This is a genomic window from Endobacterium panacihumi (genome assembly GCF_050847465.1).
GTDB classification, from domain to species: Bacteria; Pseudomonadota; Alphaproteobacteria; order Rhizobiales; family Rhizobiaceae; genus Neorhizobium; species Neorhizobium panacihumi.
Genome location: NZ_JBOZRA010000004.1, coordinates 286,655 through 344,116 on the forward strand (window position 1 = coordinate 286,655; position 57,462 = coordinate 344,116).

Consider the following 57,462-nt stretch of genomic DNA (forward strand, 5'->3'; position numbering starts at 1 on the left):
CGGCCTGCACCGCACGTGGCCTGCCGGTGACAGACACGCCCGCAGCCAATGCCAATGCCGTGGCGGAACTGGCCGTCGGATTGATGTTTTCGCTCGCCCGCAGCATTCCCCAGGGTCACATGAGCGTGGTGTCCGGCGGCTGGGACAGACGGCCCGGCGTGGAAATTTCCGGAAAGACGCTCGGCATCGTCGGTCTTGGCAATATCGGCAAGCTGCTGGCGAAAAAGGCGATTGGCCTCGGCATGAGAGTGGTCGCCTCCGACCTTTATCCGGACCGGGCTTTCATGGCCGAGCACGGGATCGAACTTCTGGAACTGGATGCCCTGCTGGCGCGCGCCGATTATGTTTCGCTGCATGTCTTTGGCGGCGCCGGCAATTCGGCCCTCATCAACGCCGAAAAGCTGGCGCTGATGAAGCCGACTGCCTGCCTGCTCAATCTCGCGCGCGGCGAAGTGGTAGACAATGATGCGCTTGCCATAGCCATCGAGGCCGGCAAGCTGAAGGGCGCCGGTATCGACGCCTTCGTCACGGAACCACCGGACGTCTCGCATCCGCTGTTCAAGCTGCCGAGTGTGGTCTTTACCCCGCATAGCGGCGCGGACAGTCTCGAAGCTTTTGAAAATGTCGGATTGATGGTGATCAGCGACATCCAGGATTTCATTGCCGGCAACCGCCCTGCCCGCGTGCTCAACAAGGAGGTTTATGAGCGATGACCGAACCCCGTTACGCCGCCGGCGATCTTTTGGCATTTGCCCGTTCTCTGTTTGCCAAGGCAGGGCTTGAGGCCGACAAGGCCGAGGCTGTTGCCACCTATCTCATCGAAGCCGATCTGATGGGGCATTCTACCCACGGATTGGCTCTGGCAGGATGGTATCTGCAGGGCATCGCCGATGGTGTCGTGACCAAGACCGGCACCTATGATGTCGTCAGCGACAAGGGACCGGCCGTGTGCTGGCAGGGCAACCGCCTGCCTGGTGCCTGGCTCACATCGGAAGCTGTAAAACTTGCGACCGAACGCGCCGAAAAATTCGGCACCACCACCATCGTCATCGCCAATAGTCACCACATCGGTGCGCTGGCCGCCTATCTGCAACTGGCAACGTCGAAGGGCATGCTGGTATCCGTCGCATCCTCCTCTCCTTCGGGCGGACAGGTTGCGCCATTCGGCGGATTGAAGGGCGTCTACACGCCAAACCCGGTCGCCTATGGCATTCCGACGCCGGAAGGTCCCATGCTGATCGATATTTCCGCCTCGATCACCACCAACAACATGTCGCAGCGACTGATCCGCGAGGGGCGCCAGTACGATCATGACTGGCTGATGGATGCAGAGGGCAATCCCTCGCGTGACCCGAAAGTGCTGGATGCGGGCGGCTCTCTGTTGCCGACGGGCGGGTTCGACCACGGGCAGAAGGGTTATGGCATGGCGCTGCAGGTCGAGGCGATCACGCAAGGCCTGGCCGGTTACGGCCGCGCCGATGCCCCGAAGGGCACCAATGCCGCCGTGACGGTTCAGGTCTGGGACCCGGAGGCGTTTGGCGGGCGCGATGCATTTTTGCGGCAGACCGGCTGGCTGGCGGATGCCTGCCATGCCACACCGCCGCGTCCCGGCGTCAGCCATGTGCGTCTTCCCGGCGAGGCCGCTCTGGGCCGCAAGAAAACAGCGCTGGCGGATGGCGTGGTGCTCTATCCGACCATTATCGGCTCGATCGAACCGCATGCGGAACGGCTGGGCGTGACCATGCCGACCGCCATCTGAGGCCGCCCGGCCTCACGTCGTTGGACGCGAGGCCTGCGCCTTTATGAAATCGATGAATGCCCGAAGCGGGGCCGGCACCAGACGTCGGCCCGAATAATAGAGGAAGGGGCCGGGAAAGCGCTGGCTCCACGGTTCCAGAACTTCTTCCAGCGCACCGCTTTCGAGGTGCGGCTTCAACCAGCCGTCGAACAGATAGAGGATGCCGGTGCCGGCCAATGCCGCCTCGATGGCCAGTTCGATGGCACCACCCGGCTGGACGACCAGCGGGCCGGTCGGGTCGACACGGATGATGTCCTCGCCCTTTTCGAACTCCCAGGGGCCCATCATCGCGCCGCTGGCAAAGCGACCGCGCAAACAGGCGTGCTCAAGAAGATCACGCGGATGCTGCGGCCGGCCACGACGTTCGAGATAGGAGGGTGAAGCGGCGGCGACAAAACGCTGCACACGCGGACCGATCGGCACGGCGATCATGTCCTGCTCCAGCCGCTCGTCATAACGGATGCCGGCATCGCAGCCGGCGGCGATGATATCGACAAAACTGTCGTCGCTGATGATTTCCAACCGGATATCCGGATAGGCGGCAAGAAACCCAGGCACGATGGCCGGCAACACAAGCCGCGCGGCGCTGACCGGCACATTGATGCGCAAGACGCCGGTCGGGGTGTCACGATAGCCATTGACGACATCGAGTGCGGCTTCCACTTCCGACAGAGCAGGGCCAAGACGCTCCAGAAGCCCCCTGCCCGCTTCGGTCGGCACCACGCTGCGGGTGGTGCGGTTCAGGAGCCGCACACCAAGTTGAGTTTCCAGCCGCCGCACCGCTTCGCTTAGACCCGAGGCGCTATAACCACTGCTGCGGGCAGCATCACGAAATCCGCCAGCACGGGCGACCGCGACAAATGCGTTGAGATCCCCCAGATCTGTTTTCACGGCCGCCCCATTGTTCGAAATATTGCACAACTCGTGCCGATTGTATCCGGTTATCCCGCAAACCAACAAGGGCTATCTTCCACCTCATCAGAAGCGAAGGAGACTGATCATGGCCAATATTGATAAGGCAGGCACATTCAAACTCGGTGACCGCACGGTCAAACGCCTCGGCTACGGCGCGATGCAGCTTGCCGGCAAAGGCGTTTTCGGCCCACCGAAGGATCACGACGCGGCCATTGCCGTGCTGCGTGAGGTTATCGAAAGCGGTGTCAATCACATCGACACCAGCGACTTTTATGGCCCGCACGTGACCAACAAGCTGATCAAGGAGGCCCTGCACCCCTATACCGACGACCTCGTCGTCGTCACCAAGATCGGCGCACGTCGTGGCGACGACGCATCCTGGTTGCCGGCCTTTTCCGCGGAAGAACTGGAACAGGCCGTGTATGACAATCTGAAAAATCTCGGCCTCGACGTGATCGATGTCGTCAACCTGCGCCTGATGTTCGGTGTGCATGGCCCGGCGGAAGGTTCGCTCGAGGCGCCACTGACGGCGCTGGCCGAATTGCAGCGCAAGGGGCTGGTGCGCCATATCGGCCTCAGCAACATAACCCCGACACAGCTTGCCGAGGGACGCCGGATCGCCGACATCGTCTGCGTTCAGAATGCGTATAATCTGGCCCATCGCGAGGACGACACGCTGATCGATGATCTTGCCCGCGACGGCATTGCCTATGTGCCGTTCTTCCCGCTCGGTGGTTTCAGCCCGCTGCAGTCATCGACCTTGTCGAATGTCGCGACGCGTCTTGGCGCAACGCCGATGCAGGTGGCACTCGCCTGGTTGCTGAAACGCGCTCCGAACATTCTGCTGATCCCCGGCACATCCTCGGTGGCGCATCTGCGCGAAAATCTGGCGGCAACCGACGTCACCCTGTCCGACGAGGTGATGTCCGAACTGGACGGCATCGCCGTGGCGGCGTGAATTGCCTCGAAGACTGGCCGTGTCGCTGCGGTTGATCGGTGACGGGGCATCCCCGTCACCGGCATGTTGTCGAGAATTGCCATTTGGAGCGACGCCGCATCACCACGGCGCCCGCCTCAATGCGGTGTCGACGCCATGCGTGCGCCACGCAGGGCAGCAAACACTGCGACAGCAAGCATCGCGATCATGCCTGCGGTGATCAGCAGGACAGATCCGTGCGCCTGGGTGAATGCTTCGCGGGCCGCCTGCTTCAGAACCTCCCCCTCTTCACCGCCCAGACGCAAAGCTGTTGTCATTGCTTCGCCGATCGACCCGCCGGCGTCGGCGGCCGGAGACCCTGCCGCGGAGACGGCGGCAAAATACAGGGAATTGACCAGAACGCCGAAGAAGGTGATGCCGATTCCGCCACCCAGTTCGTAGCCGGCGCTTTCGAGCGCACCCGCAGCACCGGCCTTTTCAGGCGGCGCGCTTCCCATGATGGCGATCGACGATGCCAGCAGGCCGATCCCAAGGCAAAGGCCGAGAATTGCCAGCAGCGTGGAGGTCATGAACTTTGAGGCCATCAGGTCGATCGATGCGAGCGCAAACAGCGATGCCGCCGCACCAGCCATCGAAAACGAGGCAATGCTGCGCAAGCCAAACCGATGAGCGAGGCTGCCTCCAAGGGGGCCGCCAACCGCCGCAGCGATCACGAGAGGCAGCATGAACAGGCCAGCTTCCAGAGGCGACATGCCGATCACATATTGAAGCTCCTGCGCCAGAACGAGCTCGAACCCCGCAAGAGCGCCCGAGGCGACGAAAGCCATCAGGATGCCGACCGTGATGGCCGGTTTCAGGAAGAGCGAGACATCGAGCATCGGCACGGCAGAGACCACCTGCAACCGGACAAACCAGCCGATGGCCGACACACCGCCAAGGACCGTCGCAATCACGAGGGCATCCATCCCGCCCTTCATGGCCGTCTTGATGGCAAAAACGGTCATCACCAGGCCGACGACAAGCAGCACGGCCTGGCCGATCTTCCATTGTTTTTCGCTGTTGCCGACGCTTTTCGGCAAAAGCATCCAGACCATGGGCATGACCACGGCAAGCACCGGAACATTGACCAGAAAAACCGAACCCCACCAGAAATGCTCCAGCAATATCCCTCCGATCAGCGGGCCAACGGCAGCACCCGCCATGCCGATCACGCTCCACATGCCGAGCGCTCTTGCCCGTTCGGCATCGTCCTCGAATGTGGTGCGGATGACAGCGAGCACGCACGGCATGATCATGGACGCACCGACACCAAGCACAGCCCGGAAGGCGATAAGCATGGCGGCGGACGTCGAGAAAGCTGCACCGATCGATGCCAGCCCGAACACGGCAAGCCCTGCCAGCAGGATGCGGCGATAACCCAACCGGTCCGCCAATGTGCCCATGGGCACGAGAAGGCCCGCCATCACGAGCGCATAGATATCGATGATCCACAGGACTTCCGTGCCGGAAGCCCCAAGGGAGACGGTGAGCGACGGTATCGCGATGTGCAGGATCGTCATGTCAACGACGACCGGAAGGAACGCTGCCATAACGGCAACAAGGATGAGCCAGCGATTTGCGGAGGACATACAGAACACCTGACGATAGACAGATTTTATTCGAACGATCGTTTTTCTATTGCATTCATATACGATCGTTCGTAAATGCATCAAGTGACAAAGTGGAGAGCGACGTGGGCCGGATTCGCAAGATCATGAAGGACGACATCCTGGATGCGGCGGAGCGTGTGGTCGTGAAACTCGGTGCCGCCGGTTTATCGATCGACGCCGTTGCGCAGGAGGCAGGGGTCAGCAAGTCGACCGTTGTCTACGACCACAAGTCCAAAAGCGCGCTGCTTGAAGCGCTGATCGACCGACGCATGAAAATCGAGGTCGAGCGCCAGGCGCAGGAAGTGGCAAATGCGAAGGATACACCACACCCGGAGCTGTTCGGCCGCATCAAGGCGGCGGAACAGGGCATAACCGATGCAGATCGCGCCGTTTCGCTGGCGATCAGCGCATCGGTTTCGCAGGAAGAGAAGGTCCAGAAGCTGATGCGCGACTGGACGCAGGAGGATCTCGCGGCCATGGCGGCCGGCCCAAGGGCGGAGGCCGCCCTGATGGCCTATCTGACGCTGACCGGCGTCTATGTCACGGAACTGTTTGCCTTCCACCAGTGGAGTGACGAGGAACGGTCCAAAATCCTTGAAGGGGTACGCACGATCTACTCGACCTTCCCCGAACAATAACAAACTGGCTCTCTGAGCCACACCCGAACATCCAAGGAAAACATCATGCACCGCTGCAGCCAACTGCCGCGCCTGAAGGCGTGCCTTATTGCCACTTCCATCCTCGCCCTGACGGCAACCGCGACACTCTCACAGGACGCAGGCGAAATGCCTCCGGCAGCGGTCGGGGTGATCGATCTGAAGGCCCATCCTATTCCAGTCGTCAGCGAGCTTCCCGGACGCGTTGCCGCGACCAGAATTTCCGAAGTGCGTGCCCGCGTCTCCGGCATTCTTCAGGAGCGCGTGTTCGAACAGGGCGCGATGGTCAACGAAGGGGACGTGCTCTACCGGATCGATCCGAGGTTGTTCAAGGTGCGCGTGGCGAGCGCCGAGGCAAACCTGCGGCGTGCCGAAGCCACGCGCGACAATGCGAAGGTCCAGCTCGATCGCCAGAAATCGCTTCGCGAACGCAACATCGCCAGTGGCATCGAATACGATACCGCTGCGGTCAATCTGGCGCAGGCCGAAGCCGACGTCGCGCTGCAACAGGCCGCCCTGGAAGAGGCGAAGATCAATCTCGAATATACCGAGGTCCGTGCGCCGATCTCCGGCATTATCGGCGGCGCGCTGGTGACAGAGGGGGCGCTGGTGACGGCGGACGGTACCTCCAGCCTCGCACTCATCCAGCAGATCGATCCGGTTTATGCCGACTTCACCCAGTCCGCGCAGGATCTGCTGGCGCTGCGGCGCGCCGTGACGGATGGCAGGCTTGCAAGTCCCGCTCCCGGACAGGCGCGCGTCGAACTCGTTTTCGATGGCGGCGATGTTTACGAGCAGAAGGGCAAGCTGCTGTTCTCCAGCGCCAATGTCGATTCCACCACCGGACAGGTCACGCTCCGCGCCGAGTTCCCCAACGCGAATGGCGACCTGCTTCCGGGCATGTATGTGCGTGTCAAGGTCGAACAGGCCGTGCGCCAGAATGCGATCACCATCCCGCAACGAGCTGTCATCAGGACGCCTGATGGCAAGGCGCAGGTCTATGTGGTCGAGGCGGACGACGTGGCGAAGCTTCGCGATATCGAACTCGGCCAGTCCCTCGGTCAGGAATGGGTTGTCGAAACAGGCCTCAAGGACGGCGAGAAAGTTGTCGTTGATGGCGTCCAGAAAGTTCAGCCGGATGCCAAGATCGCCCCTGAACCGTGGACGCCCGACAGCCAGACGCAATCAGCCGCAGACGAAACCGCTCCGGCGAATTCCGGCGAGGCAAGGTAACATCACATGGCACAGTTTTTCATTGGAAGGCCGATCCTGGCCTGGGTGTTTGCGCTCTTCATTTCCATCGCCGGCATCATCGCCCTGCCCTTCCTGCCAATCGCGCAATATCCGAAAGTTGCACCACCGCAGCTGACCATTTCCACCGCCTATCCCGGTGCCTCGCCCCAGGAGATCTATCAGGGCGTAACGCGCCTCATCGAGGAGGAGCTGAACGGCGTCTCCGGCATGATGTATTTCGAATCGACCTCGGACACATCGGGTTCGGTCAGCATCAATGCGACATTCGAGGCCGGAACGGATATCGACCAGGCATCCGTCGACGTGCAGAATGCCATCAAGCGCGTCGAGGCGCGCCTTCCCTCCGCCGTCACCTCGCAAGGTGTGACCGTGGAAGAGGCAGCCTCGGGCTTTCTGATGATGGTGACGCTCACCTCGACGGACGGACGCATGGACGAGGTGGCGCTTGGCGATTACCTGAACCGCAACATTCTGGGAGAACTCCGTCGTCTCGACGGTGTCGGTCGCGCGCAGTTGTTTGCCGCGCAACGCGCCATGCGTGTCTGGATCGACCCCGACAAGCTGGTCGGCCTGAACCTGACGGCCGCCGATGTGAATGCTGCAATCACCGCACAGAATGCGCAGGTCGCTGCCGGCCAGATCGGCGCGTCTCCGAACCCGGTTACCCAGGATCTGACGGCGACCGTGCTCGTTCAGGGACAGCTTTCCAACCCCGAGGTGTTCGGCGACATCATCCTGCGCGCCAACCCGGACGGCAGTTCGGTTCTCTTGAAGGATGTCGCCCGGATTGAACTCGGTGCGGAGAGCTATAACTTTTCCAGCCGCCTCAATGGTCAGCCGAGCGCCGCCGTCGGCATTCAGCTGTCCTCGACAGGCAATGCAGTGGCGACATCGACCGCGGTGACGGCGAAGATGGATGAACTGTCAAAATTCTTCCCGAAGGGGGTGAAATATGACGCACCTTATGACACCAGCCCATTCGTTTCCGCATCGATCGAAAAGGTCCTGCACACGCTGATCGAAGCCGTCGTGCTTGTGTTCATCGTGATGTTCGTGTTTCTGCAGAATTTCCGCTACACGGTCATTCCGACGCTGGTTGTGCCCGTCGCTTTGCTGGGCACCTGTGCGATCATGCTGGCAACCGGCTTTTCCATCAACGTGCTGACGATGTTCGCAATGGTGCTGGCCATCGGCATTCTTGTCGATGACGCGATTGTGGTTGTCGAGAATGTCGAACGCATCATGGCGGAAGAAGGTCTTTCGCCACGCGCCGCCACCCGCAAAGCCATGCGCCAGATCACCGGGGCCATCCTCGGCATCACGCTGGTACTGGCCTGCGTCTTTATCCCGATGGCGTTTTTCCCGGGCTCGACCGGCATCATTTACCGTCAGTTTTCACTGACCATGGTCGTGTCCATCCTGTTCTCGGCTTTTCTGGCGCTGTCGCTGACTCCTGCGCTTTGCGCGACCTTCCTCAAGCCCATCCCGAAAGGTCATCACGAGAAAAAAGGTATCGCGGGCTGGTTCAATCGGAAGTTCGACGGCCTGACCAATCGCTATGTGAAGGCGACGCTCGGCATGACCCGCCGCGCCGGCCGGATGATGGTGATCTATCTCGCGCTCGTCATCGGGCTCGGTTACCTCTTCGTCAACCTGCCGTCTTCTTTCGTTCCTGCGGAAGACCAGGGCAACCTGATCGTCGACATTCAGGGACCGCCCGAAGCCAGCGCCAACCGCACCAAGGCCTCCGTCGCGCAGATCGAACAGATCTTCAAATCAGAGCCCGGCGTGAAGGACGTCATCGCCATTCAGGGCTTCAGCTTTTCCGGCAGCGGCGCCAATGCGGCCCTGATGTTCGTGACGCTGAAAGACTGGAGCGAGCGCGGCGAAGGCAATTCTGCACAGGAGATCGCCGACCGCGTGAACATGCAACTCTTCGGGCTTAAGGATGCGACGAGCTTTGCGCTTTCCCCGCCCGCGATCGAAGGGTTCGGCACCACAGGTGGCTTCGCCTTCCGCCTTCAGGATCGCAACGGCACAGGCCAGGCAGCGCTTTCCGCGGCAGGCGCGCAATTGATGGCAAAAGCCAGCCAGAGCCCACTGCTCACCGGCATGCGCGTCGAGGGACTGCCGGACGCGGCACAGGTTCTGCTGGTGATCGACCGCGAGAAGGCAAACACGTTCGGCGTGACCTTTTCCGACATCAACAACACGATCACCGCCAATCTCGGTTCGTCCTATATCAACGATTTCCCGAATGCCGGCCGCATGCAGCGCGTCATCGTTCAGGCACGCGACCAGAGCCGCCTGCAGGTCGAGGATCTCCTGAAGCTCAATGTGCGCAATGCCAGCGGCGGCATGGTGCCGCTGTCTTCCTTCGCCATCGCGCAATGGCAGAAGGGCTCGCCGCAGATCGTCGGTTACAATGGTTATCCGACCGTGCGTATCGCGGGTGAACCTGCCCCCGGCAATTCTTCCGGTGTCGCAATCGCCGAGATGGAACGTCTGGCCGGCGAAATGCCCGAGGGAATAGGCTTTGAATGGACGGGCCAGACGCTGGAGGAGATCAAGTCCGGATCGCAGGCTCCGTTCCTGTTCGGCATCAGCCTTCTGTTCGTCTTCCTGCTGCTTGCAGGCCTTTATGAAAGCTGGTCCATTCCGCTTTCGGTCATGCTTGTGGTGCCGCTCGGCGTGATCGGCAGCGTTCTCGCCGTCATGGCAGCCGGCATGCCGAACGACATCTACTTCAAGGTCGGCCTGATCGCGATCATCGGCCTGTCCGCAAAGAACGCGATTCTGATCATCGAGTTCGCCAAGGACAATTTTTCCGAAGGCAAACCGCTACTGGAATCGGCCATCGAGGCGGCAAGGCTGCGGTTTCGTCCGATCATCATGACGTCGCTGGCTTTCACGCTCGGCGTGGTTCCGCTGGCGATCGCAACAGGCGCGAGCGCCGCCAGCCAGAACGCCATCGGCACCGCGGTTCTCGGCGGCATGATCTCGGCAACCGTGCTGGCGATCTTCTTCGTGCCGGCCTTCTTCGTTTTCGTGCTGAAACTGTTCAGGGCAAAACGACCGGTGCCCGAGACCGACGAGCAGCCTTCTTCCGACCTTACCCATGATGGCAGCGTATCGTGATGCCGCTGTCCGGGATCACCACCCGGACGGCTGCCCCGCCGTCCGGGGACCGCCACGGGACTTGCCATTTTCCGCGAGCACAAACTTAACGGGGCAGCCCGCGCGGCGCCGGGATATCCGTGACGGCCGTCTTTCGCGACCGCAAACTTGATGGCGTGTGCCCGAACTCGCGTTTGAAGGCGCGAGAAAAATGAGCGGAGTTGCGATAGCCGACATCGAGCGCGATTTCGATCAGGGGTGCGCTGGATTGGGCGAGAAGCAGTTTGGCGCGCTCCATGCGGATTCGGCCAAAAGCCCTTGCGGGCGATGTGCCGATGGTCTTTTGAAACAATCTCTCGAGCTGGCGCTGTGAAAGACCGACGGCACTGCCGAGATCGCCCATATCCAACTCCTGATCGAGATGCTGCTCCATCTTGATGATCACGGCCCGGATCCTCGGATCCTCGTATTTCTCTTCCAAAGCGCGGCGCGGCTGCACATCGGCGGCCGATCGGGCCTTGACGATCTGCAACACTTCGAGGGCCTTCTTTTCGGCATGAGGGCTGATGTGGCGGCGCACGAGAGCTGCCGCGATATCAGCGGAACTACTGCCGCCCGCACAGGAGCCGCGACGGCGATCGAGATTGAAGATGCGATCCGAGCGAAGCTGAAGATCGGGAAAACGTTCCTGAAAGGCGCGTGCATGCAGCCAGCTGACGCAGGTGACGTGCCCCTTCATCAGCCCCGCTTCGGCAAGAATGAATGTTCCCGTGCAAAGTCCGATCAACGGCACTTTCTGATGCGCGGCCCGCTTGATGAAGGCGATGGTTTCAGCATCCACCTGGTCCTTGACCGACAGCAATCCACCGACCACGACGATATAGTCGTAACGGCTGGGATCGACGAAATCCGATGTCGGCGCCACCTGAATGCCACAGCTTGAGGTGATGAGATGCCGGGTGCTTCCCAACACCTGCCAGTCCGCGTGGACACGGCCTGAGCGGTCATCCTCGTCGCTGGCGAGACGCAACGTGTCGACAAACATCGCGAACGCGGACAAGGTGAAGGATCGCGACAGAACAAAACCGACCTTCAGCCGATTGACAGGGGCCGAAGCGTCCGCAGTTTTGGTGTGGTCAGTTCGCATTGCATCGTCTCCTCCGTCCGGCTGCCTACCCTAGAGCGGTTCATTGTTAAATGGAAACAGTTCCGCCGGAGCAGGTTTTCGTTGGGGCAGTGGCGATTGGCGAAGGGCATACCCGAAGGTACGGACGAGCCGATCGCCGCTGACCCCGGCGGAAAGATGCCCGGCCCTTCGGGTTGGCTGAAACGGGCCGTCTGATCGCATGGCCGGCTTGGCCGTATGCTTTGGCTACGACGCGCGCCGGCCATGCGACCATCCAACTCCGTTTGAGCCAACAGAACTGGTTCCATTTAACAATGAACCGCTCTAGCAGAATGGCGAGGTGATCCGGAAGACATCAGCGCAAGGGAGCACGATCTTTGTCCATGATCGTGTCTGTCCGTTCAGGCTCTGATTTCGAGGCACTGCCTTGCGCCATCATGCCTTGGCCCATCTCACCAGATCGCCTGCCACGGCTTCCGATGCAGCTGGACATTGGAACGCGCATCAAACCGTTATCGGTTGCCGTTTCTGACCCGATTGCGTGATGGCCATGATCGTCGCCAAAGTTTTCATGCCATCGCGGGCGGAAATAAGCGGTTGAGCGCGCCCGGCGATGACCTCGATGAAATGTGCGAGTTGATTGTCGTAAGCGCGGCTACCGTCGAGGCTGACATGTTTTCTGACCAGCGGGTCCTGCCAATGGCCAGCAGCGCCGCTCTCATGCTGCCACAAATCCATGCCCGGCACGGCGAGAGCCGCTTTCGTACCTGAAAATACATAGGCATTTTCCGGCTGATGGGGAAAATAGAGCGCCTGCCCGGCAGCTGTGTCCCAATTATAGGGCGACACAGCCGTATCACTCATCAGCAACGTACCAAGCGCGCCTGAGGCGAAGCGTAAACTGATACTGGCCGTGTCTTCCACCTCGTAACCACGCACCGCATTCGACGTGAAGGCCATGACCTCTTCGATATCGCCGCAAATGAAACGCAGGCAGTCGACATCGTGGATGAGGTTGATCAAGAGCGGGCCTCCACCCGGCTGTCGCCGCCATGCCGCATCGAAATACGCTTCCGGCTTGTCCGCAATCCACATGGCATTGACGGCAACAAGGCGGCCAAGCTCGCCTTCCTGCACCATTTTCCGGGCCTTGGCGATATCCGGACTGTGGCGTCTTTGGTGTCCGATCAGGACCGGAACGCCCGAGCGTTCGGCTGCCTCGGCGACACGTTTTGCTGCTGCCAGTGTATCGGCGATCGGCTTTTCTATCAGGCACGGAATGCCACGTTCGATACAGGCGATCGCGGCCTCGGCATGCAGGGCATTCGGCAGGGCGATGATGGCGCCATCAGGACGTTCCTCATCCAGCATCCTTCGGAAATCGACATGGTGCCTGACGCCGAAATCGGCCGCCATGGCGATAGCCGCTTGCGCCGGATCGGCGATTGCCACCAGTTCCGTTGCCGGGTTTGCGCAGACAAGAATGGCATGTTCGCGGCCAATCAGCCCGGCGCCCATCAGCACGATTCTTTGGGGCGACGACATGATGTTCATCTCCCCTGAAGTTTTGCGACGGCGCGAAGTTCTTCGGCGCTTGTCGTGGGAAGGTCGAAAAACTCGAGATAAGCCGGGATCTGTTCGAACAGCATGTCCGTGCCGACCTGATATTGGCAGCCACGGCCGCGTGCCGCCGCAAGGAACGGCGTGATCTCCCTGGAAAGGACCACCTCTCCGACAAAGGCTTGCGAGGCGATGCGCGAAACATCGAAGGGCAAAGGATCACCGTCGTTCATGCCGAGCGGTGTGGCATTGATGACGATGTCGTAACCGTCAGGATCAGACAGCCCGGTTTTGACCGTCAGGGCCGGGTAATGCCGCCGCAGGCGGTCAGCCAACCCCTCCATCATTTCTGCCGCGGAATCGCTGAGAGCCAGTTCTGCCAGACCGGCCCTGGCGAGCGATGCGGCGATCGCCGACCCGACGCCCCCTGCCCCGGCCATGATCGCCCGCGCCCCTTCGATCCGGCGTCCACGCCGCAAGACCCCGCGCACGAACCCCTCGCCATCGAACATATCACCGACAAGGCGGCCTTCCTTATCCAGTTTCACCGCATTGCAGGCGCCAGCCACCTGCGCATTTTTGGACACTTCGTCGAGCAGCCCCATGGTTGCGATCTTATAGGGCATGGTGATCAGCGCGCCGTGGATATTCGACAGACGAAAAACATGTTTCAGAAAGGAGGAAAAATCCTCCGGCCGGCATCCCATCGGCACAACCACGGCATCAATGTCGTTTTTCTCGAAATACGGATTGTAGATCAATGGCGCCTTGAACGTATGCGTCGGAAAACCGAGATGAGCGATGAGTTTCGTATTGCCGTTGATCATCGGCCGTTCCCCCCAAATCCCTCAATGCCGGCCGAGAATCTCGCCCAGGAATTTTCGAGTGCGCTCGTGCTGCGGATTGGAGAAAAATTCGGCGGGCGGCGCCTCTTCGACAATCGCGCCGCTGGCCATGAAGATGACGCGGTCGGCAACCTGGCGGGCAAACCCCATTTCGTGCGTGACGCAGATCATCGTCATGCCCTCTTCGGCCAGCGCGATCATCGTATCCAGCACTTCCTTGACCATTTCCGGATCCAGCGCCGATGTCGGTTCATCGAACAGCATGACCTGCGGGCGCATGCAGAGCGCCCTTGCAATGGCGACGCGCTGCTGCTGGCCACCCGAAAGCTGGGCCGGATACTTGTCCGCCTGCTCGGATATCTTCACACGTTCCAAAAGCTGCCGCGCCCGCGCCTCGGCTTCGGCCTTGCTCATGCCCAGCGCCTTGACCGGCGCCAGCATGCAGTTCTGCAGCACCGTCAAATGCGGGAAGAGGTTGAACTGCTGGAACACCATACCAACCTCCCGGCGCACGGCATCAATGGTTTTCGATTCATGCCCGAGCAGCATGCCGCCAACGCGGATCTCACCTTCCTGATAGGCTTCAAGATGATTGATGCAGCGGATGAGCGTGGATTTGCCGCTACCGGATGGACCACAGAGCACGATCCTTTCGCCCCTGCTGACGGTGATGTCGACATTGTGCAGCGCCTGGAAAGCGCCATACCACTTGCCGACGCCTGTCATGGTGATCATCGGCTCGGGACCATCCGTTCGGATCACAGCCTGGGTCATGGGTAAAACTCCAAAATCGCCGTTGCAGGAGCGGCAGAGAAAAACGAGGCTCGCCGCTAGCGGGCCGACGTCGCGAATTTGCGTTCCAGGTGAGCGCCGTAGATCGTCAGCGGGCAACACATCAGGAAGTAGAGAATGCCGACGACCCCGAAGACGGTGATCGGCTGAAAGATCTGGTTGGAGATGATGTTGCCGGCGCGCGTGAGTTCGGTGAAGCCGACGATCGAGGCAAGAGACGTCCCCTTGATCAGCTGCACGAGGAAACCGATCGTTGCCGGCAGCGAAATACGGATCGCCTGCGGCAGCACGACATCCTTCATGCGTGACACATAGCGCAGGGCAAGCGCTTTTGCCGCCTCGGTCTGGCCGCGCGGCACGGCTTCGATCGAACCGCGCCAGATTTCACCAAGATAGGCGCTGGCATGCAACGTCAAACCGACGGAGACGGCGGCCCAGGCATCCATCTTGATGCCGATCAACGCCAGGCCGTAATAGACGACAAAAAGCTGCATCAGGAGCGGCGTGCCTTGAAACACGGCAATGTATCCGGCGGTGATGCGTTCAATAATTGCAATGCCGGATGTGCGCGCCAACGCGACAGCCAATCCGGCGATACAGCCGCACACGAAGGCGACGACCGACAGGGCAACCGTCCATTTCAGACCGATCAGAAGGAAGAGAAATTCATCGCGACCCATTGTGCGCTCTCCTCACTTGACCGGATAGCTGAAATAACGGGCGGAGAAGAGCGCGAAGATGCGCATCATCACCCAGGATATGACGAGATAGAAGGCGGTCACCGTGAAATAGACCTCAAAACTGCGAAAGCTGTCGGACTCGATCCGCTGCGATACGGAGGTCAACTCGTAGGCCGAAATGGCCGAGGCGATGCTTGTCGACAGCGTCAGCAGCACGAACTGGCTGGTGAGCGAGGGGTAGATCGCCCGCAACGCCGGTTTCAGGATGATCAGCCGGAACACCTGCGCCTTGTGCAGACCCAGCGCCAAGCCGGCTTCCATCTGGCCTTTCGAGATGGATTGCACCCCGCCACGAATGATCTCGATCGCATAAGCGCCGCCATTGATGCCGAGCGCGATGATGGCGGTCGGCGTCGGATCGAGCCGGATACCGGCCAGCGGCAGCGCGAAATAGATGAAGAATATCTGCACCAGGAACGGTGTGTTTCGGATGATCTCGACAAAAGCGATCACGATCCAGCGCACCGGCCTGAGCGGCGACTGGCGCAACACCACGCCACCGATACCGATGACAATGGCCAGAAGCATGCCGCAGATCGCCAGCGTGAATGTACCCAGACACGCCGCCAGCAGATCCGGCAGGCCGTCGATAACCGGTGTGAAATCCAGAGTGTAGTTCATGGTTTTTCCTGCAGATACGCCTCAGGACGGCACGACCATGCCGGCCATCGCCTCTATGGCAAGCTCGTAACCTCGCGCACCGAACCCAATCATGATGCCGGTCGCGGTGCGCGAAATCAGCGAGTTATGGTAGATGCTTTCGCGTGCATGCACGTTGGAGATATGCAATTCGATCTTGGGGCGATCGAACATCTTCAGGGAATCCAGAAGTGCGATGGACGTGAACGTGTAGGCCGCCGGATTGATGATGATGCCGCAGGCTTCGCGGCGTGCCTGATGAACGGATTCCACCAGTTCGCCTTCAAAATTGGTCTGTCGGAAGTCGATCGCAAAGCCGAGTGCCTCCGCCTTCGCCTGACAGGCTTCGCGGATATCGGACAATGTCGTCGTGCCATAGATTTCAGGCTCCCGCTCACCCAGCAAGTTGAGGTTGGGACCGTTGAGAATGAAGATGGTCTTGCTCATGAAATTGGCTCCAGCGGCGCCGGCGCCATGGCATGAAAGCCCGGCACCGGCACTGGCGTGGCATTTTTCAGCACGCCGCCTCGTAAGCGCTCAAAAAGGATGAACCCGTCAGTTCGCCGTGAACGAAATGCCTTCAAGGCTTTTGGGGAATTCCGGCACCGGCACCTTCATCCACTTGTCGTAGATTTTCTTCAGCTCACCATTGGCCTTGATCTTGTCGATGAACGCATTCACCGCGACATTGATTTCCTTCTCGCCCAGACGCGTGCAGGCGCCGTTATAGAGCTTTTGGAATTCAAGCTTGTTTTCAAACTTGCCGGGCACGGCCTTTTCGACACGGTCCATGTAGAAGATGTTGCCGCCAAGGGCGTCCGTCTGGCCCGAGGCAAGCGCCTGGACGCTAGCCGCATCACCGTCATAGCGGCGGATGGTTGCGGTGGACGGTGCATTTTTGGTGACCTGCGTATCCTGCGCCGCACCTTTGGCGACGCTGATGGTCAGGCCGGCCATATCCTCGTTGCTCTTGATGGACTTGTCCTTTGGTCCGATCAACACGATGGCATTGGCATTGTAAGGCTGGCTGAACTGCACGGCCTTCGCGCGATCCGGCAACATCGCCATGGTGGCAAACAGGATATCGACACGCCCGGATGTCAGCGCCGGAATGCGGTTATTGACTTCGAGCGGCACGAATTCGACTTCGACGCCGAGTTCCTTGGCGAAAAGCGCGCCCATTTCTGAATCGAACCCATCCTGCTTGCCGGCGCTGGTGACAAAGCCCCAAGGCGGATTGTCGCCCTGAATGCCGACAATGAGCTTGCCTCTGGCCTTGATTTCGTCCGGCGTGATTGCCGCAGCCGGCTGAGCCAGCGACGTTGCAGCGGCGAGCGCGAGCGCGCCCAGCAGCGCCTGACGGCGCTTCAACGTAAGTTTGAACATGGTGCTCCTCCTCTTGACGGCCCTGCGGCCTGCCAGCTCCTCCTGCTGACATTTATCAAATTGGCACGAGAGACTTTCAATTTCAACATAGTTTATCAAAAATATATGATATTTTGCATTTGCGCATAAAATGGCAAATCCATTATATGAAACCTTATGGCTCGGGAGGAGCTTTGCGAGGAGGACGGTATGAAGACATCGATTGCCACCGTATCGATCAGCGGAGAGTTTCCCGAAAAGCTGGCAGCCATTGCTGCGGCAGGTTTCGACGGCGTGGAGATTTTCGAAAACGACTTTCTGGCGTTTGACGGCAGCCCTGCCGATGTCGGCCGGATGGTGCGCAATCATGGGCTTGAAATCACTTTATTCCAGCCATTCCGCGATTTCGAAGGCATGCCGGAACCGCTGCGCAGCCGCACTTTTGATCGTGCGGAACGCAAGTTCGACATCATGCAGGAATTGGGAACCGATCTCGTGCTCGTCTGCTCGAACGTTTCACCCGTCTCCCTCGGCGGTATAGATCGCGCCGCGGCGGATTTTCACGCGCTTGGCGAGCGCGCCGCCAAGCGCGGCCTGCGCGTGGGTTACGAGGCGCTCGCCTGGGGAAAACACATCAACGATCATCGCGATGCATGGGAAATCGTCCGCCGCGCCGACCATACCAATATCGGCATCATTCTCGACAGTTTTCACACGCTGTCGCGGAAAATAGACATCAACTCGATCCGCTCCATTCCCAAAGACAAGATTTTCATCGTGCAACTGGCCGATGCGCCGTTGATCGAGATGGATCTGCTCTACTGGTCACGGCATTTCCGCAACATGCCGGGAGAAGGCGACCTCCCCGTTTCGGACTTTACCGCCGCGATCGCGGCAACCGGGTATAACGGCTATCTGTCGCTGGAGATTTTCAACGACCAGTTCCGCGGCGGCTCACCGAAGGCGATCGCCGCCGATGGACATCGTTCGCTGATCTATCTCGGCGATCAAGTGCGCCGTAAAACGGAAGCCGCATCCTTGTCCGTCCCCGCCATGCCGGACAAAGCTGTGGTAAAGGGCATCGGTTTCGTCGAGTTTTCGGCAGATAAACAGGATGCACACAACCTCACATCTATCCTGCGCACGCTGGGTTTTCGCAGGACGGCGAAACATCGCAGCAAGGAAGTCTCGCTGTTCGAGCAGGGAGACATTCGCCTACTGCTCAACACCGATGAACAGGGTTTTGCCAACGCCTCCTTTGCCGTCCATGGCACCTCTGCCTATGCGGTCGCGCTCATCGTAGACGATGCCCGCCAAGCCTTTTCCCGCGCCATTGCCCTCGATGGCGAACCTTTCGTGCAGGAAGTCGCGGAAGGGGAAATGGAGATTCCCGCCATTCGTGGCGTCGGTGGCGGGCTGATCTATCTGATTGATGACCACAGTGATCTCGGACGGTTTGCCGAGATCGATTTTGTACCCGCCATGGACGAAACGGCCGTCGATCCAACCCATCTTCGGCATATCGACCATGTCGCACAGACGGTCGCCTACGACGAAATGCTGACCTGGCTGCTGTTTTACACGTCTATCTTTGACGCTCACAAAACACCAATGGTGGATATTATCGACCCCGCCGGCGTCGTGCGCAGTCAGGTGGTGGAAAACACATCCGGCAGCCTGCGTCTCACCCTCAATGGAGCGGAAAACCGCCGCACGCTGGCAGGCCATTTTATCGCGGAAAAATTCGGCTCGGGCATCCAGCACATCGCCTTTCACACCGACGACATCTTCGCCACTGCGGCAGCGCTAAGAACGAATGGCTTCAAGCCGCTGCCGATTTCGCCAAATTATTACGGAGATGTCGAGGCGCGTTTCGGTCTTGATCCCGGTCTGACCGAACGCTTGAAGGCAGACAATATTCTTTATGATCGCGACGATAACGGCGAATATTTCCAGCTCTACAGCACAACATTCGGAGAGGGTTTCTTTTTCGAGATCGTGCAGCGCAGCGGCTATCGCGGTTATGGCGCCGCCAATGCCATCTTCCGTATCGCGGCCCTCAAGAAGTCGCTTCGCCCTGAAGGGCTTCCAAAATCGTAAGCCCACCCGAAAGCAGCGCGGAAATGACGATATCGTTTGAGCAGATGGCGTTTGGCCGACTATATGAGGATCAGAATAATGCCCGAGATTCGAACATGCCAGCCGATACCACGCATGAAACCGTCGCCGAAAGCACCTACAGGCGTATTCGTGCAGACATCATTTTCGGGCGCCTGCTTCCAGGCCGGAAACTGAAACTCGACAAACTCAAGGACGATTACGCCACCAGCGTCAGCACGCTTCGCGAAATCCTGAACCGCCTGTCTTCGGAGGGGCTTGTGACGGCAGAGGGTCAACGCGGTTTCGAGGTTGCAGGCATTTCGGAAGCGGATCTGCGTGAGACGGCCGAACTGCGGCTTCTTCTGGAAAGCCATGCGCTTGAGCAATCGTTCAAGAATGGCGGCGTCGATTGGGAATCGAAACTGGTCTCGGCCCATTACAAGCTTGCCCGTATGGAGCAGGTGATGGCCTCCGGCGATACCAGCCAAGCCGAGGACTGGAAACGCTATGACTGGGAATTCCATCAGGCGCTGATTTCTGCCTGCGGTTCGAAACTGCTGATGGACACACATGCGGTCGTGTTCGACAAATATCTGCGTTACCAGATGGTCGCCCTATCCTACCGCGGGGAGGTGGCAGCCGACGAACACCAGAAGCTTCTCGATGCGGCCATGAACCGCGACCAGGTGACGGCGCAAAAACTTCTCGCCCAGCATATTCAAGGCGGTGTGGAACACGCGCTCGCAAGAAAGCCATTGGCACATGGATAGGAAGGTGACCAGACGGGAGATGGCCCCGCCCTTGCGTGAGACCGATATGAGCCAGACGGTCAGCGATTCCGTCTTCAACCGGATACGCGAGGACATCATTCTCGGCGTGCTGCCGCCGGGCAGCAAGGTCAAGCTCGAACAGGCAAGGCAACGATATGCGGTCAGTGTTTCGTCCTTGCGTGAAATCCTTTACCGGCTGACGGCCGAAAATCTGGTAATTGCCGAAGGGCAGCGCGGGTTTGAAGTCAGCCCGGTTTCGCGGCAGGAACTGATGGAACTTGCCGATCTGCGCATCCTGCTGGAGTGTCACGCAATCGAATTGTCATTCGCCGCCGGAGATCTGGAATGGGAAGGCCGCATCGTGGCGGCCCATCACCGGCTGGCCGCAGCGGAAAGAACACTTCTGTCCGGCGATACGTCACAGACCATCGATTGGGTAAGGTGTGACTGGGAGTTCCATCAGGCGATCATCTCGGCCTGCAATTCGGCGACGCTGATGCAAAGCCTGTCCTCCGTGTTCGACCGGTTTTTGCGATATCACATGCTGGCCCAAAACTTCCGCGGGCAAGCCGTGGTCGATGACCACCGGCTGCTGTTCGCGATCGCTCTGAAAAGAGACGCCAAGGCCGCCAAACAAAGTCTGCAGCGGCATATTCACAGCGGCGTGGAGCACATTCTGGCCAACCGCCATTTTCCGTAATGCGGATGAAACCCGGTCATACGGGGCATCAGTTGAGGCCCACGTCGCTCAGAATGTCAGCTTTTCTGGAGAAGAACCGCGCCAATCGCACCCTTGTCCAATTCATCCTTGGGTACGCAGTGGACAGTCTTTCAGAGACAGGCATCCGCAGCCGATGCAACCTTCCAACTCGTCGCGTAACTGTGTCAGGGCAGTGAGCCGCTCCTCGAGCTGGTTCTTCCAGTTCGAGGAAAGCGTGTGCCATTCCGCGGCGTTGGGAGGACGTCCCTCCGGCAGAGGCGCAAGCGTGGTCTTGATTTCGGAAAGCGAAATGCCGGCACGTTGGGCGATACGAATGATGGCGACGAGGCGCAGGAGGGTGCGCGTGCGCCACGGCTGATGTCCAGTGGCGGCGGCGTGTTTCTGATGAGATGAACCGGTGGCTTCGGCGAGCCGTAAGCAGCAAACGCGCGACCATCAACCGCGCAACGCGGGATATGCCGTCATTTTCGCTCAGCGATCATATTCGTCGCATCCGAATGGGGGATGCTGTTCTGACTGCCGGACCGAGAACAGGCGAGGCCGGCTGCGATCGACGCTCGCTCCATCGCCGATTTGAGCGGCAGACCGCGGTCAAGAGCCGAAGCCAGAACGCCGACAAAGCAATCTCCGGCGGCCGTTGTATCCTTCACGTCGACCGGCATGGCCGCGATACGGATGACCTCACCGAAAGCACAGGCTTCCGCACCATCCCCGCCCAGCGTGCGAAGAACGCCGGTATCGAGATGCGCGGACAACGCCTCAGCCGATGCGCCGCAACCCAGCCAACCGGCGAGCGCTTCCGCCTCATCCTCGTTGACCACGATCAGATCGCACAGCGACAGAACCTGCTGCGGCAGAGGAAATGCGGGCGCAAGATTGAGGATCGACGTCGCCTTGACTGCAAGCGTTCGGCGGATCAGCTTTTCAACCTCCGCCACATCGTTTTCCATCTGCAGGAGAACGACATTGGCCCGCTGCAACAGGTCCTCTTCCACCGCATCAGAAGACGCGGAAAGATTGGCACCTGCGGCAACCACGATCATGTTGCGTCCGGCAGCATCGATATGGATCGACGCATTGCCGGTCGGCGCATCCACACGCGCAACACGGCTGATGTCGGTCGTCGCCGTGAGGTTTTGAAGGCCGATTTCGGCCAGACTGTCGTTGCCGACAGCGCCAACCATCACCACCTCGGCGCCATCCCGTGCCGCCGCCAGCGCCTGATTGGCACCTTTGCCACCGGATTCCGTGCGGAACCTTTTGGCAAGAAGTGTCTGGCCCGGTTGCGGCATCTCTTCGACCTCGTAGACGAAGTCGACGTTGATGGAGCCGAAGGTGATGATCATGTCATTTTTCCTTTAGGCGACCTGAACGAAGTGGCCTTCGCCGGCTTCTTCATACGTGCGCTTCGGAGGAACGTAGTCGGCGGCGCGGAACGGGCTCTTGATCTCGTCGTTCGAGATACGGCGCGTCTGCCGGCGCGACGGATCGGCGATCGGCACCGCCGCCATCAGGCGCTTGGTGTAATCGTGCTGCGGGTTCTCGAACACGGCCTGACGCGGGCCGATCTCGACGATTTCGCCGAGATACATGACCGCGACACGGTGGCTGATGCGCTCGACAACGGCCATGTCATGGCTGATGAAGAGGTAACCGAGGCCGTATTTCTCCTGCAGGTCGAGCATCAGATTGATGACCTGCGCCTTGACCGACACATCGAGCGCCGAGACGGACTCGTCGGCGATCAGCAGTTTCGGTTCAAGCGCAAGCGCACGGGCGATGCAGACGCGCTGACGCTGGCCACCGGAAAACTCGTGCGCAAAACGATCCGCCATCGAAGCCGCGAGGCCGACACGCTCCAGCAGTTCGCCAACCCGGTCACGCGCGTTCGATGCGCTGACCAGACCATGGGTGATCATCGGCTCGGCGATCGCCTGACCGACACGAATGCGCGGATTGAGGCTTTCGAACGGATCCTGAAAGATCATCTGCGCTTCGCGGCGGATATCCGTCAGTTCAGACTTACCAGCCTTCAGCACGTTCTTGCCGTCGATCTGCACTTCACCGGAAACCGGGTCTGTGAGACGAATGATCGAACGGCCGGTCGTGGATTTGCCGCAACCGCTCTCGCCGACCAGCGACAGGGTTTCGCCCTGACGCAGTTCCAGCGAAACGCCTTCGACCGCGTGGATACGGCCGATCGTCTTGCGCAGAAAACCCTGTTTTACCGGGAAGCGGGTGATCAGGTTGTCGACCTTGAGGATCGGCGGCTGATCGCGCTTGACGGTGTCTTCGGTTGGCTTGACCGGATGGATCTCACCCGTTGCCATATCGACATGCGGGAAACGCAGTGGACGATCTTTTCCTGTCATCGAACCAAGCTGTGGTACCGCCGACAGAAGTGCGCGCGTATACGGATGTTTGGCGCCGGCGAAGAGATCGTGCGTCGTGCCGGTCTCGACTTGCTCGCCGCGATACATGACGACGGTGCGGTCGGAAATTTCCGCGACCACGCCCATGTCGTGGGTGATGAAGAGGACCGACATGCCCTCTTCTTCCTGCAGCGTCTTGATCAGTTCCAGAATCTGCGCCTGAATGGTGACGTCGAGCGCGGTTGTCGGCTCGTCAGCGATCAGCAGCTTTGGATCACAAGCAAGCGCGATGGCGATGACGACGCGCTGGCGCATGCCGCCCGAAAAATTCATCGGATATTCGTTGAGGCGGGATTTCGCCGACGGAATACGAACCTTTTCGAGAAGCCGCACGGCTTCCGCCTGCGCCTGAGCCTCCGACATACCGCGATGCTGGCGCAGCACTTCGGTGATCTGATCGCCGATCTTCAGAACGGGGTTGAGCGAGGTCATCGGCTCCTGAAAAATCATGCCGATGCGATTGCCACGGATCTTTTGCATGTCGTCGAGCGGGATGGAAAGCAGGTCCTTGCCTTCGAACTCGATCTTGCCCGTTACCCGCGAGTTGCCGGGCGACAGAAGCCGCATGATCGACATGGCCGTGACGCTTTTGCCGGAACCGCTCTCGCCGACGACGGCAACCGTCTCCTTCGGGGCGATGTCGAAGCTAACATCGTTCACGACATTGCGCCATTCGTTGCCGACCCGGAAAGCCGTGTTGAGGTTGGAGATCTTGAGAATGGGATTTGTCATGATCTTAGCCCTCACGACGCGGATTGAGGATGTCGCGCAATGCATCGCCGATCAGGTTGATCGCGACGATGAGCAACAGGAGGGCGATGCCCGGAAAGAAGCTGATCCAGTAGTCACCGGACAGCAGGTATTCGAAACCGTTCGAAATCAGCAGGCCGAGCGACGGTTCGGTGACCGGCAGACCGATACCGAGGAAGGAGAGCGTTGCTTCCAGCATGATGGCATAGGCGACGCGCATGGTGGCGACGACGATCAGCGGCGGCAGGCAGTTCGGCAGGATATGGCGGAACAGGATGCTGCGATCCGGCAGCGCCATCGAACGGGCGGCATCGACATAGGCGCGCTTGCGCTCGATCAACGCCGAACCACGGATGGTGCGGGCGTAATAGGCCCACTGCGTGACGACCAGCGCCAGAATGATCTTGTCGACGCCCTGGCCGAGAATGGCGAGAAAAATCAGCGCGATCAGGATGGCCGGGAAGCTGAGCTGGATATCGACGATACGCATCAGGATCGAATCCGTGCGGCCGCCGACATAGGCGCTGGTGAGACCGATCGAAGCGCCGATCACGAGCGCGATTGCGGCACTGGAAAGACCGACGAGGATACTGGTGCGCAGGCCGTAGAGAATGGCGCTGAACAGGTCGCGCCCTTGAGTATCCGTGCCGAGCATGTAGGTCATGCCCGACATGCTTTCCGAGCCCGGAGCCAGACGACCGTCGAGAATATCGAGCTGCGCCAGATCATACGGGTTCTGCGGCGCGATCAGCGGTGCGAACACGGCGGCGAGGATGAAGATCGTCACCACCACGATGCCGAGCAGCGCCAGCTTGTCGTGCAGCAGGGCATAGACGACTTCGCGTGTCGGAGAGCGCGAGGTGGATTTCGCGCCGCTATTGGCGGCCGCATGCACCGAGGTGGTCGAGGTCGAATTGTTTTCGGTCATCACGAGTTCCCCTCAAGACGGACGCGGGGATCGACGATCGAATAAAGGATGTCGACCAGCAGATTGATGACGCTGAACATCACAACGGTGATCATCAGGTAGGCGAGGATGACGGGGCGATCGAGAACGCCGATGGCGTCGATGATCAGCTTGCCCATGCCCGGCCATGCAAAGATGGTTTCGGTGACGACGGCAAAAGCGATCAGCGACCCGAGTTCGAGGCCGATCACGGTGATCAGCGGGATCAGCGTGTTTTTCAGCACGTGCACGGTGACGATGCGGCGCTCCGTCAGGCCCTTGGCGCGGGCGAAACGCACAAAATCGAGCTGCATGGTTTCCATCACGCCGGCGCGGGTGAGGCGGATGACGAGCGAGATCTTGAACAGCGCCAGATTGAAGGCCGGCAGGAACAGATGCGACAGGCCATCGAGCGTGAACATGGAGAGCGGCACACCGAGCACATTGACGGTATCGCCACGCCCCGAGGACGGCAGCCAGCCGAGATAGACGCTGAAATACATGATCATCACGAGGCCGATCCAGAAGGTCGGCAGGCTGAAGCCGAGGATCGAGAAGGTCATGATCGATTTGGAAACAAAGCCTTTCGGCTTCAGGCCGGCGTAAACGCCGAGCGGAATGCCGATGACCAGCGCCATGAACAAGGCGACGAAGGCCAGTTCCAGCGTCGCCGGCATGCGGTTCATGATCAGCGTCAGGGCCGGCTGATTGAACACGAAGGAATTGCCGAGATCACCCGACAGCGCATTGGTCAAAAAGATCCAGTACTGTTCCCAGACGGATTTATCGAGACCAAAGGCCTGGATGACCTGCATGCGCTCGGCCGGTGTCGCAGTGGGGCTCAGCAGCACGTCGACCGGGTTGCCAACGAGAAAGAGGCCGGCAAAGACCAGAACCGACATGACGAAAAGTGTGAGCACGGTCTGCAGAGACCGGCTTAAGAGATATCCGCTCATGCGTGTGAGCCTCCCATCGTTCTTGCACCGGGCGCTTCGCCGCCATGGCGGGCAATGCGCTCGATCAGCAATTCGATGAACCCGGTCTCGTCGACATCGGTGACGACGGTGGCGTTGGCCGGCCGGTCCATCTTCTTGTAGAAATCGGCATAGGTATAACCCATCGTCAGGCCTGTGACCTGCACGCCGACAAAAGCCTCGCGGCTGGTGAACAGTTCGGGGCGGATGAGCCAGGCGATCGTCGTCGCATCATGGATCGGCCCGCCCGGACGACCAAAACGTTTTTCGTCGCTGCGGTCGAAGGTGGTGAAGAGATTGTAGAGTGCCGCTCCGGCCTCGCCGCCCGCGCGAAAGCGCTCGAAATGGTCGGCGGTAAAGAGAGCCTGAAAGGTCATGTCGAGCGGCATCAGCACGATCGGCACACCGGACTGGAAAACGATCTCGGCCGCATGCGGATCGGCATAGATGTTGAATTCCGCCCAAGGGGTGCGGTGACCAAGTGCCGTAAAAGCGCCGCCCATGGAGACGATCTGGCGGATACCGCGCGCCACATCCGGATGCTGGATCAGCGCCAGCGCCACATTGGTCAGCGGGCCGATGGCACAGATGGTGATCTGTTCACCCGCCGTTGCGGCCGCGCGGGCCGTCCGGGTGATGAACTGGATCGCGCTCTCTTCGGCAGGCACAATATCACCGGCCTTGACCAGCTTGTCGTCAAACGAGCCGATACGGGCATATTTGCCATAAACCTGCTCGCGCACTAAAGGACCGCTGGCACCGGCAAAAACCGGCACGTCACGACGACCGCTGACGCCCACCAGCTTGCAGGCATTGGTGACGGTATGTTCGAGCGAAACATTGCCGGCCACGATCGACAGGCCGAGGACCTCGATTTCCGGCGAGGCAAGCGCCATCAGGATCGCGGCGGCATCGTCCACGCCCGGATCCGCATCGATGATGACCTTGTGGGGTTTCATGCGAGAACCTTCTCTTCGGCGTAACGCGACAGGCGCTCGAGGAAGAAGGCGATCACGCCTTCCGCATCGACCTTGGTGACGATGTCGGCATTCGGCTCCAATCCGCTCTTGCCGTACCAGTCGGCAATCGTCTGGCCCATGCAGAGCTCGCTTTCGTATTCGACGAAAACGCGCGCTTTCTGCGTTTCAAACAGATGCGGTGCGAGGAGATAGGCCATGACCAGCGGATCATGCAGCGGTCCACCGCGCGAGCCGTAACGGCGGACATCGTTGCGGTCCCAGAAGGCCATGAGTTCGGCGAGCGTTTCGGAAATACGGCCGCTGACGCGCGAAAATTCGGCGACATGTTCCGGCTTCAGCATGACCTGATGGGTGGCATCGAGCGCCAGCGCCACGATCGGGATGCCGCTGGAAAACACCACATGCGCCGCATGCGGATCGGCGAGCACGTTGAATTCCGAGGTCATCGTGCGGTTGCCCGGCTCGCGATAGGCGCCGCCCATCATGACGATGCGCTCGATACCGTCCGCCAGCTGCGGTTTCATCCGCAGGGCAACAGCCACATTGGTCATCGGACCAAGGCAGCAGAGCGTGATGCGCTCACCGGTTTCGGCAGCCTTGCCGAGCGTTTCGATCAGAAAATCGACGGCGGACATCTCTTCCGCCTTTTTGACTGGATCCGGCAGCGTGGTATTGCCAAGCCCGGTCTTGCCATGGAACTGGCCATGGATCGGCTCGCGCATGATCGGCCGGAAACAGCCGGCATAGACGGGAATATCGGTTCGGTTGCCGAGTTCGCAAACCTGCAGCGCATTGCGCACCGTGCGCTCCAGCGGCTGGTTGCCGCTGACCGGCGTGATGCCAAGGATCTTCAGTTCCGGCGAGACGAATGCGGTCAAAAGCGCAATCGTGTCATCGATACCGGGATCGCAATCGACGATGATTGAAATCGGCTTCATTACATAATGCCTTCGATGTATAAAATTGGGAACGCTCAGAGCGCGCCGACGTCTCTCAACACGTCGGCGATCTCTGCCCTGGCCGCTTCACCGAGCGGCATCTGTGGATGCATGGGACTGCCGACGGCAAAACCCTGCAGGTCGAGCGCCGTCTTGATGCAGGCAGCGATCGAGTACTTTGCGAAGATCTCGTTGACCTTCCACATCGGCCTTTGCAGATCCATCGCACGCGCCCAGTCGCCGGCCTTGGCCGCCTCGTAAAGCGCAATGCTCTGCTTCGGCACGATGCAGGCTGGCCCCGCCATCCAGCCGACGCCACCAATCATCATCACGCAGACCGGAATATGCGCGGAGGCGGCAAACACCTCCATGCGGCCACGGGTACGCTCGATAATGGAGAGGAGGCGTCCGGTATTGGTGGAGGCGTCCTTGATGTAACGGATGTTGTCGATGCGGCTCAGACGCTCGATCACCGGCAGAGACAGGTCCGAGCGTTGGAACTGCGGATTGGTGTAGAGCACCACCGGCCGGCCCCTGGCCGCCTTGGCGATCGCCGTAAAATAGGCTTCCACACCCTCGTCGCTCACCGGAAAATAGGCTTCGAGAATGGCCAGAATGCCATCCGCTCCCGCTTCAACCATGTATTCCGTCTGGGCGACGGCATCTGCGGTCGAGGTCGACGCCACGCCGGCGACGACGGGGACCCGGCCGCGATTGGCCGAAATCACCGTGTCGACGACGCGACGTCTCTGGTCCTGGGAGAGATAGGCAAATTCACCGGTGCTGCCGAGCGGAGCGAGACCATGCACGCCCGCATCGATCAGGTGGTCCACCAGATCCGTCAGCACACCCTGCATGACCTCGCCGGACGGACCGATCGGAGAAACGAGATAGGGAAAAACACCGCTGAAAGACATGGTGGACCGCTCCTGTTTTTCGATCAGTTCTGCTTCACATAGTAGGGAAGCGTGTAACCATCCGAGCGACCGGCATAGTTGATATCGCTCTTCACCGCCCATGTGTTGGCAAGATAGAAGACCGGGATGACACCGAGGTCACCCATGGCGATTTCCGTCGCCTTCTTCAGCAGTTCCTCGCGCTTGGCATCGTCGAGCGTCGAACGGGCTTCGTTGAGCGCCTTGTCGAATTCCGGGTTGGAATAACGGCCGCGATTGCCCTGACCGGCCTTTTCGCCGTAGGTCTCGAGGATCGGCCCGAGAACACCGGAGGCTTCGCCGGTTTCGACCGCCGCACCGCCCATGATGAACGAGAATTCAAGGTTGGAAGCGCGGGTGAAATAGACGCTGCCCGGCAGAGTAGCGACTTCGGTCTTGACGCCAACGCGGCTGAAGAACTGGCCGATCGCCTGCGCAACCTTGCTGTCGTTCGGGTAACGGTCGTTGGAGGCATGGAAGGTCAGCGCAAAGCCATCCGGGTAACCCGCCTTGGCCAGCAGTTCCTTCGCCTTGTTCGGATCGTAAGCATCGACCTTGATGGCCGGGTCATACCCGAAATAACCTTCCGGCACGACCTGACCAGCGGGAACACCCTGGCCGTCCATGATGCGATCGACCAGCGCTTCGCGGTTGATCGACAGCGACAGGGCGCGGCGAACATCAGCATTCAGCAGCGGGTTCTTGCCATCGGCACCCTTGGCGAACGGCGACTGCTCGCGGTTCTGGTCCATGTGCAGATACATGATGCGGTTGCCGGCAATATTGACGACCTTCATCTGATCGGAGGCTTCCAGGCGGCGCGTATCGGCGGTCGGGATATTCTCGATCATGTCGACATCGCCCGAAAGCATGGCCGCAACACGGGCACTCGGGTTCTTGAAGACGCGGAACGTCACCTTGTCCCACTGGGCCTTTTCGCCCCAATAGGCATCGTTCTTGGCAACGACGACATTATCGTCCGGCGACCAGGAGACGAACTTGAACGGGCCGGTGCCGATGACACCCTTGCCGGTGTTCATTTCTCCTGTCGTGACCTTTTCCATCTCGGCCGGCAGGATGGCGATGCGGCTCAAATTGTTGAGGAGAAGCGGCGTCGGACCCGAGGTCTTGATGCGCACCGTCAGCGGATCGACGGCCGTCACGTCGGTGATCGCCTTCACATAAGCGGCAAACGAGCTCGGGCTGTTGGTCGAGGCGAGCGGAATGCGCTTGATACTGGCAACCACGTCTTCAGCGGTAAAATCGCTGCCGTCGTGGAATTTCACGCCTTGGCGCAGCTTGAATTCCCAGGTCGTGTCATCGACGATAGCCCAAGACACCGCCAGAGCCGGCTGGATCTGCTGCTTTTCGTCCTGATTGACGAGGCCATCGAAAATGTTGCGCGCCATCGCGCTGTTCGGGCCAACGACATAGAATTGCGGATCCATGGACGTCGTCGAAGCGGACAGACCAACGGTCAGATCCCGAGCCTGGCTTGCGAGCGGCATGGCGAAAACAGACGCTGCCAATGCGGCTGCGAACACAGAAAACTTCATGATTGGGACTCCTCCGGGTTGTCCATCGCCGCACTCTCCCTGCGGGTAAACGTCAATTAACGTTTTACGTGTCAAAAGAAAAATTGCATTTTGTACTCAAGTCATGCCGAAATGTTATGGGAGGACGACGGGTGAGATTGAAGCCGAGACAGGTGGAGGCATTTCGCGCCGTGATGATGGCAGGCGGCATCACTGCCGCCGCCGAAGCCATGAACGTGACACAGCCGGCCGTCAGCCGTTTGATCCGCGATCTCGAGGAGATCGTGCAGATGACGCTGTTCGAGCGCGTCGGCGCCCGGCTGGTGCCGACTGCGGAGGCGACGCAGTTCTATCGCGAGGTGGAACGGCTTTACCTTGGGCTGGATCAGATCGCGCGGGCCGCAGACGATATTCGCCTGCACAAGAACACGGTTCTGCGGATCGGCAGTGTGGCATCGCTTGTGCGGCCCTATCTTCACAAGGCGATTATCGACGTGATCGGCGACCGGGTGGATATTCCCTTGGTCATCGATGTCGAAAACAGCCGTTACATCTGGGATATGGTCGACCAGAACCGCTACGATCTCGGTCTGGTGTTCGGTTCACCCCGGATGGCGGACAAGAACGCCGTTCTCCTGCATAGCGCTCATGCCGTTGCCGCAATGGCACCGCACCACAGATTGGCCTCGCTGGACGTCATCACGCAATCTGATTTGCTTGACGAAAGAGTTTTGATCCCTGGCCGCAATTCGCCATTGCGCCTCGCGCTCGATCGCGCATTCGCCATCGAAGACCATCAGCCGATCAGCACAATGGAAACTTCCATGCTGAATTGCTGCCATTTCGCAGCAGCCGGCATGGGCGTCGGTATCGTTGACCAAACCAGCCTGCGCTCGGCAGGCGCCGAAGTCGTCGCGGTTCCTTTCGAGCCCGCGATCGAGGTATCCTATTATGCCATCCGGCCAACAGGCACGCGACGGATAGCCGTCCTCGACGACGTGATCGGTCGAATGCAGAATTTGATGAAGCTGCACGACACCTGACGAAAGAATTGACACTGACACCCACCTGCTGATCACGCTGGATACGTAAACGGACAATCATCTTTGCCTCACCGGAAACAATTTCGATGAAAGATCTGGACGACCTCGTGACATTCGCAAAGGTCGTGGCCACACGCAGCATGTCTCTTGCGGCGCGTTCCCTCGGCGTAACGCCGGCAGTCGTTTCGAAGCGGATCAAGCGCCTTGAAGAAAGTCTCGGCGCACGGCTGCTGCAACGAACGACCCGGCAGATCGCCGTGACGGAGGCCGGACAGGGATTTTATGAGCGCGTGGTCGGCATTCTCGCCAATATCGAGGAGGCTCAGGCCTTTGCCTCAGGCAGGTCCTCCGGCATCGTTGGAACACTCCGGATTGCCGCTCCCACCTCATTCGGGCGGATGCATATCGCGCCGCATCTGACCGGCTTCATGGCGGCAAACCGGCAGCTGGCTATCGATCTCATATTATCCGATGCGTTGACCGATCTCGTGGCCGACGGGTTCGATCTGGCGATCCGCATCGGAGACCTCAAGGATTCCGGTCTGGTTGCGCGCAAGCTATGCACCGTTACGCGCGTTTTATGCGCAGCGCCTTCTTATATCGAACGACACGGTTTCCCCGAAACGATTGACGCACTGGCCGTTCACCAATGCCTGCCAGCCCATAATGACGAACCATGGAGGCTGGAAGGTCCGAGCGGCCCGCTCGTCTATCGCCCTGATGGCATGCTCAAGACAAACTCGAGTGAGGTCATCCGCGAGGCCGTCATTTCGGGACTGGGCATCGCGCTGCGGTCGACCTGGGACATCGGCCCGGAGCTTTCCAACGGACGGCTCGTCCGTGTTTTGCCGGCATTTCAGGGCTCAAGGAATGTGATGATCTCGGCAGTCTATCCAAGCCGCGAATTTTTGCCCGTAAAAGTGACCGCCTTCATCGACTATCTTCAGGCTGTCTACGGCCCACATCCCTATTGGGAAAAATCGTCGCCCGCTAATTCGGAAGGAAATTCCGCCGATTAATTCTCAATCGGAAAAAGTCATATCCTTTCTCGCCGGTTGAGTTCTTCTTACTTAAGGTGAATTCTGTCGCAAAGACGATTGAACGGGAGATAGTGATGTCGCGGATTGAGAAGAACGGACTGCAGATCGATGGCGGTCTGCTGGATTTCCTGACGCAAGAGGCCTTGCCGGGCACCGGCGTGGATACTGAGCGGTTCTTCGAAGGCTTCGCAGCGATTATCCACGATCTGGCGACGACCAATCGGGCGCTGCTGGCAAAGCGCGATACATTCCAGGCGAAACTCGACGAGTGGTATCGCAAAAACGGGGCTCCTACCGATCTCTCCTCCTACGAAACCTTCCTGCGCGAGATCGGCTATCTCCTGCCTGAAGGCCCGGATTTTGTCGTTTCGACTGCCAATGTCGACGCCGAGATCGCAACCATTGCCGGCCCGCAGCTGGTTGTCCCCGTCATGAACGCCCGTTATGCGCTGAACGCCGCCAATGCCCGCTGGGGTTCCCTTTATGACGCGCTTTATGGCACGGATGCCATTGCCGAAGACGGCGGAGCAGAGAAGGGCAAAGCCTACAACCCGGTTCGCGGCGCAAAGGTGGTCGCCTGGGTGCGAGATTTTCTTGACCAGTCAGCGGCCTTGTCCGGCGCAAGCTGGAAGGATGCCGCATCTTTCAGGATCGAATCGGGTCGCCTGTCCATTGTGCTTGGCAGCGGTCAGGTCACCGGCCTGAATGATCCTGCCCAGTTTGCCGGCTATCTCGGCGAAGCGGCCACGCCGTCGCAAATTCTCATCAGGAAAAACGCGCTGCATATCGAACTTCTGATCGATGCGACCACCCCGATCGGCAAAGACGATCCGGCAAACATTTCCGATGTATGGCTGGAATCGGCAGTGACGACGATCATGGATTGCGAGGATTCCATTGCTGCGGTGGATGCCGAAGACAAGATTGCAGTCTATCGCAACTGGCTCGGGCTGATGAAAGGCGATCTGACCGAAGAGGTTTCCAAAGGAGACAAATCGTTCACCCGCAGGCTCAATCCCGATCTGGATTACACCGCCCCCGATGGCTCCACCTTCGAATTGAAATGCCGCTCGCTGATGCTGGTGCGCAATGTCGGGCATCTGATGACCAACCCCGCCATTCTCGATCGTGACGGCAATGAAGTGCCGGAGGGCATCATGGACGCGATGATCACCGCGCTGATCGCGTTGCATGACATCGGTCCGAATGGCCGAGCCAAGAATTCTGCTGCCGGCTCCATGTATGTGGTCAAGCCGAAGATGCATGGACCGGAAGAAGTAGCATTTGCAGCCGAGATTTTTGGACGCGTCGAGGCCGTGCTTGGCATGCCGCCGAACACGATCAAGATGGGCATCATGGACGAGGAACGCCGCACGACGGTCAACCTTAAGGAAGCCATCCGCGCCGCCAGGGAACGGGTCGTGTTCATCAATACAGGTTTCCTCGATCGCACCGGTGACGAGATCCACAGCTCGATGGAAGCCGGCCCGATGATCCGCAAGGGCGACATGAAACAGGCGGCCTGGATTGCCGCTTACGAAAACTGGAATGTCGATATCGGCCTGGAATGTGGCCTGTCCGGTCATGCGCAGATCGGCAAGGGAATGTGGGCAATGCCGGACCTGATGGCGGCCATGCTGGAACAGAAGATCGCTCATCCAAAGGCCGGCGCCAACACGGCATGGGTCCCGTCACCGACCGCCGCAACGCTTCATGCAACCCATTACCACAAGGTCGATGTCGCGCAGGTTCAGCAGAACCTCAAGAGCCGCGCGCGTGCCAAACTTTCCGACATCCTGTCCGTGCCTGTCGCAACGCGCCCTAACTGGACGCCGGAAGAAATCCAGCGGGAAATCGACAACAATGCGCAGGGCATTCTCGGTTATGTCGTGCGCTGGGTCGATCAGGGCGTCGGTTGCTCAAAAGTGCCCGACATCAACAATGTCGGATTGATGGAGGACCGCGCGACGCTGCGCATTTCCGCCCAGCACATGGCCAACTGGCTGCACCACGGCATCATTACGGAAGATCAGGTCGTTGCCACGATGAAGCGGATGGCCAAAGTCGTCGATGAGCAGAATGCGGCCGATCGAGCCTACCGCCCGATGGCGCAGGATTTCGACGTTTCGGTCGCTTTTCAGGCCGCTCTCGAACTCGTTCTGAAGGGCAAAGAACAACCCAATGGCTATACTGAACCTGTCCTGCATCGCCGCAGGATGGAGGCCAAGCGCGTTTCGGCTTAGAGCCTTTCCGACTATTTGAATGGCCGACCGTGTTCCCGATTTTCAGCGGGAACACGGATTGCCTTCACCCAGGTATCAGTCCAGGTTGCCCATCACCTTGTCGAGCGTGATGGGCAGATCACGCACTCGGGTGCCGGTTGCATTGTAAACCGCATTGGCAACCGCCGCGCCGACACCGGTTATGCCGATTTCTCCGATGCCGCGTGCGCCCATGGGAGCCTGAGGATCGGGGGTGTTGGTGTAAAGGATATCGATTGCGGGCACATCCATCTGCACGGGCACATGGTACTCGGCCAGAGACGCATTGACGATGCGGCCAGTGCGTTCATCAAAGTTCGTCTCTTCCGTCAGCGCCAGACCGAGACCCATGACGATGCCACCCTTGAACTGGCTGGTGGCCGTCTTGGCGTTGAGGATCTGCCCGGCATCGAACGAGCCGAGGAACCGCGACACCCGGATTTCACCGGTCAGCGCACTGACCCGGACCTCGCAGAACTGCGCGCCATAGGAATGCATGGAGAATGCCTCCATTTCCGCCGGCGGCGGTGCTTCCGCTTCGCAGACCAATTCATCCCGCCCTGCCCGGCGCAATATGGACTGATAGCTTTCGAAGCGATCGGCATCGTCGCGATGCCCGAGGCCGCCATCTTTCGGCTCGATCTCGGCAAGAGAAAGCCCCGCCAGCGGAGAGTCATTGCCGGCGAGCTTGATCAACTCCTCCACGAAAACTTCCGTTGCCGCAATCACCGCACCACCGATTGATGCCGTCTGGGTGGAACCGCCGGCAATCACACCGCGCGGCAGACTGCTATCGCCATATTCGAAGGTGACGTTTTCCAGCGGCACACCCAACCGGACGGCAATATGCTGAGCCTGTGCTGTCGCCGTTCCCATGCCCATGTCATGCACGGCGGTCGAGACGGTGACGTGACCATCCGCCGTCAGCCTTATCCTTGCCGCACCACCTGGAAATCGGTGGTAAGGGTAGGTTGCGGTGGCGCAACCCATGCCAATCAGCCATTCACCTTCCCGGCTCTGCCGAGGCAGCCGGCTGCGGTTTTGCCAACCGAAACGCTCTGCGCCCTTCTCATAAGCTTCGATCAGGTAACGGGACGAAAAGGCCTTGCCGGTGGTCGGATCCTTTTCCGGTTCGATGCGGCGACGGAGTTCGATCGGGTCAAGCTCAAGCTTTTCGGCCAGCTCATCCAGCGCACATTCCAGTGCGAATGTGCCGACGGATTCGCCCGGCGCTCGCATGAACGTGTTGGCGAGCATATCCATATCGGCGACATCCTGCGCCAGTTTGAACGTTTTTGCTGCATAAAGATGGCGCGCAGGAAAGGTGAATTGTTCCGGGCAGGAATTGTGCAGCGTCATTGCCGCCGTACCTGTATGGATCAGCGCCTCCAGCGTACCATCGGCGCGGGCGCCGAAGGCGACGCGCTGCTCTGTGACAGTCCGCCCGCCCACCACGCGAAAAACGCCCTCGCGCGACAACATGATACGAACAGGCCGCTCTGCCAGTCTGGATGCCGCAATGGCCAGAATCTGATGATCCCAGAGACATTTGCCGCCGAAACCACCGCCGACATAGGGCGACGTCACGCGCACATTGCCCGGTTCCAGACCAAAAATGTCACTCAACTGGCCAGCCGTCAGATCGAGCAACTGGCTGGCATCGTGAACGCGCAATTCATCTCCATTCCAGGCGACGGTTGCTGCATGCAGTTCGATGGCATTGTGATTGTGACGCGGCGTCCGATAGGTGACATCCACCTTGACCTCGGCATTGGCCAGCGCCGTTTCGGCATCGCCGATCTCCAGCACCGGTGGCTGACCGAGCAGTGTTTCCAGTTGCCTTGGTGTCTTTTTCGCCTCATCAAAGGACGTCACTGCCGGCAGGCTTGCATAGGTCGCCTTGACCAGCGTCGCCGCATAATCCGCCTGTTCCTGCGTTTCGGCAAGAACCAGGGCAATCGGCTGGCCGTTCCAGTGGATTTCGTCGTTCTGCATCACCGGCAGATCGCTGGCACCGGCAGCGGTCGGCGACGACATCATCAGCGACGGCGATTTCATGCGTGGGGCGTTATGATAGGTCATGACGAGGATGACGCCGGGGGCTGTTTCCGCAGCGGCGACATCGAGGTCGGTGATCTTTCCCCTCGCAATCGTGCTGAACGCGAGCGCCGCATAACTGATGTTCTCGTAAGCGAACTCGGCAGCAAAACGGGCCTTGCCCTGCACTTTCAGGGGACCATCGACGCGCGAGACGGGCTGGCCGAGTGCTCCATGTTTGCGCAGCATCGGGTCGGACGTGACGGCCGGCTGCCAGCGGCCGGGCTTGTTGTTTTCGGCTTGAGGTTGGACGCTCATGCGTTTTCTCCCTTCAATTCGTCGAGGACGGCGACAATCGTGCGTTTAGCCAGTTCGATCTTGAACCCATTTTCGCTGAGAGCGACGGCATCCGCGAGTTCTGCTTGCGCAGCAGCGCGGAAGTTTTCCGTGCCGGCCACCTGCCCTTTCAGCGCCGCCTCCGCCTTCGCGGCACGCCAAGGCTTGTGGGCGACACCGCCAAGTGCGAGGCGCACATCACGAACGATGCCGGCTTCATCGATATCAAGAGCGGCCGCGACCGACACGAGCGCAAAAGCGTAGCTGGCACGGTCGCGGACCTTGCGGTAAGTCGAACGGCCTGCGAAGGCGAGCGGCGGGATTTCGATCGCCGTGATCAATTCATCCGGCTGCAGTTCTGTTTCGATTTCAGGCCGATCGCCCGGCAAGCGGTGGAGGTCGATCAACGGCATGCTGCGCGTGCCGGCCGGTCCCTGCAAATGAACCAGTGCATCCAGAGCGACAAGCGCGACGCACATATCGGACGGATGGGTGGCGACACAGGCATCCGACGCGCCGAGGATGGCGTGGTAACGATTGAACCCTTCAAGCGCATCACAGCCCGCCTGTGGCTGGCGTTTGTTGCAGCGCGCTGCATTGTCATAAAAGTAGCGACAGCGGGTGCGCTGCAGGATATTGCCGCCAACCGTTGCGACATTACGGATCTGCGCACTGGCGCCCGCCAGAATGGAGCGAGACAACAGCGGGAAATCGGACCGCACCGCCGGATGTGCGGCGAGCGCCGTGTTCTTGGCAGCCGCACCGATCAACAGGCTACCGTCGGCGCGCTGTTCTATTTCTCCGGGCAGATGCGTGACATCGACCAGAGTTTCCGGCCGTTCGACGGTCTCGCGCATGAGGTCAACGAGATTGGTGCCGCCGCCGAGGTATTTTGCGGCGGGGCCAGCTTTTTTAAGGGTGATTGCGGAAGTGGCGTCCGACGCCTGCTGGTAGGAAAAGATATTCATGCCCGTACCCTTTCCTTGGCCGGAGCTGCGGTCTGATGCGCCAGCGTTTCGGAAATTGCCTCGACGATGCCATTGTAGGCACCGCATCGACAGAGATTGCCGCTCATGCGCTCGCGGATTTCACGCTCGCCGATCGGGATGTTGGCAGCAGTGAGATCACCGGTGACGACGCTCGGGATGTTGCGCTCGATTTCGCCCGCCATCCCGATGGCGGAACAGAGTTGGCCGGGCGTGCAATAGCCGCATTGAAAACCATCATGTTCGATAAAGGCCTGCTGCAATGGATGGAGGTTGCCATTGGCGGCGAGCCCTTCAACAGTCGTGATGCTGCGGCCCTGATATTGAACAGCCAGCGCCAGGCAGGAATTGATGCGTTCACCATCCACCAGCACGGTGCAGGCGCCGCATGCTCCCTGATCACACCCCTTTTTGGTTCCGGTAAAACCCAGAGAGTTGCGCATGAGATCGAGCAGTGACGTGCGGATATCCGCCTCGACCTCGATGGATTCTCCATTGATGATAAAATGCATAAGGACATCTCCTTTGGCTGGAAAGCATTGGCGATGATGAACCGCAGGACCAGAACGAATGTCTACGGCCGTATGATCCCCCCGCGAGAGGATATTTCTGTCAGGGCGGACACCTGTTCCGGCACGCCGGACAGGATGTTCAGACCTGCAGCAGAGCGGCCTGACGACAGGCAGCGATCTCCGCAATGACCGAAAGTGCCAGCGACTGGGCATCGCGCGCGCGCCCGAACAGGCCGATCGGCGCCTTTATCCGGTCAATGGCTTCCTGCGAATGCCCCAGTTCCCGAAGACGCTGCACTCGTTTTTCATGGGTTCTGCGACTGCCCAGCGCACCCACGTAAAACGGACGGGCCTGCAGGGCCGCTTCGAGAACAGGTATTTCCAGATCCAGATCATGCTGCAGAAGCGCGACTGCCGTATCGGCATCGATGAGCGCCTCGTCAGATGTATTGCTGGCGGCAGTGTCATAACGGAGAACGTCATAACCCGCCGCTCGTGCCACTTGAGTTGCAACCTCGACTTCCAACGTGCGACCGGCAAGAATGATCCGCACGTTCGGCCGATAGTAGTTCTGGAAGGCGTCACCATCCCAGCCGGCATGCATATTGCCTGACACGAAGGAAAGGGATTGCGTGCTCGGCCTGTAGGACAAACCGGCACTGCGACGACATCGCAAATGATCGACAACGGTGCGAACCGGCCGAACATCGTTCAGAATATGGACGGCAACCGTTACTCCGCCTCCGCAGGGCAACACGATATCGAAAAAAGGCGACCCCTCGCCCAGCATCACAAACCGATCGTGCCCTTTGGCTAACGCCTGCAGGGCTTCGGCCGCAACGGCAGCCTCGGTGCAGCCGCCGGAGACATAACCGCAATAAAGGCCGTCATCCGCGACAGCCATATGTGCGCCCAGAGAACGTGAGGAACCACCGCGGATTTCCACCAGCGTGCAGAGTGCCACCTGCCGACCGGCGCTCGTGGCCTGAACGGCAAAATCCAGAACCTCGGCTGCGGCATCCGTTGAAAACGCCTTGGCCGGGACCGGCAGCATGTCAACGGCTGTTCGGCTATCAACCTGGGACGCAAAATTCTCGACCTCCGCAGGGAACGGGTGCCTGAGGTCTTTGTTATGGGAACTGAGAGGCATCGATACCGTCATGAAACACTCCTGCCGATCGCGGCAATAGATGGTTTTAAAGTCGAGACCACTGATCAGCGATCTGAACAGATTGAAACTGCCGACCTTCCCGCTGTTTTGGACATGACATCCACTTCATTCCCGACTAAAAATTGGACGGCTCTCCGCTCAAACGGAGGCGCCTCCGTTTAGAGGTAGTGGCTGACGCGTTTTCGTCAAGCCCTGTTTTGGGGTGGAATTTGGTATTGAAGGAGCAGGCGCCGAAAACGCCGAAGCAGCCGAGGTTGCGCGCGGATGCGCAACGCAATCGCGCCAGACTGGTGGAAGTCGCTGCGCAGGCGTTTACCGAGCGCGGCGCGAGTGCTTCGCTCGAGCAGATCGCAAAGGACGCCGGCGTCGGCATCGGCACGCTCTATCGGCACTTTCCGACACGCGAACACCTTGTGGAGGTGGTCTACCGGCGTGAGCTGGAACTGTTGGCAAGCGCCGCTGGCGAGCTAATGGCAGAAAAAACGCCCGATGTGGCGCTGGAAGAATGGATGCACCGGTTTGTCAGCTACATGGCGGCTAAGCGCGGCATGGCGGATAGCCTCAAGGCGGTGCTCACGTCGAACGCGACCTTGTTTACGGAAAGCTCGACGCTCATGCACACCACATTCGGCAACCTTCTTCGTGCGGCCATCGACGCGGGCACGATCAAGGACGATATCGAGACAAGCGATGTGCTGTATACGCTGTTCGGCATATACTCAGTGCCTGACACACCCGACTGGCGGGAACGGGCACACAGGATCGTTCGCCTGATCATGGACGGGCTGCGTCTTCAGCCTCGCAGCTGAGGACCTCTTTACAGGGTCAACCGCATAGCTGGAGATGTTGCAGTGGAGACCAAGAGAAACGAGCCGGAAATCTCGGTCGCGATTCTTATTCTCGCTGCCGGCAGATCGAGCCGGATGTCGCCAGCCGCAGGCCATAAACTTCTGGCGAGGTTCAATGGTGTTCCATTGGTGCGGCGTACGGCTTTAAGGGCGATTGCAAGCAGAGCCCGTCACGTTTATGCGGTCACCGGCTTTCGGCACGACGAGATCGTGAACTGTCTGGCAGGCCTCGATCTGACGGTTGCCATCAATCCGGCTTATGCATCCGGCATGGCCAGTTCGCTGGTTGCGGGCCTGAAAATCCCTGACGTGATGAGCCACGACGGCGTGCTGATCCTTCTCGCCGACATGCCGGCCATTACCGCGGACAATCTGGATACGCTTATCGAAGCCTTCAAAGCCTGCCGAGGACAGCGGATCATCCGTGCGAGCCATTCCGGTACACCGGGCAACCCTGTGATCCTACCGAAGAGGCTTTATCCGCAGGCCCTGATGTTACAGGGGGATCGCGGCGCCAAGGCGCTGATCGAGAATTCCGCTCTCGAGATCGTGGAGATCGATATCGGCGAAGCGGCGCTGCTCGATGTCGATACTGTCGACGACCTGACCGATCTGGGTGGACTTGCCGCAGGTTTCTCCGAAAAACCATGAGCAAGTTCCCAACCGCTCTCGGGAAATTCCATCCGTCACGCAAGTCGTGCGAAGCTTACACACATAACATATCCGGCAATGACAGTATCACGTCCGCATCCGTAAACCACGTGTGGTCGAGGCGAGTTCCTGCGTCTTGGGTCCGCGCGCACCGAGAACCAATCAGCGTTGCAGATCGGTGATTGGCGGGTTGCCGAACATGCTCTTGTATTCCCGGCTGAATTGCGACGGACTTTGGTATCCGACCTCATAGGCCACCCGAGATACGTTCGCATTGCCGGCAGCCAGGCGTTTTCGGGCTTCAAGCAAGCGCATGTTCCGTTGAAACGCCAATGGGCTGTATCCCGTGACAGCCTTGAAATGCCGGTAGAACGATGTGGCGCTCATGCCCGCGGATGCCGCCAGTTCTGAAATTGCGACGGGTTTGCTGTTATTGGTTCCGAGCCAGTCTGCCGCCGCCTTGATGCTCAGCACACGATCGTCGCGCTGACCGACCTGACGGAGCGTATCGCTCATCGGACCTTGCAGGAGCCGGTAATAAAGTTCGCTCTCATAGTGAGGCGCAAGCATGCCAACATCATCTGGCGTATTCAGGAGCCCTACCAGTCGGCCAAATGCTTCGCCGACTGAACCGTCAATCTGTCCTGCTGCAACCGCGTATGTCCAGCGATGTTCACGCCTCGGCATATCGAGCATGACGCGGCTCAGCCTGTCGATATCAAGGTGCAGGCTGATCCCGACATAGGGAAGATCGGCCGTCGCATCGATCAATTGGTGACTGTAAGGCAGACCGAACGATGAGGTCGCACAGGCGCCGGCGATGAGTTCGAACCGATTTGCGCCCATCGTCAGCACTTTGGTGCCGCGCAAGACGGCATAGAACATCGGTTCGAATACCGCCGAGACAGGTTGCGTCACACTTGTGCTCGACCATACGGTCAAACGCTCGACAGGTGTGGTCCGCCCCACCGGCCCCGGTAGCCTCGCGAGATAGGGGGCAACATCGTCAAGCAGACGACGCGTTATGGTCCCATCGTCAGACATGAGCGACGATACGTCCATTTGGCAGGATCAGGCAAGCCTATGACATGATCGGTAATGTCGTACCGGACTCGTTGACCTATCTCCAAGCCACAAGGCAGACGCGAAACGATGAGTGGTGAGGGGTCGTTGTCGAGCGGCACCAAACGGAATGACCCCACGACGACCGCACCCCTCGAGATTTTGCGCGTTTTGGGTGCTGCTTGAACCAGCAATGTCAAAAAGAGGAAAACCGATGATTGAACTCAATGGAAAACGTGCATTGGTAACAGGAGGCTCGCGCGGTATCGGCGCGGCGATCGCCCGGGCGTTGGCCGAAAGCGGTGCAGACGTGGCCATCACCTATCAGCGATCGACAGAGAAAGCTGAGGCGGTGATCAAATCCATCGAAAACGCCGGCCGACGAGCCATTGCCATTCAGGCCGATAGCGCCAACCCGGATGATATCACGCGCGCGGTGACTGAAGCCGTATCGGCTCTTGGCGGGCTCGACATCCTCATCAACAGTGCGGCCATCGGACATAGCGGGACGATTGCCGATCTCGAGCTGGAGGACTATCAGGCCGTGATGGACATCAACGTGCGGGCGCCGGCGCTCTTTGCAAAGGCTGTCATTCCGCACCTGACGGCGGGCGGACGTATCGTCACCGTCGGTTCTGGTTTGGGAGAGCGCGTGCCGTTTCCGGGAGTAACGCTCTATTCGATGTCCAAATCGGCTCTCGCATCCTTCACCCGCGGCCTGTCACGCGAACTAGGCCCGAAGGGCATTACGGTCAATCTTGTTCAGCCGGGTCCTACCGATACGGATTCCAATCCGGCCAACGGCGCGGCGGCCGATGTCCAGAAAGGGCTGACGTCTTTGGGACGTTATGGCGAGCCGCGTGAAATTGCCAATGCCGTGGTTTTTCTTGCCAGCCCCGCCGCAAGCATCATCACAGGCGCGATCCTCAATGCCGACGGTGGCGCACTCGCCTGATGTGCCGGGAGATCGCGTAACGGGTCATCGTCAGCGGCGCCGGAACCAAACAAGGCGCCGTTCTCCCTTCGCGCAAAAGCGTGGAAAATCCTTACCTGGATGCGGCTGTCAGGACGCCGTCGCTCCGAGCACGGCCCCGCCGACCATACTCCTCAGCGTGGCGATAGCTTCACTTTCGCTGCAATCGCCACGCAACCGTGCCGCGGCGAGTGCTTCACCGGCACCAACCAGACCGATGCAGCACCTTTTCAATTCGTTCTGCCCCAATTTGCTGTGCGGCGCCAATACGGCGACGAACATCGCGACACTGTTCGCCAGCAATTCCTGGAAAACGGCTGCCTTTTCTTCACTGCCGGCCAGCGCCGCCCCAACGGCATGAAATTCGCCGTCTATGTCGGCGGCGCATTGAATATAGGCTGCGGCGAGAAGAGCGGCAGCTTCCTCGGCACCGCACGTGCTACCTGCCATGGCCTCGCGGAAGGCATTGACCTTTTCGGTGTCGATCCAACGATACAGAGCGATGAGAAGCTCGGATCTCGTCTCGAAATGATCGTAGGCAACCGGCTTGGACACACCGGCGCGGACGGCAAGATGTCCAAGCGTCAACCTGTCTGCCCCTTCCTCGCGAACGATCCGCATCGCGGTATCGAGCAACTGCCGACGCCGATCGGCTTTGGACAGCCTTCTGCCTGCCCTACCCTGGTCCGTGATGTCTCTATTCCGATCCAATAGCGTAACCCTGTTGTCAAACCTACCAAAAGTAGGCTACAAATCCCTTTCCTACTAATGGTAACTTAATGACGAATAGAAGGAAAGAACCCTTGTCTTTAAATCCTATTCTCATGATGGGCGGCTCCGGTGCGATTGGACGCCTTACCGGCCAGTATCTTCGGAACCTGCATCCCGACCTGCCTTTGCTGATCGGCGGCCGCGACCTTGCCAAGGCGCAAAAGGTTGCCGATGAACTTGGCAAAGCTGAGGCCGTCGCGCTGGATCCGAGCGCCGACGATCTCGGTTTGGGCGGCCGCGAGGTCGGCGCCGTCGCAGTCTTTTACGCCGACGACCGTTTGGCCGGTCTCCGGTTTGCCAATGCGCGCGCCGTGCCTCACCTGAATATCTCATCCGGCGTGTTCGAGATCGCCCCGGAGATTGCGACGTTCATGCACAGACCGGATGCAGGGGCGGTCGTTCTTGGTTATGAGTGGCTTGTGGGTGCCACAACGGTCGCGACATTGGAGATCGCCAAGGGTTTCGGCCACCTCGACAGGATCAAGATCGGAGCGCTGGTGGATGAGGAAGATGGCGGTGGCCCCGCTGTCGCCGACGATTTCGAACGCTTGTCCAGATTGATGCCAGCCGCGCTCACACGCCGCGACAGTGCCTACATCTGGCGTGAAGGCGATGATAACAAGGCGCTGTTTCATGCGATTGACGGCACCGAAATCACGGCGTCCGGCTTCTCGTCGATCGACGTCGTTGGGCTGGCAACGGCCACAGGCGCGAAGGATGTACAGTTCGATCTCGCCAACGGTATCAGTTCGACACGACGTCGTGGCGAACCGAAATCGACTGAGATCATTATCGAACTGTCCGGCACGGATCACGATGGCCAGACACTCCGAACGCGACATGCGGTCTTTCACCCTGGAGGAGCGGCACCTCTGACAGCAATCGGCGTGACGATGATCCTTGAACGCCTGACCGGACTTGATGGGCAAGAGCCCACCCCACCGGGTCTGTATTTCCCATATCAGCTGCTGGATTCAGGGACATATTTGCATCGCTTGGAAGCGGCTGGCGGAAGCCTGTCCGCGCTGGACCTTTTGTAATCCATCGGCGGCTGTGCCTGTTTGGCTATGGAGACCATCATGACAGGCGTGATGCGCGGCGGCGCAAACCATATTCGCCGCCGCTCACAGTCCGAACAACCTGCTCGCTAGTTGCCAGCCAGGCGTGACACCGAGCCACGACTTCATTCAGTGAACTCGCGATCGCTCTGCCGCACAATTTCGATCCTTCCATGCGTGCCGGAGCAAAAAGCTTGCTCGGCCTCACAGTCATTTGCGAAGAACATCCTGCCATTCCGGATGACGATCGATCTGGGCCTTCGCGAAAGGGCAGAGCGGCATGATTGCGATCCCATCACGTCTTGCGTCCTCCACGGCCTGGCGCACCATGCGCTCGCCGATCTTTCGTCCACGCAGGGCTGTCGGTACATCCGTGTGATCGATGATGATCAGCCCCTTGCCCGCCCGACTGTAGGTCATTTCGGCCTCGACGCCATCAACAACGATCCAGTAACGCCCTTTCGACGCGCCATCGTCCCGTTCCACCTTTTCACCCTCTGTGGTGGCGGCATCTGCGGTCGATTTTTCGGCGTTCTGCCGGCGCACTTGACCCGGCTTGCCATGCGCGCAATCCAGCATATCGCGATCCCACATCGCAAGATCGGCGGCGGCTTCGTAGGTCGTCATCAGAAATGCCAACAGCGCTTTGTCAGGATCGGCGGCCGACTGTACAGCGTCATATGGCAGGATGAACTCCGAGAGACCGTCATGCCAGAATGCGGCATCGGGCTGGACGGCCGCATTGCGAAAGCCGTTTGGGGCCGGATAGGCGTAAGCGTAGAAGGCGGGGTAATCCAACCCGCCGCCACCCGGCCAGAACCCTGCCGAGGAAACCTCTCGATCGTAAGCTTCCTGGGCAATGTCATCCGGCAAGGCCGGAATGCCGCCTGCATGAAGCGGTGCTTGCCGCCCCGAAAATCGTGTCACGGCGAGATCGAAACTCCCCCAGAACAAATGAACCGGACTGGATTTCCCGAGAAACGAAGTCCTGAATGTCTTGAAGACACGGTCTATCGCCATCAAGGCCTGATGGAAGCGCTGCACGGCATCACGATCGTACAGGCGATCGCGGTTGTCTTCCTGAAACGGCACGGGATCCGGGACTTCGTTCGGGAGCCCGTTAAATGTCGGATCGCCGCCGAGATCGCCCACCAGCTGAACGAAATCGGCGTGGAACCGCGCGACCGTGGAGGATCCAAGCCCAAACGAAGCGGTGCGTCCGTCACCGCTCGTCCCGGTGACCCGATGCTCATGAAAGTCGAAGAGGATTTCTATCCCGGATGCATCCGGGACAGCCGAGGTGGTGAGGCCACGAGGTGTGACATAAAAGGTCGCATTCCAGGAGTGATTGAGCCATGGCGTATGAGCCAGCCGATACTTGCCCACGATCTGCAGGTAGAGATGCAGGGCGGAACACGTATCGCGCCAGCTGAGATAGTCGAGACTGGGCCATCGATTGTTCATCTTGCTTCCTCCATATGGTGCTTGCACAGAATGGGCACCTTGCCGTTGGCAGGCTTCGATCGCATCTCCGCGATCACCTCCTTTGCCAGGTCTCGGCGCGGTATCCGCTTTTCGTCTTCTCCGCTTTTCCTCAAGGCTGGAGATTACACCAGTCTCGCGGCTCTGACGATTGGCGCTACCTCGGTGCCCAGAAGCTCTATTGATTTTTTCATCGCCGCAGCGTCGAGAGACGCCGTGCTCATCTGAAAGGTGATGCGGGAAATGCCGCCAAGTGCTTCGCTGGCCTGCAACAGCTTGGCTGCCACCGTATCCGGCGCGCCGACAAGGAACGCGCCCTCAGGGCCTGCCAGTGTTTCGAATTGCTGGCGCGTGGGCGAAGACCGCCCGCGCTCACGACCAATTTTTGTCGTCAAATGGGCCCAGCCAGGAAAAAAGGCGTCTCTGGCGCCCATGTCGGTTTCGCCGATAAAGCCCATGGCGTGGACACCGACCTTGAGCATATCCGGATCGTGTCCTGCTCGATTGCCCGCTTCACGATAAAGATCGACAAGCGGTCGAAAACGCTCAAAACTTCCGCCGATGATCGCCACCATGAGCGGAAGCCCGAGTGCGCCGGCCCGCGCGAAGGATTGCGGCGTACCACCGACGCCGATCCATACCGGAAGCCGCAGTTGATGGGGCCGCGGGAAAACACCTTGCCCCTCGAGCGGCGCACGGAACCGCCCCTCCCATGTGACATTCGTGGTTTCCCCAAGCGCAAGCAAGAGATCGAGTTTTTCCGCAAACAAATCGTCATAATCGCGGGTATCGAGGCCGAACAGCGGGTATGCCTCGACGAAGGACCCACGACCGACGACGATTTCTGCGCGCCCGTTAGAGATCAGATCGAGTGTTGAAAATTCCTGAAAGACCCGCACGGGGTCGGCGGCGCTCAGAACGGTCACCGCACTCGTCAGCCGGATTCGGCTGGTCCGTGCGGCAGCTGCGGCCAAAATGACGGCAGGAGCGGAATCCAGAAACTCCCCACGGTGATGTTCGCCGATGCCGAAGACGTCCAGCCCGACACGATCCGCAACCTCGACCTCCTCAATGAGTTCCGCCATGCGAACGGTGGGCGACGGAAGCCGACCTGTTTCCGGGTCAGGAAGTATGGCTGCAAAACTATCGATACCGATTTCCATATAAATTCCTTGCAATCCGTTATTCAGGGTCGCGGCGCGAGCCGTGCCACGGCAATCCCCCTGCCTGAGATAGATCAAAAGGCAATGCGCGGAGGGACGACGCGGATGACGGGACCGTGCGAGTTTCGCGACCAGCGCCTCGTTATCCTCATCGTCCCACCCAGGTTTTAGTGCCCGCCCTTTGTTGTCGGGATCGGCGTGTTGAGCAATTGTTGCTCCCAAAGATAGGCGATGCCGCTGCCAGCCATGTGCGAAATGAGAACCTCGGTCAGTTCTTCGACATGCTCTGTGCGTGCCCAATCCCGCTGCCACTCACCAGCAAGCGCCATCCAGGTCATCATGTTGACGCCAGCCGCGATCATGCGCTGGATGGCAACTTCGTGAGACTCGGTGGAACTGCCGCCTGACGCATCGGTGATGACTGTTACGTCCCAGCCTTCGCCGGCAGCCTGAATGGCCGGCATCGCGACGCAGACTTCCGTCCACAGGCCAGCGATGATCAGTTGCTTGCGACCGGTCGCTTTGACGAGGTCCACAACCTTCTTGTCCTCCCAGGTATTTACCCAGGTGCGGTCGATCACTTCCTGCCCCGGAAAAACATCCGTGATTTGCTTGAAGATCTTGCCACCGCGATCCGCGATAACGCTGGTAAGGATTGTCGGGACATTGAACGCTTTTGCCAGCTTCGCAAGCGCGGTTGCGTTGTTGACCGCTGCCTGAGGATCGTGGCTATTGACGTTTGCCAGCTGATAAGCCTGATGATCGATCAATACGAGTACGGAATCTTCGGGACGAAGGAGAGAATTAAGGCCGTTACGAAAAGTCATGGAATACATCCTATGTTGGCGGTTCGTTGAGGCACGTTGCATGGATGCCCTCAACGGAGAGACATCCGCGACAAACTTGTCATTCTCCTCCGCAACCCGGTAGTCGCCGCACGTGGAAAGCTGTGTTGCAAAACAAGGAACGCGCTTTGGAACTCGAGGATCTGAAAATATTTGTCGAAGTCGCCGATGCGGGCGGCGTATCGTCTGCGGCGCTACGACTGGGCATCTCCAAGTCGATGGTCAGCCGGAGGATCACGAGGCTGGAGGATGAACTCGGCGCACAGCTGCTTGCAAGGACGACCCGCGGTAGCGCACTGACAGAAGCGGGGGCGACATTCCGGGATTACGCAGCCAGGATTTCCTCCGAACTGGATGTGGCGCGCGAAACGATCCTGCCGGCCGGTGAGCTTCGAGGCCGCATGCGCGTGGCAGTGCCTCTGTCGTTTGGTCCGACGCATTTTGCGCCGGTCCTGTCACAGATGGCGCGCAGACACCCGCAGCTCCAAATCCATTCCGCCTATACCGATCGCTTCGTTGATCTCGTCGGGGAAGGATTCGATTGCGCTATTCGCGTGGGGCATCTGCAGGACTCCAACCTCATCGCCAGACGTATCGGCCCGATCTTCGGTAAGTTGGTTGCGAGCCCCGCCTATATCGAAGCGCATGGCGCACCCTCAACACCGGATGAGATTGCCGATCACCAAGCCGTCATGCGCGAAGGCGAAATGTGGCAATTCACGGATGGCGACAAGGTTGTCACGCTGCGTCCACAGGGTCGTTTTATAGCGGATAACGGTATATCGCTCGTTGCCGCTGCGCTGGAGGGGATCGGGCTCGCCTATCTGCCGGAACTGCTCGTCACGGATCACATCCGCTCGGGTGCGCTGGTGCCGATCATGACGCGCCACCCCATCCCCCCGGCTGCCATCTTCGTCGTGAGGCCCCCCAGCCCATACCCCTCGCGAAAAGTGAGGATCCTCACCGAGATGCTGATCGACTGTTTTGGAAGCCCATCCAGCTAGAGCAGTTCATCGTTAAATGGAAACAGTTCTGCCGGAGCAGGTTTTCGTCGGGGCAGAGGCGATTGGCGAAGGGCATACCCGAAGGTACGGTCGAGCCGATCGCGGCTGATCCCGGCGGAAAGATGCCCGGCCCCTTCGGGGTTGGCTGAAACGGGCCGCTTGGTCGTCTGGCCGGCTTGGCCGTATGCTTTGGCTACGACACGCGCCTGCCGGACGACCATCCGACTCCGTTTGAGCCAACAGAACTGGTTCCATTCAACAATGAACCGCTCTAGAGCGGCTGGGCGATCCGGGTCATCAGGATGTGCTCCAGATCCTTCAACGCGGCGGCAGCGGTGGCAAGCGGCTCCTCGCCCGCCCCGATCGCGATCGTCTCTCCCATCGCGTCGGTCGTGATCCGGATGGCTTTTTGCTTGCCGCGAACACTGGCGAACGTGTCGGACAAAGGATAGGCTCTGACACCGACCCTCGCATCGAAGCCGCCGTTTATGCGCGTGAGACTGCCGACAAGTTTCGGCACAAGCCCCTGCTCACGCCAGGTTTCGATCTGGTTCCTGGACAAGGATTGGATGCCCTCGACGTTCAGGTCATCCATCATCAGCTCCGCACCCAGGCCGAAATTGGCGAGCAGGATGAGCTTGCAGGCCGTATCCCAGCCTTCGGTATCGTTGCGTGGATCGGCTTCGGCGAAGCCGCCCTGTTGCGCCTCGCGCAACGCCGCCTCGAAACCGATCCCGCGGCTTGTCATGGCGTCGAGAAGATAATTGGTGGTGGCATTCAGGATGCCTTCGATCTCCAGCACTTCACAGCCCTTCAGGCTGTGATCGACAAGATCGATCGTCGGCAGGGCGGCGGCAGCGGCGCCGCTGATTTTCAGAATGGCGCCGGATGCCCGAGCAAGTTCCTTCAACGGCTTGCCGCTATGGACCAGCGCACCTTTCGATATGACGATCGTGTCGTGCCCCGCCGACAAGGACGAACGAATGTAGGCAAGCCCCGGCCCGCCGGTACGAAAATCACTCGGGCCGGCCTCGATGACGATCTCGGCCCCGCTGGCGGCGATGAAATCCGGCCCCGACAGGCCTTCCTCGAGCCTGTCAAACCGATCCATCTCAAGCCCATCAGGCGCCACCAGGCCGGAGCGTGATCCGCAGACCGCAACGAGGCGGACATCCGCATTGTAGACGTCGCGATAGCGCTTGCGCCGGGACAGCAGGAGTTTTGCAGTCGCCCGTCCAACGCCCCCGAAACCTGCGATGGCAATCTTGTATATCCGCATAGCCAGCCAGCCCTTCGATTTGACGTTCTGCCTGACCCGACAAGCGACTAACCGGAACCGGGTGAATGTGAAGCCTGTTGTGTCCCGACGTCTGCGCTTTTTGCACTTGCAGTATCAGGCACACAAGCTCTCTTTGACGATTGACCTGCCCTATCTTCAGTACCGATTTCGGCGAAGGCTGAAACTCTCGGCCGTTCATCAGGTTGATTCACCTATGTTACGAATCTGTATATCACAGCCGCAACGTCGATGGATGGCATCGGAATGGCGTAATTTATCAAGGCGTTTGCCATCGCCGACAAACGGTTCCAAAGCAAACCGGTCCGTCTCGTCAGTATGCGCCGGGCTTTTATCGATGCGCCTCGTTGGAGCGGCAACAATTGGAGAACACCATGGCCAACCAAGCAGAAAACGCCGCCCTCCGCAGACGATCTTTCATCGCCGACACACTGGCGCTGCTGCTGTTTTTCACGACAACGGGTATCATCAATGAGCGCATCATCGCCGGGATGAGTTGGGAGCAAGTCTTCAATGCGCGCCTTCTTGGTGCGGTTCTCATGGTGCCGGTTGCGCGCCCTTACGGCATCTGGCGTGACTGGCTGATGCAGCGCGCCACCGACACGCATCTGTCCCGTTTGTTTTGGGATAGCGTCGCTCTCATCACGTTCCAGGTGCCGATCTACGCAGCGATTATCGCCATCAGCGGCGCAGAAGGAAGCGGTTTACTGAGCGGTATTCTTGGTGCCGCGGTCATGATGCTGGTGCTTGGACGACCGTATGGTGCATTCCTCAACTGGGTCAGAGGGCTTTTCGGTCTTCCCAAGGGTGGGATGAAGCCGATGTCGTTGAATGTGTGAGCGTCTGCGCTTGGCCTCCTAATTGTTCCAACGGGCACCATACCGCTTATCACTCCTCGCGGAACGCCCGTGCGAGCTGATCCGACAAGGATTTGACGAGGTAGGAAAGCGCCGTGCGTTCACCGATCTGGATCATGGCCTCGGCCGGCACGCCTGGAACGAGCGCCAGCCCATGCAGCTTGTCGAGTTCCGGCTAAGACAGCGACATTCGTACCAGATAATAGGATTGCCCGGTTCTCTGGTCGGTGGTGAGATCGGCAGCAGACACGACACCGCCGACAGTGTGTACCGCCAACGGGTGAACGATGACCGCCGCAGGATTGCTGGTGAAACGATGTGGATGCCCGTGCCGGCGAGCATCTGTGCCAGCGCCTGCTGCGGCGCCATCTGCCCCTTGACGGCCGTCGTTCCAAGACAAGTTCAGCGCCATGCGGCTGTATCGGCAAACCAGCAGGATCGTGCTGTCGCAATTTTCCGCAAGTTCGATTAGGCAGATCATGACGATTTGGACGGATCACAAATGCCACACAAGAAGATTGTCGAAGACAAGAAACGAAAACTACTCGTGGAGCGCGTCCAGGCTGTGGCCGGCAGCCTGACCTCTACCGAGCAGAAGCTGATTTCCGAACTGATGCGGGCACCCCGTGAAGTGGCGATAGGCACGTCGAGCGAGTTTGCCGCCCGCCTGGGCGTGCATGAGGCAACAACGTCCCGCCTTGCCCGCAAGCTTGGTTTTGCCTCTTACGGAGAATTTCGCGACGAATTACGACGCGAATTTTTAAAGGTTGCCGATCCGGCCGAACGCATTTCCGCAACGCTCAACGATGCAAGAGCACAAGGTTTTCTGCCTTTGCTGGTGGCCAGCGAGTTGGCCGCGCTGACAGCCATGACAGACCACATCAGCGATGCGCGCATTCTCGACGCAGCGGAGAAACTGGATCGCCGCCGCGTGTTCATTTACGGCCACGGCAATGCAGAAGTCCTGTCCGTGCTGATGGAACGGCGGCTGCGGCGGCTCGGCATCGACAGCCATCCGCTTTCCGGCAGTCCGCGCGATCTGGCCGAACAGATGCTGACGCTCTCAGCCGACGACGCGCTTCTCCTCTTCGCCTTCCGCCGCCAGCCTCCGGATTATGAACGACTGATGCAGGTGGCGGCCGAGGCGACAGCAAAGACCGTGGTGATTTCCGGTACGATCGGCCCGTCGCTCAGCCCAAGCCCCGACGTACTGCTGTCTGCGCCTCGCGCCGGCATGCCGGACAGCTTTCAGACCCTGACCGTGCCGATGGCGATCTGCAACGCCATCATTCTGGCGTTGGCGGAGCGAAGAGGCCCGGATGCGCTCGCCACGCTCGACCGGCTGGGCGACCTGATTGCAAAATTCGAACGCTGACCTGCAAGAAAACTTGCACGTCACAAAACTGTAGCAAGAATACCTTACACGGCACTCCGAACCCATCAACGGAGCCACTCCCATGCGCCGCATCCTGACTGCTACCGCTGCATTTCTGATGACCACCGCCGCCTTTGCGCAAGACCTTGACACCAAGTCTGCCGCCGACCTGCTGCCGCAGGCAAAACAGGAAGGCAAGGTAACGGTTTATGCCTTCACCAGCCGTATCGGCCGCGTCGAAAAGGCTTTTGAAGCCGCCTATCCGGGCATCGACATGGTGACCTTCGACATGTCGTCGACCGAACAGATCGCACGCATCAAGAGCGAGGCGCAGGCCGGTCTTCCGGGTGCCGACGTGATCTACATTTCCGATGCTCCGGTGGTGTTGACCGAACTTTTTGCCAACAAGCTGGTCGCACCTTACGTGCCGCCGCGTGTTGCCGGTGATCTTGCAGACCAGTTCAAGTCGCCGCTTCTGGCCCAGCGCCTGTCCACCAAGGTTCTGATGTATAACGAGGAAGCCCATCCAGACGGCTCGCCGGTGAAGAACCTCTGGGATCTGACCAAGCCGGAATGGAAAGGCCGCGTCATCATGGTCGATCCGCTGCAGCGCGGCGATTATCTCGACCTGATGACCGAGATCGTGCTGAAATCCGACGAGATGGCGACGGCCTACGAAGCCGCCTTCGGCAAGAAGATCGAACTGACCGACGGCAACGACAATGCCGGTCAGCAGTTCATCACCGACCTGTTCGCCAATGACCTCGTTCTGGTCGGCTCGACCGACGATGTGAACAAGGCGATCGGCGCCAAAGGCCAGGAAAAGCCGCCGATCGGCTTCACCAGCTATTCCGACCGCCGCGACAACGAAGATGAAGGCTGGGCGCTGCAGGTGGCAAACGACGTGGCCCCTTCCAACGGCATCGTATTCCCGGCGCTGCTGGCGCTGAACCCCAAGCCGGCGAGCCCCGCCGCTGCCCGCCTCGCCGTCGATTTCATGATGGGCGATGAGACGGAAAACGGCGGTGACGGCTTCAAGCCCTTCTACGTGGCCGGCGACTGGGCCACCCGTTCCGACATCAAGCCGCACAAGGATGCGATCCCGCTTGCCGACTTCAAGGGCTGGCAGATGGCACCGGAAGAGACCGCAAAGATCCGCGCCGAAGTGGCGGATTTCATTCTCGCTCTGCAGTAAAACATTGTCAGTTGGCGAATGTCGGCATTGCCCCTCATTCGCCTGCCGCCACCTTCTCCCCGTCAAGACGGGGAGAAGGGATATACCTCACTGTCTTGCCTCAAAAAACTGACCATGCGTTAGCCACGTCCCCTCGCCCCGCCTGCGGGGAGAGGGTTAGGGTGAGGGGCCACCCCCAGGCACCGCCCGAACATTTCCGGAGTACCACATGACCACCCTGCTCGGGCCGATCGGTTCAGCACTCAACAAACGCGGCCTGACGCTCGCCATGGCGCTGGCACTCGTCGTGCTGGTTGCGGCGCCGCTTGCGACGATCCTTGTCCAGACTGTCTATCCATCCTCAGCGGCATGGGGCGATGTGCTGGCCAGCCGCCTTTCGCAGAACCTCTTCTGGCGGCCGACGATCAACACCATGATCATCGGGCTTGGCGTCGCCGCCGGCTGTGTGCTGCTGGGCGGGTTTCTGGCGTGGCTGGTTGTCATGACCGATATTCCCGGCCGACCGGCCATCGCCTTCATGGCCACCCTGCCCTTCATGATCCCGAGCTTTGCCACCGCACTGGCCTGGGGCACGGTGTTCCGCAACGGCCGCGTCGGCGGTGGCGGCGGCCTGCTCGAAGGCCTCGGTTTTGCCGTACCCGACTGGCTGTCCTGGGGCATGACGCCGACCATTATCGTGCTGATCGCCCACTATTATGCACTGGCCTTCACCGTGATTGCCGCAGCGCTCGCCACCGTCAACGGTGATCTTGTCGAAGCCGCGCAGATGACCGGTGCCTCACGCAAACGCATCCTGTTCGGCATCGTGCTGCCCGTCGTCACACCCGCCATCATTGCCGGTGGCTCGCTCGCCTTTGCCGGTGCCGTATCCAACTTTGCAGCCCCTGCCCTGCTTGGTCTGCCGGTACGCATGCAGACGCTCTCCACCCGGTTGTTCGGCATGATAGAGATCGGCCAGACGGAGCGTGGTTATGTGCTCGCGATCCTGCTGATCGGCATTTCGGCAATTTTCCTTGGGCTCGGCAACCGCATGCTCTCCGGCCGCCGCAGCTTTGCGACGATCGGCGGCAAGGGTGCAAAACCGCGCCGGTTTGCGCTTGGCGGCGCGCGCCTGCCGGCGACATTAGCCGCATGGGTGATCTGCCTCCTCACCACCATCCTGCCGATCCTGCTTCTGGTCGCGGCAAGTCTTGCCCCCTCCTCGCTCGCTCTGTTTTCCGACTGGACGCTGCATTATTGGATCGGCAATGCCGACCCGGCCTTTGCCCGTGGCCAGCCCGGCATCTTTCATAACCCTCAGCTTCTCTCGGCGCTGACGACGACGCTGATTTTGGGCGCATCCGTGGCACTGGCCGCCAACATTATCGGCATCCTGATTGCCGTTGCTCTTACGCGACAAAGAGTGCCGGTGCTGAGCAATCTCGTTTCGCAGCTCAGCTTCCTGCCGATGCTGCTGCCCGGCATCGCCTTCGCTGCGGCCTATATCGCCCTTTACGGCGCGCCGATCGGCCCCCTGCCGGCGCTTTACGGCACCAAACTGCTGCTGGCACTGGCACTGACCGCAGCCATGCTGCCGTTTGCGGTGCAGACCGGCCGCGCCACCGTCTCGCAGATTTCAGGCGATATCGACGAGGCGGCGAAGATGACCGGGGCCGGTTTCTTCCGCAGGCTCGGCGCCATCACCCTGCCGCTGGCGGCACGTGGCCTCGCCGCCGGCCTGCTGATCACCTTCGTCAATGTCATCGGCGATCTGGCGATCACCATCCTTCTCTACACGCCCACCTCACCGCTTCTGGCCGTACTGTCCTATTCCTACGCATCGGACGGTTTTCACCAGTTCGCCAATGCGGTGACGCTCGTCATCCTGATCATTTCCATGTTGGCCACCGGCGCCGCCACGCTTTTACGCGGCCGTCGTCGCCAGTCCTTTACGTAAGGTCGCACCGTGATTTCCCTCGACAAGATCACAAAATCCTTCGGCACATCCAATGCCGTTTCCGATGTCAGCTTTTCCGTGCCGGAAGGTTCGTTCCTCGTGCTGCTCGGCCCGTCCGGCTGCGGCAAGAGCACGATGCTGCGCATGCTGGCCGGTCTCGACCAGCCGACATCAGGCAAAATGCAGTTCGGCGACACGCTGGTGGCCGATGGTGAGGCGGACCTTTCGCTGCCGCCTGCCGACCGTAACGCCGGCCTCGTTTTCCAATCCTATGCGCTGTGGCCGCACATGACAGTGGCCGGCAATATCGAATGGCCGCTGAAGGTCGCCAAACTTCCGGCCGACGAAAGACGCGCGCGCGTGCTGGAAGCCATGGAAATGCTCGGCATCGAAAAGCTTGCCAACCGTTATCCCGGCGAGATTTCCGGTGGCCAGCAGCAGCGCGTGGCGCTGGCTCGCATGATTGCCCCACGGCCGAAAGTCATGCTGTTCGATGAACCACTATCGAACCTCGACGCCACTTTGCGCGTGGAAATGCGTTTCGAACTGCTGAAGGTTCACGCCGCGACGGGCGCGACCGCCGTTTACGTCACCCACGATCAGGTGGAGGCCATGACCATGGCGACCCATGTGGCGGTGATGAACAATGGCCGCATCGAGCAGTTCGACGCGCCGGACCGGTTGCTGGCCGAACCGGCCTCTGCCTTTGTCGCCGGTTTTGTCGGCACGCCGGCCGCCAACCTCATCCCGATCGAAAACGGCATGTGGTTTGGCACCATGCCCGATCCACTGCTGCGCGATCATTCCGGTCACGCCATGGTGCGCGCCGAACAGATCACGCTCGCCGACGAGGATGGCCCGCGGACGTTCGACGCAGTTCTCGCCGAAGTCGTGCCGATGGCCGGCCGTTTTCTGGTGACCGGTATCGCCCATGGCATTCGCATCACCGCAGTCTCCGATCAGGTGGCTCGTCCCTCAGGCAAACTGCGCTTCCGCCTTCCATCCGCCCCGGCGGCAATTTTTGATAGACAGGGAACACGCATTTCATGAAACGCATCCTTCTGGTTCGCCATGGCGAAAGCGAA

51 protein-coding genes and 2 pseudogenes (2 of these 53 only partly in view) are annotated in these 57,462 nt (G+C 59.8%); 23 read left to right on the forward strand and 30 right to left on the reverse strand.

Annotated features, from left to right (window positions below; translation table 11 throughout):
* Both ACRQ1B_RS19335 and ACRQ1B_RS19340 read left to right on the forward strand, forming a co-directional pair.
* Positions 1-713: the 3' portion of a phosphoglycerate dehydrogenase gene (locus ACRQ1B_RS19335; RefSeq protein WP_432295618.1), read on the forward strand. It extends 256 nt beyond the left edge of the window; only the last 713 of its 969 coding nucleotides appear in the window; its start codon lies off the left edge, out of view; the stop codon is at positions 711-713.
* Positions 710-1,759 (forward strand): Ldh family oxidoreductase, encoded by a 1,050-nt coding sequence (locus ACRQ1B_RS19340; protein ID WP_432295620.1) that lies wholly within the window; start codon positions 710-712, stop codon positions 1,757-1,759. Before ACRQ1B_RS19335 ends, ACRQ1B_RS19340 begins: the two co-directional genes overlap by 4 nt.
* A gap of 12 nt (positions 1,760-1,771) precedes the next feature.
* Here the strand turns inward: ACRQ1B_RS19340 and ACRQ1B_RS19345 are convergent, their stop codons facing one another.
* The gene (locus tag ACRQ1B_RS19345) at positions 1,772-2,689 is read right to left on the reverse strand and encodes a LysR family transcriptional regulator (RefSeq protein WP_432295621.1); all 918 of its coding nucleotides are present in this window, start codon (positions 2,687-2,689) and stop codon (positions 1,772-1,774) included.
* A gap of 109 nt (positions 2,690-2,798) precedes the next feature.
* Between ACRQ1B_RS19345 and ACRQ1B_RS19350 the strand changes: the two genes are divergently transcribed.
* Positions 2,799-3,671, forward strand: a complete 873-nt coding sequence (locus tag ACRQ1B_RS19350; protein WP_432295622.1) for an aldo/keto reductase family oxidoreductase — start codon at positions 2,799-2,801, stop codon at positions 3,669-3,671.
* Between the two features lie 116 nt (positions 3,672-3,787).
* Here ACRQ1B_RS19350 and ACRQ1B_RS19355 read toward each other — a convergent pair whose 3' ends face one another.
* Positions 3,788-5,278 (reverse strand): MFS transporter, encoded by a 1,491-nt coding sequence (locus ACRQ1B_RS19355; protein ID WP_432295623.1) that lies wholly within the window; start codon positions 5,276-5,278, stop codon positions 3,788-3,790.
* Between the two features lie 104 nt (positions 5,279-5,382).
* Between ACRQ1B_RS19355 and ACRQ1B_RS19360 the strand changes: the two genes are divergently transcribed.
* Genes ACRQ1B_RS19360 through ACRQ1B_RS19370 form a run of 3 tightly spaced genes read left to right on the forward strand, consistent with a single transcriptional unit; the run spans position 5,383 to position 10,347 of the window.
* Entirely contained in the window at positions 5,383-5,937 is a 555-nt protein-coding gene (locus ACRQ1B_RS19360; protein ID WP_432295624.1) for a TetR/AcrR family transcriptional regulator, read from the forward strand.
* A gap of 45 nt (positions 5,938-5,982) precedes the next feature.
* Positions 5,983-7,188 carry an efflux RND transporter periplasmic adaptor subunit gene (locus ACRQ1B_RS19365; RefSeq protein WP_432295625.1) on the forward strand — a complete coding sequence of 402 codons (1,206 nt, stop codon included), beginning with the start codon at positions 5,983-5,985 and terminating at the stop codon, positions 7,186-7,188.
* 6 nt (positions 7,189-7,194) lie between these two features.
* Complete coding sequence (locus ACRQ1B_RS19370; RefSeq protein WP_432295626.1) at positions 7,195-10,347, forward strand: multidrug efflux RND transporter permease subunit; 3,153 nt, start codon at positions 7,195-7,197, stop codon at positions 10,345-10,347.
* Positions 10,348-10,432: 85 nt separating this feature from the next.
* On the opposite strand, the gene ACRQ1B_RS19375 is transcribed toward ACRQ1B_RS19370, so the two are convergent.
* The 8 genes from ACRQ1B_RS19375 to ACRQ1B_RS19410 all read right to left on the reverse strand — a co-directional run bounded on the left by ACRQ1B_RS19375 (position 10,433) and on the right by ACRQ1B_RS19410 (position 17,414).
* Entirely contained in the window at positions 10,433-11,473 is a 1,041-nt protein-coding gene (locus ACRQ1B_RS19375) for a GlxA family transcriptional regulator (protein ID WP_432295627.1), read from the reverse strand.
* 483 nt (positions 11,474-11,956) lie between these two features.
* Positions 11,957-12,997 carry a Gfo/Idh/MocA family protein gene (locus tag ACRQ1B_RS19380; protein ID WP_432295628.1) on the reverse strand — a complete coding sequence of 347 codons (1,041 nt, stop codon included), beginning with the start codon at positions 12,995-12,997 and terminating at the stop codon, positions 11,957-11,959.
* A 5-nt stretch (positions 12,998-13,002) separates the two neighbouring features.
* Positions 13,003-13,839 (reverse strand): shikimate dehydrogenase family protein, encoded by an 837-nt coding sequence (locus ACRQ1B_RS19385; protein ID WP_432295629.1) that lies wholly within the window; start codon positions 13,837-13,839, stop codon positions 13,003-13,005.
* A 21-nt stretch (positions 13,840-13,860) separates the two neighbouring features.
* Positions 13,861-14,592: an amino acid ABC transporter ATP-binding protein gene (locus ACRQ1B_RS19390; RefSeq protein WP_432295803.1), complete on the reverse strand. Its 732-nt coding sequence runs from the start codon at positions 14,590-14,592 to the stop codon at positions 13,861-13,863.
* 95 nt (positions 14,593-14,687) lie between these two features.
* Entirely contained in the window at positions 14,688-15,329 is a 642-nt protein-coding gene (locus ACRQ1B_RS19395) for an amino acid ABC transporter permease (protein ID WP_432295630.1), read from the reverse strand.
* Positions 15,330-15,341: 12 nt separating this feature from the next.
* Complete coding sequence (locus ACRQ1B_RS19400) at positions 15,342-16,010, reverse strand: amino acid ABC transporter permease (protein WP_432295631.1); 669 nt, start codon at positions 16,008-16,010, stop codon at positions 15,342-15,344.
* A gap of 21 nt (positions 16,011-16,031) precedes the next feature.
* Positions 16,032-16,475: a type II 3-dehydroquinate dehydratase gene (aroQ, locus tag ACRQ1B_RS19405; RefSeq protein WP_432295632.1), complete on the reverse strand. Its 444-nt coding sequence runs from the start codon at positions 16,473-16,475 to the stop codon at positions 16,032-16,034.
* A 108-nt stretch (positions 16,476-16,583) separates the two neighbouring features.
* Positions 16,584-17,414, reverse strand: a complete 831-nt coding sequence (locus tag ACRQ1B_RS19410; RefSeq protein WP_432295633.1) for a transporter substrate-binding domain-containing protein — start codon at positions 17,412-17,414, stop codon at positions 16,584-16,586.
* 189 nt (positions 17,415-17,603) lie between these two features.
* Here ACRQ1B_RS19410 and ACRQ1B_RS19415 point away from each other — a divergent pair, with 189 nt between their 5' ends.
* From ACRQ1B_RS19415 to ACRQ1B_RS19425, 3 genes are all read left to right on the forward strand, one after another.
* The gene (locus ACRQ1B_RS19415) at positions 17,604-19,493 is read left to right on the forward strand and encodes a bifunctional sugar phosphate isomerase/epimerase/4-hydroxyphenylpyruvate dioxygenase family protein (protein ID WP_432295634.1); all 1,890 of its coding nucleotides are present in this window, start codon (positions 17,604-17,606) and stop codon (positions 19,491-19,493) included.
* 95 nt (positions 19,494-19,588) lie between these two features.
* Positions 19,589-20,263, forward strand: a complete 675-nt coding sequence (locus ACRQ1B_RS19420) for a GntR family transcriptional regulator (RefSeq protein WP_432295635.1) — start codon at positions 19,589-19,591, stop codon at positions 20,261-20,263.
* Between the two features lie 19 nt (positions 20,264-20,282).
* Complete coding sequence (locus ACRQ1B_RS19425) at positions 20,283-20,963, forward strand: GntR family transcriptional regulator (RefSeq protein WP_432295804.1); 681 nt, start codon at positions 20,283-20,285, stop codon at positions 20,961-20,963.
* A 102-nt stretch (positions 20,964-21,065) separates the two neighbouring features.
* On the opposite strand, the pseudogene ACRQ1B_RS19430 reads toward ACRQ1B_RS19425, so the two are convergent.
* The 9 genes and pseudogenes from ACRQ1B_RS19430 to ACRQ1B_RS19470 all read right to left on the reverse strand — a co-directional run.
* Positions 21,066-21,398: pseudogene (locus ACRQ1B_RS19430) on the reverse strand (MerR family DNA-binding protein); the annotation flags it as partial.
* 47 nt (positions 21,399-21,445) lie between these two features.
* Positions 21,446-22,330: a ribokinase gene (locus ACRQ1B_RS19435; protein ID WP_432295636.1), complete on the reverse strand. Its 885-nt coding sequence runs from the start codon at positions 22,328-22,330 to the stop codon at positions 21,446-21,448.
* Positions 22,331-22,342: 12 nt separating this feature from the next.
* On the reverse strand, positions 22,343-24,148 hold the full coding sequence (locus tag ACRQ1B_RS19440; protein ID WP_432295637.1) for an ABC transporter ATP-binding protein: 1,806 nt from the start codon (positions 24,146-24,148) through the stop codon (positions 22,343-22,345).
* Between the two features lie 4 nt (positions 24,149-24,152).
* Positions 24,153-25,094, reverse strand: a complete 942-nt coding sequence (locus ACRQ1B_RS19445; RefSeq protein WP_432295638.1) for an ABC transporter permease — start codon at positions 25,092-25,094, stop codon at positions 24,153-24,155.
* Positions 25,094-26,068 carry an ABC transporter permease gene (locus ACRQ1B_RS19450; RefSeq protein WP_432295639.1) on the reverse strand — a complete coding sequence of 325 codons (975 nt, stop codon included), beginning with the start codon at positions 26,066-26,068 and terminating at the stop codon, positions 25,094-25,096. The genes ACRQ1B_RS19445 and ACRQ1B_RS19450 overlap by 1 nt, the downstream gene beginning before the upstream one ends.
* Positions 26,065-27,045, reverse strand: coding sequence for a nucleoside hydrolase (locus ACRQ1B_RS19455; RefSeq protein WP_432295640.1), 981 nt, complete (start codon positions 27,043-27,045; stop codon positions 26,065-26,067). Before ACRQ1B_RS19455 ends, ACRQ1B_RS19450 begins: the two co-directional genes overlap by 4 nt.
* Entirely contained in the window at positions 27,042-28,004 is a 963-nt protein-coding gene (locus ACRQ1B_RS19460; protein ID WP_432295641.1) for a nucleoside hydrolase, read from the reverse strand. The genes ACRQ1B_RS19455 and ACRQ1B_RS19460 overlap by 4 nt, the downstream gene beginning before the upstream one ends.
* Positions 28,005-28,039: 35 nt before the next feature.
* Positions 28,040-28,921: a dihydrodipicolinate synthase family protein gene (locus tag ACRQ1B_RS19465; RefSeq protein ID WP_432295642.1), complete on the reverse strand. Its 882-nt coding sequence runs from the start codon at positions 28,919-28,921 to the stop codon at positions 28,040-28,042.
* Positions 28,922-28,944: 23 nt separating this feature from the next.
* A complete protein-coding gene (locus ACRQ1B_RS19470) occupies positions 28,945-30,495 on the reverse strand; it encodes an ABC transporter substrate-binding protein (RefSeq protein WP_432295643.1) in 1,551 nt (516 codons plus the stop codon).
* 131 nt (positions 30,496-30,626) lie between these two features.
* On the opposite strand from ACRQ1B_RS19470, the gene ACRQ1B_RS19475 reads away from it, so the two are divergent.
* The 3 genes from ACRQ1B_RS19475 (at position 30,627) to ACRQ1B_RS19485 (ending at position 34,800) form a co-directional block, all read left to right on the forward strand.
* Positions 30,627-31,517 carry a LysR family transcriptional regulator gene (locus tag ACRQ1B_RS19475; RefSeq protein ID WP_432295644.1) on the forward strand — a complete coding sequence of 297 codons (891 nt, stop codon included), beginning with the start codon at positions 30,627-30,629 and terminating at the stop codon, positions 31,515-31,517.
* 86 nt (positions 31,518-31,603) lie between these two features.
* On the forward strand, positions 31,604-32,536 hold the full coding sequence (locus ACRQ1B_RS19480) for a LysR family transcriptional regulator (RefSeq protein ID WP_432295645.1): 933 nt from the start codon (positions 31,604-31,606) through the stop codon (positions 32,534-32,536).
* A gap of 95 nt (positions 32,537-32,631) precedes the next feature.
* Positions 32,632-34,800 (forward strand): malate synthase G, encoded by a 2,169-nt coding sequence (locus ACRQ1B_RS19485; protein ID WP_432295646.1) that lies wholly within the window; start codon positions 32,632-32,634, stop codon positions 34,798-34,800.
* A gap of 75 nt (positions 34,801-34,875) precedes the next feature.
* On the opposite strand, the gene ACRQ1B_RS19490 is transcribed toward ACRQ1B_RS19485, so the two are convergent.
* The 4 genes from ACRQ1B_RS19490 to ACRQ1B_RS19505 form a co-directional block, all read right to left on the reverse strand.
* Positions 34,876-37,173: a xanthine dehydrogenase family protein molybdopterin-binding subunit gene (locus tag ACRQ1B_RS19490; protein WP_432295647.1), complete on the reverse strand. Its 2,298-nt coding sequence runs from the start codon at positions 37,171-37,173 to the stop codon at positions 34,876-34,878.
* Complete coding sequence (locus ACRQ1B_RS19495; protein WP_432295648.1) at positions 37,170-38,159, reverse strand: FAD binding domain-containing protein; 990 nt, start codon at positions 38,157-38,159, stop codon at positions 37,170-37,172. The genes ACRQ1B_RS19490 and ACRQ1B_RS19495 overlap by 4 nt, the downstream gene beginning before the upstream one ends.
* Positions 38,156-38,689 (reverse strand): 2Fe-2S iron-sulfur cluster-binding protein, encoded by a 534-nt coding sequence (locus tag ACRQ1B_RS19500; protein ID WP_432295649.1) that lies wholly within the window; start codon positions 38,687-38,689, stop codon positions 38,156-38,158. Before ACRQ1B_RS19500 ends, ACRQ1B_RS19495 begins: the two co-directional genes overlap by 4 nt.
* 139 nt (positions 38,690-38,828) lie before the next feature.
* Complete coding sequence (locus ACRQ1B_RS19505) at positions 38,829-39,743, reverse strand: XdhC family protein (protein ID WP_432295650.1); 915 nt, start codon at positions 39,741-39,743, stop codon at positions 38,829-38,831.
* A 284-nt stretch (positions 39,744-40,027) separates the two neighbouring features.
* Here ACRQ1B_RS19505 and ACRQ1B_RS19510 point away from each other — a divergent pair, with 284 nt between their 5' ends.
* Positions 40,028-40,669 (forward strand): TetR/AcrR family transcriptional regulator, encoded by a 642-nt coding sequence (locus tag ACRQ1B_RS19510; protein WP_432295651.1) that lies wholly within the window; start codon positions 40,028-40,030, stop codon positions 40,667-40,669.
* A gap of 42 nt (positions 40,670-40,711) precedes the next feature.
* A complete protein-coding gene (locus ACRQ1B_RS19515; RefSeq protein WP_432295652.1) occupies positions 40,712-41,359 on the forward strand; it encodes a nucleotidyltransferase family protein in 648 nt (215 codons plus the stop codon).
* 162 nt (positions 41,360-41,521) lie between these two features.
* On the opposite strand, the gene ACRQ1B_RS19520 is transcribed toward ACRQ1B_RS19515, so the two are convergent.
* Complete coding sequence (locus ACRQ1B_RS19520) at positions 41,522-42,421, reverse strand: AraC family transcriptional regulator (RefSeq protein WP_432295654.1); 900 nt, start codon at positions 42,419-42,421, stop codon at positions 41,522-41,524.
* A 214-nt stretch (positions 42,422-42,635) separates the two neighbouring features.
* On the opposite strand from ACRQ1B_RS19520, the gene ACRQ1B_RS19525 reads away from it, so the two are divergent.
* Positions 42,636-43,376, forward strand: a complete 741-nt coding sequence (locus ACRQ1B_RS19525) for an SDR family NAD(P)-dependent oxidoreductase (RefSeq protein WP_432295655.1) — start codon at positions 42,636-42,638, stop codon at positions 43,374-43,376.
* 108 nt (positions 43,377-43,484) lie between these two features.
* On the opposite strand, the gene ACRQ1B_RS19530 is transcribed toward ACRQ1B_RS19525, so the two are convergent.
* Complete coding sequence (locus ACRQ1B_RS19530) at positions 43,485-44,030, reverse strand: TetR/AcrR family transcriptional regulator (RefSeq protein WP_432295656.1); 546 nt, start codon at positions 44,028-44,030, stop codon at positions 43,485-43,487.
* Between the two features lie 167 nt (positions 44,031-44,197).
* Between ACRQ1B_RS19530 and ACRQ1B_RS19535 the strand changes: the two genes are divergently transcribed.
* Positions 44,198-45,205 carry an NAD(P)-dependent oxidoreductase gene (locus tag ACRQ1B_RS19535; protein WP_432295657.1) on the forward strand — a complete coding sequence of 336 codons (1,008 nt, stop codon included), beginning with the start codon at positions 44,198-44,200 and terminating at the stop codon, positions 45,203-45,205.
* A 228-nt stretch (positions 45,206-45,433) separates the two neighbouring features.
* Here the strand turns inward: ACRQ1B_RS19535 and ACRQ1B_RS19540 are convergent, their stop codons facing one another.
* From ACRQ1B_RS19540 to ACRQ1B_RS19550, 3 genes are all read right to left on the reverse strand, one after another.
* The gene (locus ACRQ1B_RS19540) at positions 45,434-46,687 is read right to left on the reverse strand and encodes a DUF5996 family protein (RefSeq protein ID WP_432295658.1); all 1,254 of its coding nucleotides are present in this window, start codon (positions 46,685-46,687) and stop codon (positions 45,434-45,436) included.
* Positions 46,688-46,830: 143 nt separating this feature from the next.
* Positions 46,831-47,868, reverse strand: coding sequence for an LLM class flavin-dependent oxidoreductase (locus ACRQ1B_RS19545; protein WP_432295659.1), 1,038 nt, complete (start codon positions 47,866-47,868; stop codon positions 46,831-46,833).
* 167 nt (positions 47,869-48,035) lie between these two features.
* Positions 48,036-48,695, reverse strand: coding sequence for an isochorismatase family protein (locus ACRQ1B_RS19550; RefSeq protein ID WP_432295660.1), 660 nt, complete (start codon positions 48,693-48,695; stop codon positions 48,036-48,038).
* 146 nt (positions 48,696-48,841) lie between these two features.
* On the opposite strand from ACRQ1B_RS19550, the gene ACRQ1B_RS19555 reads away from it, so the two are divergent.
* On the forward strand, positions 48,842-49,717 hold the full coding sequence (locus ACRQ1B_RS19555; RefSeq protein WP_432295805.1) for a LysR family transcriptional regulator: 876 nt from the start codon (positions 48,842-48,844) through the stop codon (positions 49,715-49,717).
* Between the two features lie 271 nt (positions 49,718-49,988).
* On the opposite strand, the gene ACRQ1B_RS19560 is transcribed toward ACRQ1B_RS19555, so the two are convergent.
* Complete coding sequence (locus ACRQ1B_RS19560) at positions 49,989-50,996, reverse strand: homoserine dehydrogenase (protein ID WP_432295662.1); 1,008 nt, start codon at positions 50,994-50,996, stop codon at positions 49,989-49,991.
* A gap of 392 nt (positions 50,997-51,388) precedes the next feature.
* On the opposite strand from ACRQ1B_RS19560, the gene alaE reads away from it, so the two are divergent.
* Positions 51,389-51,853 (forward strand): L-alanine exporter AlaE, encoded by a 465-nt coding sequence (gene alaE, locus ACRQ1B_RS19565; protein WP_432295663.1) that lies wholly within the window; start codon positions 51,389-51,391, stop codon positions 51,851-51,853.
* Between the two features lie 49 nt (positions 51,854-51,902).
* Here alaE and ACRQ1B_RS19570 read toward each other — a convergent pair.
* Positions 51,903-52,133, reverse strand: a pseudogene (locus ACRQ1B_RS19570) (beta-barrel domain-containing protein); the annotation flags it as partial.
* 240 nt (positions 52,134-52,373) lie between these two features.
* On the opposite strand from ACRQ1B_RS19570, the gene ACRQ1B_RS19575 reads away from it, so the two are divergent.
* From ACRQ1B_RS19575 to ACRQ1B_RS19595, 5 genes are all read left to right on the forward strand, one after another.
* Positions 52,374-53,246 carry a MurR/RpiR family transcriptional regulator gene (locus ACRQ1B_RS19575; RefSeq protein ID WP_432295664.1) on the forward strand — a complete coding sequence of 291 codons (873 nt, stop codon included), beginning with the start codon at positions 52,374-52,376 and terminating at the stop codon, positions 53,244-53,246.
* An 82-nt stretch (positions 53,247-53,328) separates the two neighbouring features.
* Complete coding sequence (locus ACRQ1B_RS19580) at positions 53,329-54,441, forward strand: ABC transporter substrate-binding protein (RefSeq protein WP_432295665.1); 1,113 nt, start codon at positions 53,329-53,331, stop codon at positions 54,439-54,441.
* A gap of 208 nt (positions 54,442-54,649) precedes the next feature.
* A complete protein-coding gene (locus ACRQ1B_RS19585; protein ID WP_432295666.1) occupies positions 54,650-56,377 on the forward strand; it encodes an ABC transporter permease in 1,728 nt (575 codons plus the stop codon).
* 9 nt (positions 56,378-56,386) lie between these two features.
* Complete coding sequence (locus ACRQ1B_RS19590; protein WP_432295667.1) at positions 56,387-57,427, forward strand: ABC transporter ATP-binding protein; 1,041 nt, start codon at positions 56,387-56,389, stop codon at positions 57,425-57,427.
* Positions 57,424-57,462: the 5' end (the start) of a histidine phosphatase family protein gene (locus ACRQ1B_RS19595; protein WP_432295669.1), read on the forward strand. The gene runs 561 nt beyond the window's last position; the window shows 39 of its 600 coding nt (coding positions 1-39); its start codon is at positions 57,424-57,426; the stop codon falls past the right edge of the window. The genes ACRQ1B_RS19590 and ACRQ1B_RS19595 overlap by 4 nt, the downstream gene beginning before the upstream one ends.

Bases quoted from the DNA above. Each gene is read 5' to 3' on its own strand.
- ACRQ1B_RS19455 (WP_432295640.1), bottom strand. From the start codon at position 27,045: ATGAAACCCCACAAGGTCATCATCGATGCGGATCCGGGCGTGGACGAT.
- ACRQ1B_RS19440 (WP_432295637.1), bottom strand. From the start codon at position 24,148: ATGACAAATCCCATTCTCAAGATCTCCAACCTCAACACGGCTTTCCGG.
- ACRQ1B_RS19435 (WP_432295636.1), bottom strand. From the start codon at position 22,330: ATGATCATCACCTTCGGCTCCATCAACGTCGACTTCGTCTACGAGGTC.
- ACRQ1B_RS19365 (WP_432295625.1), top strand. From the start codon at position 5,983: ATGCACCGCTGCAGCCAACTGCCGCGCCTGAAGGCGTGCCTTATTGCC.
- aroQ (WP_432295632.1), bottom strand. From the start codon at position 16,475: ATGAGCAAGACCATCTTCATTCTCAACGGTCCCAACCTCAACTTGCTG.
- ACRQ1B_RS19580 (WP_432295665.1), top strand. From the start codon at position 53,329: ATGCGCCGCATCCTGACTGCTACCGCTGCATTTCTGATGACCACCGCC.
- ACRQ1B_RS19385 (WP_432295629.1), bottom strand. From the start codon at position 13,839: ATGATCAACGGCAATACGAAACTCATCGCTCATCTCGGTTTTCCGACG.
- ACRQ1B_RS19450 (WP_432295639.1), bottom strand. From the start codon at position 26,068: ATGAGCGGATATCTCTTAAGCCGGTCTCTGCAGACCGTGCTCACACTT.
- ACRQ1B_RS19340 (WP_432295620.1), top strand. From the start codon at position 710: ATGACCGAACCCCGTTACGCCGCCGGCGATCTTTTGGCATTTGCCCGT.
- ACRQ1B_RS19495 (WP_432295648.1), bottom strand. From the start codon at position 38,159: ATGAATATCTTTTCCTACCAGCAGGCGTCGGACGCCACTTCCGCAATC.
- ACRQ1B_RS19500 (WP_432295649.1), bottom strand. From the start codon at position 38,689: ATGCATTTTATCATCAATGGAGAATCCATCGAGGTCGAGGCGGATATC.
- ACRQ1B_RS19575 (WP_432295664.1), top strand. From the start codon at position 52,374: ATGCCACACAAGAAGATTGTCGAAGACAAGAAACGAAAACTACTCGTG.
- ACRQ1B_RS19560 (WP_432295662.1), bottom strand. From the start codon at position 50,996: ATGCGGATATACAAGATTGCCATCGCAGGTTTCGGGGGCGTTGGACGG.
- alaE (WP_432295663.1), top strand. From the start codon at position 51,389: ATGGCCAACCAAGCAGAAAACGCCGCCCTCCGCAGACGATCTTTCATC.
- ACRQ1B_RS19545 (WP_432295659.1), bottom strand. From the start codon at position 47,868: ATGGAAATCGGTATCGATAGTTTTGCAGCCATACTTCCTGACCCGGAA.
- ACRQ1B_RS19415 (WP_432295634.1), top strand. From the start codon at position 17,604: ATGAAGACATCGATTGCCACCGTATCGATCAGCGGAGAGTTTCCCGAA.
- ACRQ1B_RS19505 (WP_432295650.1), bottom strand. From the start codon at position 39,743: ATGCTGCCGGTCCCGGCCAAGGCGTTTTCAACGGATGCCGCAGCCGAG.
- ACRQ1B_RS19420 (WP_432295635.1), top strand. From the start codon at position 19,589: ATGCCAGCCGATACCACGCATGAAACCGTCGCCGAAAGCACCTACAGG.
- ACRQ1B_RS19410 (WP_432295633.1), bottom strand. From the start codon at position 17,414: ATGTTCAAACTTACGTTGAAGCGCCGTCAGGCGCTGCTGGGCGCGCTC.
- ACRQ1B_RS19525 (WP_432295655.1), top strand. From the start codon at position 42,636: ATGATTGAACTCAATGGAAAACGTGCATTGGTAACAGGAGGCTCGCGC.
- ACRQ1B_RS19460 (WP_432295641.1), bottom strand. From the start codon at position 28,004: ATGAAGCCGATTTCAATCATCGTCGATTGCGATCCCGGTATCGATGAC.
- ACRQ1B_RS19355 (WP_432295623.1), bottom strand. From the start codon at position 5,278: ATGTCCTCCGCAAATCGCTGGCTCATCCTTGTTGCCGTTATGGCAGCG.
- ACRQ1B_RS19465 (WP_432295642.1), bottom strand. From the start codon at position 28,921: ATGTCTTTCAGCGGTGTTTTTCCCTATCTCGTTTCTCCGATCGGTCCG.
- ACRQ1B_RS19375 (WP_432295627.1), bottom strand. From the start codon at position 11,473: ATGCGAACTGACCACACCAAAACTGCGGACGCTTCGGCCCCTGTCAAT.
- ACRQ1B_RS19395 (WP_432295630.1), bottom strand. From the start codon at position 15,329: ATGGGTCGCGATGAATTTCTCTTCCTTCTGATCGGTCTGAAATGGACG.
- ACRQ1B_RS19470 (WP_432295643.1), bottom strand. From the start codon at position 30,495: ATGAAGTTTTCTGTGTTCGCAGCCGCATTGGCAGCGTCTGTTTTCGCC.
- ACRQ1B_RS19485 (WP_432295646.1), top strand. From the start codon at position 32,632: ATGTCGCGGATTGAGAAGAACGGACTGCAGATCGATGGCGGTCTGCTG.
- ACRQ1B_RS19350 (WP_432295622.1), top strand. From the start codon at position 2,799: ATGGCCAATATTGATAAGGCAGGCACATTCAAACTCGGTGACCGCACG.
- ACRQ1B_RS19380 (WP_432295628.1), bottom strand. From the start codon at position 12,997: ATGTCGTCGCCCCAAAGAATCGTGCTGATGGGCGCCGGGCTGATTGGC.
- ACRQ1B_RS19540 (WP_432295658.1), bottom strand. From the start codon at position 46,687: ATGAACAATCGATGGCCCAGTCTCGACTATCTCAGCTGGCGCGATACG.
- ACRQ1B_RS19520 (WP_432295654.1), bottom strand. From the start codon at position 42,421: ATGGACGTATCGTCGCTCATGTCTGACGATGGGACCATAACGCGTCGT.
- ACRQ1B_RS19490 (WP_432295647.1), bottom strand. From the start codon at position 37,173: ATGAGCGTCCAACCTCAAGCCGAAAACAACAAGCCCGGCCGCTGGCAG.
- ACRQ1B_RS19550 (WP_432295660.1), bottom strand. From the start codon at position 48,695: ATGACTTTTCGTAACGGCCTTAATTCTCTCCTTCGTCCCGAAGATTCC.
- ACRQ1B_RS19445 (WP_432295638.1), bottom strand. From the start codon at position 25,094: ATGACCGAAAACAATTCGACCTCGACCACCTCGGTGCATGCGGCCGCC.
- ACRQ1B_RS19370 (WP_432295626.1), top strand. From the start codon at position 7,195: ATGGCACAGTTTTTCATTGGAAGGCCGATCCTGGCCTGGGTGTTTGCG.
- ACRQ1B_RS19585 (WP_432295666.1), top strand. From the start codon at position 54,650: ATGACCACCCTGCTCGGGCCGATCGGTTCAGCACTCAACAAACGCGGC.
- ACRQ1B_RS19425 (WP_432295804.1), top strand. From the start codon at position 20,283: ATGGCCCCGCCCTTGCGTGAGACCGATATGAGCCAGACGGTCAGCGAT.
- ACRQ1B_RS19480 (WP_432295645.1), top strand. From the start codon at position 31,604: ATGAAAGATCTGGACGACCTCGTGACATTCGCAAAGGTCGTGGCCACA.
- ACRQ1B_RS19390 (WP_432295803.1), bottom strand. From the start codon at position 14,592: ATGATCACCATGACAGGCGTCGGCAAGTGGTATGGCGCTTTCCAGGCG.
- ACRQ1B_RS19400 (WP_432295631.1), bottom strand. From the start codon at position 16,010: ATGAACTACACTCTGGATTTCACACCGGTTATCGACGGCCTGCCGGAT.